This is a genomic window from Flavobacterium pasteuri, assembly GCF_048286615.1.
Lineage (GTDB): Bacteria > Bacteroidota > Bacteroidia > Flavobacteriales > Flavobacteriaceae > Flavobacterium.
The window spans coordinates 346,029-403,699 of sequence record NZ_JBLVPN010000003.1 but is presented as its reverse complement, the minus strand read 5'-3'; the positions used below and the strand labels follow the sequence as shown (position 1 = coordinate 403,699).

General features: G+C 33.1%; 44 protein-coding genes and 3 tRNA genes (2 of these 47 cut by a window edge). 14 read left to right on the top strand and 33 right to left on the bottom strand.

The features are described 5' to 3' along the window. The 4 genes in view from ACNQF6_RS06730 to ACNQF6_RS06715 are tightly spaced (at most 50 nt apart) and all read right to left on the bottom strand, a layout consistent with a single transcriptional unit that may run on beyond the window. A protein-coding gene (locus tag ACNQF6_RS06730) for a 4Fe-4S dicluster domain-containing protein (protein WP_417964403.1) crosses the window boundary here: on the bottom strand, window positions 1-1,071 show its 5' portion. Its footprint begins 261 nt before the window's first position; the window shows 1,071 of its 1,332 coding nt (coding positions 1-1,071); its start codon is at window positions 1,069-1,071; the stop codon falls past the left edge of the window. Window positions 1,072-1,076: 5 nt separating this feature from the next. Further along, window positions 1,077-2,042, bottom strand: a complete 966-nt coding sequence (locus ACNQF6_RS06725) for an MlaD family protein (RefSeq protein ID WP_417964401.1) — start codon at window positions 2,040-2,042, stop codon at window positions 1,077-1,079. Between the two features lie 50 nt (window positions 2,043-2,092). Then, a complete protein-coding gene (locus tag ACNQF6_RS06720) occupies window positions 2,093-3,262 on the bottom strand; it encodes an N-acetylmuramoyl-L-alanine amidase family protein (protein WP_417964399.1) in 1,170 nt (389 codons plus the stop codon). 46 nt (window positions 3,263-3,308) lie between these two features. Beyond that, on the bottom strand, window positions 3,309-4,478 hold the full coding sequence (locus ACNQF6_RS06715) for an N-acetylmuramoyl-L-alanine amidase family protein (protein ID WP_417964397.1): 1,170 nt from the start codon (window positions 4,476-4,478) through the stop codon (window positions 3,309-3,311). 83 nt (window positions 4,479-4,561) lie between these two features. On the opposite strand from ACNQF6_RS06715, the gene ACNQF6_RS06710 reads away from it, so the two are divergent. Both ACNQF6_RS06710 and ACNQF6_RS06705 read left to right on the top strand, forming a co-directional pair. Then, the gene (locus tag ACNQF6_RS06710) at window positions 4,562-7,309 is read left to right on the top strand and encodes a putative LPS assembly protein LptD (protein ID WP_417964395.1); all 2,748 of its coding nucleotides are present in this window, start codon (window positions 4,562-4,564) and stop codon (window positions 7,307-7,309) included. Window positions 7,310-7,350: 41 nt separating this feature from the next. Beyond that, a complete protein-coding gene (locus tag ACNQF6_RS06705; protein ID WP_417964393.1) occupies window positions 7,351-7,731 on the top strand; it encodes a RidA family protein in 381 nt (126 codons plus the stop codon). 24 nt (window positions 7,732-7,755) lie between these two features. Here ACNQF6_RS06705 and ACNQF6_RS06700 read toward each other — a convergent pair whose 3' ends face one another. From ACNQF6_RS06700 to ACNQF6_RS06685, 4 genes are all read right to left on the bottom strand, one after another. Further along, window positions 7,756-8,607: an N-acetylglucosamine kinase gene (locus ACNQF6_RS06700; protein ID WP_417964391.1), complete on the bottom strand. Its 852-nt coding sequence runs from the start codon at window positions 8,605-8,607 to the stop codon at window positions 7,756-7,758. A gap of 142 nt (window positions 8,608-8,749) precedes the next feature. After that, on the bottom strand, window positions 8,750-9,754 hold the full coding sequence (gene gap, locus ACNQF6_RS06695) for a type I glyceraldehyde-3-phosphate dehydrogenase (protein WP_417964389.1): 1,005 nt from the start codon (window positions 9,752-9,754) through the stop codon (window positions 8,750-8,752). A gap of 74 nt (window positions 9,755-9,828) precedes the next feature. Continuing rightward, window positions 9,829-10,815 carry a 6-phosphofructokinase gene (gene pfkA, locus ACNQF6_RS06690; RefSeq protein ID WP_417952126.1) on the bottom strand — a complete coding sequence of 329 codons (987 nt, stop codon included), beginning with the start codon at window positions 10,813-10,815 and terminating at the stop codon, window positions 9,829-9,831. A gap of 386 nt (window positions 10,816-11,201) precedes the next feature. Next, entirely contained in the window at window positions 11,202-15,608 is a 4,407-nt protein-coding gene (locus ACNQF6_RS06685; protein WP_417964387.1) for a translocation/assembly module TamB domain-containing protein, read from the bottom strand. Between the two features lie 225 nt (window positions 15,609-15,833). On the opposite strand from ACNQF6_RS06685, the gene tsaD reads away from it, so the two are divergent. From tsaD to ACNQF6_RS06645, 8 genes are all read left to right on the top strand, one after another. Beyond that, the gene (gene tsaD, locus ACNQF6_RS06680) at window positions 15,834-16,856 is read left to right on the top strand and encodes a tRNA (adenosine(37)-N6)-threonylcarbamoyltransferase complex transferase subunit TsaD (RefSeq protein ID WP_417964385.1); all 1,023 of its coding nucleotides are present in this window, start codon (window positions 15,834-15,836) and stop codon (window positions 16,854-16,856) included. Between the two features lie 3 nt (window positions 16,857-16,859). Then, complete coding sequence (locus tag ACNQF6_RS06675; protein WP_417964383.1) at window positions 16,860-17,570, top strand: 16S rRNA (uracil(1498)-N(3))-methyltransferase; 711 nt, start codon at window positions 16,860-16,862, stop codon at window positions 17,568-17,570. A gap of 19 nt (window positions 17,571-17,589) precedes the next feature. Further along, entirely contained in the window at window positions 17,590-18,228 is a 639-nt protein-coding gene (locus ACNQF6_RS06670; protein ID WP_417964381.1) for a DUF4159 domain-containing protein, read from the top strand. Between the two features lie 487 nt (window positions 18,229-18,715). Next, window positions 18,716-19,663, top strand: coding sequence for a zinc metalloprotease (locus ACNQF6_RS06665; protein WP_417964379.1), 948 nt, complete (start codon window positions 18,716-18,718; stop codon window positions 19,661-19,663). Window positions 19,664-19,960: 297 nt separating this feature from the next. Further along, the gene (locus ACNQF6_RS06660) at window positions 19,961-20,908 is read left to right on the top strand and encodes a zinc metalloprotease (RefSeq protein ID WP_417964377.1); all 948 of its coding nucleotides are present in this window, start codon (window positions 19,961-19,963) and stop codon (window positions 20,906-20,908) included. Window positions 20,909-20,984: 76 nt separating this feature from the next. Next, complete coding sequence (locus ACNQF6_RS06655; RefSeq protein ID WP_417964375.1) at window positions 20,985-22,076, top strand: AI-2E family transporter; 1,092 nt, start codon at window positions 20,985-20,987, stop codon at window positions 22,074-22,076. Window positions 22,077-22,078: 2 nt separating this feature from the next. Next, window positions 22,079-23,260: a class I SAM-dependent methyltransferase gene (locus ACNQF6_RS06650; RefSeq protein WP_417964373.1), complete on the top strand. Its 1,182-nt coding sequence runs from the start codon at window positions 22,079-22,081 to the stop codon at window positions 23,258-23,260. Window positions 23,261-23,262: 2 nt separating this feature from the next. After that, window positions 23,263-23,829 carry a hypothetical protein gene (locus ACNQF6_RS06645; protein WP_417964371.1) on the top strand — a complete coding sequence of 189 codons (567 nt, stop codon included), beginning with the start codon at window positions 23,263-23,265 and terminating at the stop codon, window positions 23,827-23,829. Window positions 23,830-23,832: 3 nt separating this feature from the next. Here ACNQF6_RS06645 and ACNQF6_RS06640 read toward each other — a convergent pair whose 3' ends face one another. From ACNQF6_RS06640 to ACNQF6_RS06595, 10 genes are all read right to left on the bottom strand, one after another. Beyond that, complete coding sequence (locus tag ACNQF6_RS06640) at window positions 23,833-24,492, bottom strand: M15 family metallopeptidase (protein ID WP_417964369.1); 660 nt, start codon at window positions 24,490-24,492, stop codon at window positions 23,833-23,835. Window positions 24,493-25,148: 656 nt separating this feature from the next. Next, window positions 25,149-25,895, bottom strand: coding sequence for a rhamnogalacturonan acetylesterase (locus ACNQF6_RS06635; protein ID WP_417964367.1), 747 nt, complete (start codon window positions 25,893-25,895; stop codon window positions 25,149-25,151). A 26-nt stretch (window positions 25,896-25,921) separates the two neighbouring features. Beyond that, window positions 25,922-27,271 (bottom strand): glycoside hydrolase family 28 protein, encoded by a 1,350-nt coding sequence (locus ACNQF6_RS06630; RefSeq protein WP_417964365.1) that lies wholly within the window; start codon window positions 27,269-27,271, stop codon window positions 25,922-25,924. Between the two features lie 42 nt (window positions 27,272-27,313). Continuing rightward, window positions 27,314-29,329 carry a pectate lyase gene (gene pelA / locus ACNQF6_RS06625; protein ID WP_417964363.1) on the bottom strand — a complete coding sequence of 672 codons (2,016 nt, stop codon included), beginning with the start codon at window positions 29,327-29,329 and terminating at the stop codon, window positions 27,314-27,316. A 45-nt stretch (window positions 29,330-29,374) separates the two neighbouring features. After that, window positions 29,375-30,571, bottom strand: coding sequence for a glycoside hydrolase family 88/105 protein (locus tag ACNQF6_RS06620; RefSeq protein ID WP_417964361.1), 1,197 nt, complete (start codon window positions 30,569-30,571; stop codon window positions 29,375-29,377). 23 nt (window positions 30,572-30,594) lie between these two features. Continuing rightward, window positions 30,595-31,551, bottom strand: coding sequence for a DUF4861 family protein (locus ACNQF6_RS06615; protein ID WP_417964359.1), 957 nt, complete (start codon window positions 31,549-31,551; stop codon window positions 30,595-30,597). 5 nt (window positions 31,552-31,556) lie between these two features. Beyond that, window positions 31,557-32,495 carry an alpha/beta hydrolase fold domain-containing protein gene (locus ACNQF6_RS06610; RefSeq protein ID WP_417964357.1) on the bottom strand — a complete coding sequence of 313 codons (939 nt, stop codon included), beginning with the start codon at window positions 32,493-32,495 and terminating at the stop codon, window positions 31,557-31,559. 114 nt (window positions 32,496-32,609) lie between these two features. Further along, window positions 32,610-34,235, bottom strand: coding sequence for a RagB/SusD family nutrient uptake outer membrane protein (locus ACNQF6_RS06605; RefSeq protein WP_417964355.1), 1,626 nt, complete (start codon window positions 34,233-34,235; stop codon window positions 32,610-32,612). 12 nt (window positions 34,236-34,247) lie between these two features. Then, window positions 34,248-37,259 carry a SusC/RagA family TonB-linked outer membrane protein gene (locus tag ACNQF6_RS06600; protein WP_417964353.1) on the bottom strand — a complete coding sequence of 1,004 codons (3,012 nt, stop codon included), beginning with the start codon at window positions 37,257-37,259 and terminating at the stop codon, window positions 34,248-34,250. A 127-nt stretch (window positions 37,260-37,386) separates the two neighbouring features. Beyond that, window positions 37,387-38,829: a glycoside hydrolase family 28 protein gene (locus ACNQF6_RS06595; RefSeq protein ID WP_417964351.1), complete on the bottom strand. Its 1,443-nt coding sequence runs from the start codon at window positions 38,827-38,829 to the stop codon at window positions 37,387-37,389. 313 nt (window positions 38,830-39,142) lie between these two features. Between ACNQF6_RS06595 and ACNQF6_RS06590 the strand changes: the two genes are divergently transcribed. Next, a complete protein-coding gene (locus ACNQF6_RS06590; protein WP_417964349.1) occupies window positions 39,143-40,171 on the top strand; it encodes a LacI family DNA-binding transcriptional regulator in 1,029 nt (342 codons plus the stop codon). Window positions 40,172-40,226: 55 nt separating this feature from the next. On the opposite strand, the gene ACNQF6_RS06585 is transcribed toward ACNQF6_RS06590, so the two are convergent. The 10 genes from ACNQF6_RS06585 to ACNQF6_RS06540 all read right to left on the bottom strand — a co-directional run bounded on the left by ACNQF6_RS06585 (window position 40,227) and on the right by ACNQF6_RS06540 (window position 51,047). Next, a complete protein-coding gene (locus tag ACNQF6_RS06585; RefSeq protein WP_417964347.1) occupies window positions 40,227-41,843 on the bottom strand; it encodes a UxaA family hydrolase in 1,617 nt (538 codons plus the stop codon). A 29-nt stretch (window positions 41,844-41,872) separates the two neighbouring features. Next, window positions 41,873-43,315, bottom strand: a complete 1,443-nt coding sequence (locus tag ACNQF6_RS06580) for a tagaturonate reductase (RefSeq protein WP_417964345.1) — start codon at window positions 43,313-43,315, stop codon at window positions 41,873-41,875. Window positions 43,316-43,532: 217 nt separating this feature from the next. Then, window positions 43,533-44,348, bottom strand: coding sequence for an SDR family oxidoreductase (locus tag ACNQF6_RS06575; protein ID WP_417964343.1), 816 nt, complete (start codon window positions 44,346-44,348; stop codon window positions 43,533-43,535). A gap of 13 nt (window positions 44,349-44,361) precedes the next feature. Further along, window positions 44,362-45,030, bottom strand: a complete 669-nt coding sequence (locus tag ACNQF6_RS06570) for a bifunctional 4-hydroxy-2-oxoglutarate aldolase/2-dehydro-3-deoxy-phosphogluconate aldolase (RefSeq protein WP_417964341.1) — start codon at window positions 45,028-45,030, stop codon at window positions 44,362-44,364. 10 nt (window positions 45,031-45,040) lie between these two features. Continuing rightward, window positions 45,041-46,063, bottom strand: coding sequence for a PfkB family carbohydrate kinase (locus ACNQF6_RS06565; protein WP_417964339.1), 1,023 nt, complete (start codon window positions 46,061-46,063; stop codon window positions 45,041-45,043). Between the two features lie 23 nt (window positions 46,064-46,086). Further along, window positions 46,087-46,434 carry a cupin domain-containing protein gene (locus ACNQF6_RS06560; protein WP_417964337.1) on the bottom strand — a complete coding sequence of 116 codons (348 nt, stop codon included), beginning with the start codon at window positions 46,432-46,434 and terminating at the stop codon, window positions 46,087-46,089. A gap of 18 nt (window positions 46,435-46,452) precedes the next feature. Beyond that, on the bottom strand, window positions 46,453-47,853 hold the full coding sequence (uxaC, locus tag ACNQF6_RS06555; RefSeq protein WP_417964335.1) for a glucuronate isomerase: 1,401 nt from the start codon (window positions 47,851-47,853) through the stop codon (window positions 46,453-46,455). A gap of 17 nt (window positions 47,854-47,870) precedes the next feature. Further along, entirely contained in the window at window positions 47,871-48,656 is a 786-nt protein-coding gene (locus ACNQF6_RS06550; protein ID WP_113665641.1) for a gluconate 5-dehydrogenase, read from the bottom strand. Between the two features lie 6 nt (window positions 48,657-48,662). Then, window positions 48,663-49,499: a 5-dehydro-4-deoxy-D-glucuronate isomerase gene (gene kduI / locus ACNQF6_RS06545; protein WP_417964332.1), complete on the bottom strand. Its 837-nt coding sequence runs from the start codon at window positions 49,497-49,499 to the stop codon at window positions 48,663-48,665. A 99-nt stretch (window positions 49,500-49,598) separates the two neighbouring features. Continuing rightward, window positions 49,599-51,047, bottom strand: a complete 1,449-nt coding sequence (locus ACNQF6_RS06540; protein WP_417964330.1) for an MFS transporter — start codon at window positions 51,045-51,047, stop codon at window positions 49,599-49,601. A gap of 433 nt (window positions 51,048-51,480) precedes the next feature. Between ACNQF6_RS06540 and ACNQF6_RS06535 the strand changes: the two genes are divergently transcribed. After that, window positions 51,481-52,419, top strand: coding sequence for an alpha/beta hydrolase (locus tag ACNQF6_RS06535; protein WP_417964328.1), 939 nt, complete (start codon window positions 51,481-51,483; stop codon window positions 52,417-52,419). Between the two features lie 443 nt (window positions 52,420-52,862). Here ACNQF6_RS06535 and ACNQF6_RS06530 read toward each other — a convergent pair. The 3 genes from ACNQF6_RS06530 to ACNQF6_RS06520 form a co-directional block, all read right to left on the bottom strand. Then, window positions 52,863-52,936: transfer RNA gene (locus ACNQF6_RS06530), tRNA-Arg, on the bottom strand. 22 nt (window positions 52,937-52,958) lie between these two features. After that, window positions 52,959-53,033 (bottom strand) — tRNA-Pro (locus tag ACNQF6_RS06525). A gap of 17 nt (window positions 53,034-53,050) precedes the next feature. Beyond that, a tRNA-Ser gene (locus ACNQF6_RS06520) sits at window positions 53,051-53,134 on the bottom strand. 230 nt (window positions 53,135-53,364) lie between these two features. Here ACNQF6_RS06520 and ACNQF6_RS06515 point away from each other — a divergent pair. Continuing rightward, window positions 53,365-54,543: an acetyl-CoA C-acyltransferase gene (locus ACNQF6_RS06515; protein WP_417964326.1), complete on the top strand. Its 1,179-nt coding sequence runs from the start codon at window positions 53,365-53,367 to the stop codon at window positions 54,541-54,543. A 72-nt stretch (window positions 54,544-54,615) separates the two neighbouring features. Further along, on the top strand, window positions 54,616-55,377 hold the full coding sequence (locus ACNQF6_RS06510) for a C40 family peptidase (protein ID WP_417964324.1): 762 nt from the start codon (window positions 54,616-54,618) through the stop codon (window positions 55,375-55,377). Window positions 55,378-55,449: 72 nt separating this feature from the next. Here ACNQF6_RS06510 and ACNQF6_RS06505 read toward each other — a convergent pair whose 3' ends face one another. Beyond that, complete coding sequence (locus tag ACNQF6_RS06505; protein ID WP_417964322.1) at window positions 55,450-56,718, bottom strand: tetratricopeptide repeat protein; 1,269 nt, start codon at window positions 56,716-56,718, stop codon at window positions 55,450-55,452. Between the two features lie 48 nt (window positions 56,719-56,766). Next, on the bottom strand, window positions 56,767-57,671 hold the end of the coding sequence (gyrA, locus tag ACNQF6_RS06500) for a DNA gyrase subunit A (RefSeq protein ID WP_417964320.1). 1,714 nt of this gene lie beyond the right edge of the window; 905 of the gene's 2,619 nt are visible here — the last part of the coding sequence; its start codon lies beyond the right edge, outside the window; its stop codon occupies window positions 56,767-56,769.

The window sequence follows — 57,671 nt, the reverse complement described above, 5'->3', positions numbered from 1 at the left end:
AACACCTTTATTGGCATCAATATTTCTTCCTACTTCTTCTAATCGATCTCTTGTATCCATCATGATTTTACGTGGAGACAATTTTTTTCCAGTAATATTCGCAGGACAAGATGAAGTACAACGACCACATTCTGTACAGGTATAAGCATTCAATAATTGAACCCAATTTAAATCCTGAACGTCACTTGCACCAAATTTACTTGGAACCGCATTTTCATCCACTGGAGCCGCTGCAAAAGGATCGGCACTGGGATCCATCATTAGTTTTACTTCCTTAGTAACGGATTCTAAATTATCAAATTGACCCTGCGGATTCAGATTTGCAAAATAGGTGTTTGGAAAAGCTAACAGAATGTGTAAATGTTTTGAAAAATAAAGGTAGTTCATAAAAATTAAGATACCCACAATATGCAACCACCAAAATATTTCAGAAAGCAACATTACTAATTCATTTGACATTCCATTAAATAATGGTTCAATAAATTGGCTTATTGGAAATGATCCAGCTTTTATAAAATGAGAAAAACCTCCAGGAACATTCTGTAAATGCACATCAGAAGCATTCATCAATAAAAATAATGTCATTAGAACTACCTCAAAATATAAAATATAGTTCGCATCACTTTTAGGCCACCCTTTTAAATCTGAGCTCACAAATCTCTTTAGTTTGATTGCGTTTCTTCTACTCCAAAAAGCAACAACAGCGACCAAAACTAAAAGGGCCAAAATTTCGAATGTAGCAATTAGAACATCATACGTAGTTCCTAAAAAAGCAAAAACACGATGCGTACCAAAAAGTCCATCGATTATAATTTCTAATAATTCAATGTTTATGACTACAAAACCTACGTATACAATAATATGAAGTATTCCTGCAATGGGTCTTTTCACCATTTTAGATTGACCAAGAGCAATCATGGCCATATTTGTCCAACGCGCTTTCGGATTATCTGAACGATTTACATCAGTTCCAAGATTAATATTCCTTCTAATTTTTTTTACACTGTTGAAAAAATATCCAAAACCAATTACCAAAAGAATGGCAAATAAAATATTATCTAAATAGCTCATAATTACTAATTTTTTACATTAGGTATAGAATCGTTCGTAGGACCAACATAAGGTTTATTTTTCTTTCCAAACAAAGAAATATTTACATATCTGGTTGGGTAAAGTCTAACATCTTGCAATAATAGCTCTAATTCTTTTGTGGAACTTTTAATATTCTGGTAAAAAGCTTCATCATTCAATAATTTCCCCATAGATCCTTTTCCAGATTCTAAACCAGTCATAATACCATCGACTCTAGCAAGAGTAGCATTAAGATTTTTAACCGTTTTTCCTAAATCAGCTTTATTCAAAGAATCAGATATTTTAGAAAAATTCCCGGACATTTTATTAAAGTTAGAAACAACTCCGTTTATTTGAGTTTTGTTTGCATCTAATAAAGTGTTAACACTTAAAGAAGCTTTATGGAATTGTTCAATAGTCTTGCTCAATTCTGCTAAGGTAAGTTTTAAATCCTGTTGCCCTTTTGGGTCCAAAACATTATTCAACCCTGAAATTAATTTTTCAGTACTTCCCAATAACTTTTCTAATTTTTCTTGAAGTGGTGCTAATTGATCTCCAACTTTATCAGTCAGACCAAGTTTTACTCCGCCTTGCAATTTTTGACCATCAACAGCTAATGCTTTATCATCAAAATTAGGAATAATTGCAATTTGCTTTCCTCCAATAAATCCAGGCTCATAAATAGAAGCTGTACTGGATTTAGAAATTGGGAAATCAGTTTTTAATTGTAATTCAACTAATAATAAACCAGTATTTTCATCAATTGTTATACTGCTGACTTTACCAATAACTAATCCGTTTAACGTAACAGGCGCAGATGTCGCTAGACCTTCTACACTTTTATATTCTACATAAAATGTTTTGTAATTAGTAAAAAGATCTCTTCCTTTCAAAAAACTGTAGCCCCAGATAAATAATAAAATAGATGCAATTACTAAAATAGCAGTTTTAATTTCTCGTGTTATTTTCAAAATTTAAGTATTTTTTACAAATTTAATATAAAATATTTGACTTGTTGTAATTATTTAAGCGCTTCTTGAATACTAATATTCTTTCCATCTTTAATTGCTATTATATACGCTGAAGTATACCCTTTGGATTTCACAACTTTCAAATCCTCTTTTGCGGTGTTATAGTCTGATGTTAAGCCATATGCATACTTATATAAAGATCCATTGCTTATTGTCATCGAAACATTTTTTAATCCTTTAAAATTTGAAGGATTTAATTTAATATTTTTATTTCCGGCGGCAAATTGAACTTTAAAAAACACATCAGAATTTTGTGTTTTCGACTCTTGCTTTTGTGAAACTTGTTTTTCTATAATTCGTTTTGATTTAGTACTCTTTGAAGAATCTTTTACTTCATTTTTGACTACTTTTTTAGATGGAAGTTCTTCATAATCATCATTAGATTGCGTTCCAAAATATTCTTTCTTATAAGCAATAATAGCCGATGCAATAGCTTCTGCCATATTATTTTGTCCTACTTCTGAATTTAAATAATGACCTTCTTCACTGTTAGATAAAAAACCCAATTCAATTAATACACTTGGCATATAAGCCGCATCCAAAACCCATAAAGGAGTCTGTTTAATCCCTCTTGATTTTCGATGCAATTTATTTTTAAAATTACTCTCAATTTTTGAAGCTAGATTTATGCTTCGATCTAAATAATCTTCTTGCAGAATTTTTAATCCAATCAATGTTTCAGGATTCTTAGGATCAAAACCTTTGTAGGTTTTCTTATAATCTTTCTCCAATAATATCACTGAATTTTCTTGTTTAGCAATTTCTAAATTACCTTTACTTCTTGCCAAACCCATTACAAAAGTCTCTGTACCAAAGGGAATTGGATTTTCAACAGAATTACAATGTATAGAAACAAATAAATTAGCATCGATACTATTTGCTTTTTTTGGCCTATCCTTTAATTCTATAAAAATATCTGATTTTCGTGTGTAAACAACTTGAATATTATTATCTCTTTTGAGGTATTTTTCTAATTTCAAAGTCGTTTTAAGCGCAATTTCTTTTTCAACAAAGCCATGATAGGAATTTCCTGGATCTTTCCCTCCGTGACCCGCATCTAAAATAACAGTAAACTTTTGATTGGATTGAGAAAACGTGTTTGAGTAGAAAAATAGAAATAGAGCTAAAATTGTGGTTTTGAATCCTACAGTTATTTTCAAAATGTGTATTTTTTTTTTGCGAACTTAATATAAAAAAGATAAGCTATTATTTAATTACGTCTTGAATATTAACTTTCTCTCCGCTTTTAAATGCAATCAAAAATGCGGAATCATATCCTTTTTCTTTTGCCTCGCTTAATTGCTTTTTTGCTTCATCATAATCCGAAGTTTCTCCATACATATATTTGTAAACCCTGTTTTCATAGGCTACAGAAATATTTTTAAGTCCATTAAAATTTCTTGGAACTAAATCTAATCTTTTACTACTAGCTGAAAGCTGCACCTTAAAAATAGGCTTAGTATTATCAACCGTTTTTTTTACTTGTGATAATTCTGCTGCGGCTTGCGGAATCATTTTCGGTTTCGCAGGAACAACCGTATCTCTTATAGGTTTTTCATTAATTTTTTGCGAAGGCAATTCTTCAAAAATTTCAGTTTCACCATTTCCAAAATATTCTTTCTTATAACTTATAATTGCATCAGCGATAGCTCTGGCAATTTCATTTTGACCGTCTTCAGAATTTAATGTATTTCCTTCAATAGTATTAGAAATAAATCCCATTTCTATCAATACTCTAGGCATGTAAGCTTTGTGAAGCACCATGAAAGGAGCCTGTTTTACTCCTCCTCCTCTTATTTTTTTTCCTAAATCTGCGAAAGAATCTTCTACCTTACTTGCTAATGAAATACTATTGTCTAAATATTCTTCCTGCATCAAGGTCATTCCTATCATGGTCTCCGGAGAGTTAGGATCAAATCCTTCGTATTTTTGCTTATAATCTTTCTCTAATGTTATTACAGAGTTCTCTTTTTTAGCAGCCTCAAGATTTGACGCTACTTTACTCAAACCCATTACATATGTCTCAGTTCCATCTGCTGCAGTATTTCTATTGGCATTACAATGAATCGAAACAAAAATATTAGCGTTAAATCTATTGGCAATATTAGCTCTTTCAATTAAATCAATAAACACATCTGTTTTTCGGGTATAATTGATATTAATCTGTGGTGTAGTTTCTAATATTTTTCCAACTTTCAAAACTACTGCCAAAGCAATGTTTTTTTCTACACGTCCTTCATAAACAGCTCCAAAATCATGTGCTCCATGACCTGCATCTAAAGTCACCTTGAAAACATTAGACTGACTGAAGCTCGATAAAGAAGTTATTGTCAAAATAAAAGTTAATATTATTTTTATTTTATATATAATACGCATAAATCCAAAAGTTAATTTAATTAAAATACTACCCTCATAAAATTTTTTATTTGGCTATTTTTGACAAAAAATAATATGTAAGTTTGACATGTCAAAAAACAGGCCATAATTTTACAAAAATAGCATTTAAACCTTTGCATACAAACTTATTTAATATCGTTTTATTATCATTTTTCCTGTCATTGGGGTGTGGTAAATTATATTCTCAAGATATAACAAAAAAAAAGACGGCCATATCCGCAAAAAAACAAGCAGACACTACCAATTTAGATACTAGAAAAAAAAACACTGCACCTTTATCAGTTACAAAAGAAACCGATTCCATAAAAAAAGACAGTGTAAAGCCTAAAAAAGCATTTCTTGACGGAAAAGTGAGATACAAGGCGGATCAATATGCTAAAATTGACCAAAAGAAAAAGCTGATTACCTTATATGATAAAGCGGAATTGTATTATCAAGATGTCGAATTGAAGTCAGGAATAATCGTTATGGATTATGAAAAAAATGAAGTCTATGCCGGACGAATCAAAGACTCCACTGGTGCTTATACTCAATACCCAAATTTCAAACAAGGCGCAAATGTAGTAGAACCAGATTCTATCCGTTTTAATTTTAAAACCAAAAAAGCTTTAATCTGGAATTCAAGATCAGATCAAGGAGAATTCAAAATTAAAGCTGCTATAACAAAAAAAGAAAATGACTCCGTTTATTTTTTAAAAGGAGCTCGTTTTACTACTTCAAAAGATGTTGATAATCCTGAATATTATTTCCAAACGAATAAAGTAAAATTTATTCCGGGTAAAAAAGTAGTTACCGGATTGACTAATATGGTTATTGCAAATGTTCCTACTCCTATAGCTTTACCTTTTGCTTTTTTTCCAATGAGTAAAGAAACCAGTATTTCAGGATTGATTTTGCCCAGCTATAACGATTCTAATAACAGGGGATTTTCGCTTCAAAATTTAGGATACTACTTTGCCCTTAGCGACAATTATGATTTAACCGTATTGGGAGATTATTATACTAATGGAAGTTATGGATTGCGTTTTGAATCCAGCTATGCCAAAAGATATAATTATAGAGGAAACTTAAACATTAGATTTGAAAACTTGATTACCAGCGAAAGAGGTTATCCGGATTATTTGAAACAAAACATTTACAACATTCAATGGTCTCATTCCAAAGACTCTAAATCAAATCCTAACTCCAGTTTTTCAGCATCTGTGAATCTTGGTAGCAGTAAATATTTCAAGCAATCCATCAATCAAGTCAATATTGGGTCAAATCTTAATAATACATTAAGCTCTTCCATTTCATATTCAAAAACATTTACCTCTGTTCCACAAGTTAGAATGTCTTTGACCGCAACACATTCACAAAATACTCAAACGGAAGAAATTAATATGACTTTACCAACACTACAATTGAGTGTGGACAGAATTTATCCTTTTGTGGGTAAGGACGGTGTCAAAAAAGGTTTTTTCAAAAACATCAATTTACAATATAATTTAAACGGTAGAAACAGCATAGTTACAAATGATTCTTTATTCTTTAAACCGCAAATGTTTAGAGATGCAAAAGTTGGTTTTCAACACAGTATTCCATTAAGCACCAATTTTAAATTATTCAAATATTTCAGTGCTTCTACTTCCATGAATTATGAGGAAATTTGGTATACCAAAACAATTGAAAGAAACTATGATGTTGACCAAAGTAAAGTTGTTGATAAAACCATAAATGGATTTGACGCTTTTAGAACATACTCCTTTTCATCCAGTATAGGAACAACCATATATGGAACTTTTAATTTTGGTAATGACAAAAAAATTAAATCCATAAGACACGTCATGAGACCATCTGTTTCGTACGGCTACACTCCTAGTTTTGAAAAGTATTATGATACTTATGCTTCTGATGCAACCGGGACAATGAAACAATATTCCAGATTTGAAAGCGGAATTTTTGGTGCTCCCGGATTAAACAATTCTAATACGTTAGGTTTTGATTTGAGCAATACTTTTGAAGCAAAAGTTACAGATAAAGACAGTACTAAGGTCGAGCCTAAAAAAATAATGCTTCTTAACAACTTAAACCTTTCCACTAGTTATAATCTTGATGCCGATGGCGTAACTACACTTGCTTTTGCTCCAATAAGAGTTAGCGGTGGTACTACATTATTAGATAACAAAATGAATGTCAATTTTGGAGCAACATTAGACCCTTATGCCATTGACAATTCAGGAAACCGAATAAATGTATTCAACATTGATAATGGCGGGAGTCTTTTTAGAATGACCAGTTCTAATATGACTCTAAATTATTCTATTTCGAGCCAAGGCAAAGACAAAACAGATAAGGAGAAGAACACTCAAAGTCAGAGAAATGGTGGTCGAGAAGACGATCTATTTGGAACAAATACTGATTTGGGCGATAACAGAAGAAGTCAATTTGAAGAAGAGGAAGGGGACGAAGGCGAAGATAAAATCTCGGAATTTTTCAATTCAAAGCTACCTTGGGATATGACATTTGCTTATTCCTTGACTTACGGAAATAACAATAGAGAAAATAAAATCATTGGAAATTCTATAATGATTTCAGCAAATGCTGATATAACACCAAAATGGAAAGCTGGAGTATCTACAGGATATGACTTTGTACAAAAAGGAGTTACTTTTACACAGCTTCGTTTTGAGAGGGATTTATTGAGCTGGAGGATGGATTTTAACTGGTCTCCATTTGGAACAAATGCTAATTGGGGTTTCTTTATCGGGATAAAATCTGGTGTTCTTAGTGACATCAAATGGGACAAACGAAGCACAATAAACCGATAATTCATTCTTAACCTTTAACTAAATAAAAAAATAACTGTTTTATGAAAAAAATAATTTTTACAGAAAATGCTCCTGCACCAATCGGGCCTTATAACCAAGCAGTCCTTAAAGGAAATATGCTATTTACTTCCGGTCAGATTGCAATTAATCCCGTAACTGGAGAATTGATTACTGACAACATTGAAGTAGAAACGGAACAAGTAATGCAAAACATGAAAGCAGTACTTGAAGCAGCAGGAATGACATTTGAAAACGTTGTTAAGACAACTATATTCATCATGGACATGAATGATTTTGGAAAAATAAATACCGTTTATGGTTCTTATTTTAATGAAAAAACCGCTCCAGCTCGCGAAACGGTTCAAGTGGCATGTTTGCCAAAAAATATAAATATTGAAATTTCAATGATTGCAATACTTTAGTTAAGTATTGCAATATTGAAGTTTTTATTTATTGGCAATATGATACGCAATAAGTCCATCAATTGGTCTTCTAAGTACGTTACCTAATTGTAATTCATATTTATCAAATGTCTCCTGTAATTCATCTTTCAAATAAAATGCAATAGACCCTACAAAGTGAACAGGTACTTCTTTACAATTATCATATTGTTTAATATAATTTTTCACAAAAGACTTCATTCCTTTGAAAATTATTTTTTTGCAAAATTCAGTATCTTTATGTTGAATTAAGAATTTTGCAAATGTTGCTAAATAAGCATTAGGATTTGCTTCTTTGTATAATTTACTTTTGATAGCATCAGGATCTATATCGTATTCTTTCTCAAATTCTAATGCCAATTCTTTTGGCATTTTATTGAAATAATACTTTCTGATTAATTCTTTTCCAAAAACATTACCGCTACAATCATCCATCACGATATAACCTAATGATTGTACTTTTTGATGCAATTCTTTTCCATCAAAATAACTACAGTTAGATCCGGTTCCTAATATACTAACAATAGCTTTTTCGCCTTTAGGTGTTGTAGCGTAAACTGCAGCATATGTATCCTCTTCAACTACAATAATTGCGTTAGGGAAATAGTTTTGAAAAATTTGTGAAAGTGAAATTTTCATTCTATCAGTTCCACAACCTGCGCCATAGAAAAATAAATGAGTAGCCTCTTTTTTATTTTGCAAAATATCAAAACGATCATTTAGGCGTTCAATAATTTCATCTCCATCTAGAATTTCTGGATTCAACCCTAATGTTTGTGTGGTAAACAATACTTTTCCGGCATCATCTATCGCAATCCAATCGGCTTTAGTAGAACCACTATCAACTAATAATCTCATTTTTTTTGGTTTTTTTGGTTTTTTGTATTTTGTCTTTCTAATTTAAAATACGTGCAGTAAGTATAAAATTTGCATTTAAAAAATGGAACAAAAAATAAAATCCCGTTAAATATAATATAACGGGATTTGTAAATATAAAGAATTATTTTAAACCTGCAATATGTACAGATAAATCAATTAATTTGCTAGAATAACCATATTCATTATCATACCAAGAGATAATTTTGAAGAAAGTAGAGTTCAATCCAATTCCTGCATTAGCATCAATAATAGATGTTCTTGAATCAGAAACGAAATCTTGTGAAACAACTAAATCTTCAGTATATCCTAAAATACCTTTCATTGTAGTTTCAGAAGCTTCTTTCAATACTGCCATTATTTCTTCATAAGAAGTTTCTTTAGCAACTTTCACAGTTAAATCTACTGCTGAAACATCGGTAGTAGGAACACGGAAAGCCATACCAGTTAATTTTCCATTCAATTCAGGAATAACTTTACCTACAGCTTTTGCTGCACCTGTAGAAGAAGGAATGATGTTTACGCTGGCAGCACGTCCACCTCTCCAGTCTTTTCTAGAAGGACCATCAGTAGTCATTTGAGTTGATGTTGTTGCGTGAACAGTAGTCATCAACGCTTCAACAATTCCAAAATTATCATTAATAACTTTAGCTAATGGAGCTAAACAGTTAGTAGTACAAGATGCATTAGATACAACCATATCAGTTGCTAAAGCTTCTTGATGATTTACTCCCATTACAAACATTGGAGCATCCGCAGAAGGAGCTGAAATAATTACTTTTTTAGCACCACCTTTAATGTGCTCAGTTGCAGTTTCAATAGTTGTAAAGAAACCAGTACATTCAGCAACTACGTCAACATCAACTTCATTCCATTTTAAATCTGCAGGATTTCTTTCAGCAGTAATACGAATGTTTTTTCCGTTCACAAAAAGTTTTCCGTCTATAACTTCAACAGTTCCATTGAAACGACCGTGAACTGAATCATATTTTAATAAATAAGCTAAGTGATCTACATCTAATAAATCATTGATAGCTACAACTTCTACATTATCTCTATTGTAAGATTCTCTGAATACAATTCTTCCAATTCTTCCAAATCCGTTTATTCCTAATTTTACTTTTGACATTTTACTTTAATTTTTTTGTTTATTTTTATTAACTCAACCTAAAGTCTAATTTCCTCACAATAAACTTTAACCACTTATGTGGACATAATGTCCGAAACTCTTAATAATTCTCTATCAATCATCGTTTTTCCTTTGATTGCTTGTTCTAAAGGCGTTAACGCTACTTTATCGTTTTGCAATCCAACCATATAACTTGACTTTCCTTCCAATAACGATTCAACGGCCTTCACACCTAATCTACTTGCTAAGACTCTGTCAAAACAAGAAGGGGAACCACCTCGTTGCATGTGACCTAAAACCGAAACTCTTACATCGTATTCAGGTAAATTAGCTTCAACGTAGTCTTTTAATTCGAATACATTTTTCCCAATTTTATCTCCTTCAGCAATAACAACTATACTTGATGATTTACCTGAAGCTTTACTTTTTTGCAGTGACTCTAATAATCTGTCTAAACCTAAATCTTCCTCAGGAATTAAAATTTCCTCTGCTCCTGCTCCAATACCTGCATTCAAAGCAATATGACCGGCATCTCTACCCATCACCTCTACAAAGAACAATCGATTGTGAGAACTTGCAGTATCTCTAATTTTATCAATTACATCAACTACAGTATTTAAAGCAGTATCGTACCCTAAAGTATGACTAGTCCCAAAAATATCATTATCAATAGTTCCCGGGATTCCCATAACTGGGAAATTAAATTCAGTATTGAATAATAAACCTCCGGTAAAAGTTCCGTCACCTCCTATTACTACTAAAGCATCTATTCCTGCTTTGGTAAGATTTTCGTGTGCTTTTTTTCTTCCTTCTGGAGTTTTAAATTCTAAAGATCGAGCTGATTTAAGAATCGTCCCTCCTTTATTTACAATGTTGTTTACACTTCGAGGTCCCATTTCTTTGAAGTCACCTTCAATCATTCCTTGATATCCTCTATAAATCCCTATGCATTCTATATTATGATAAGCACATGTTCGAACAACTGATCGAATAGCTGCATTCATTCCTGGTGAGTCTCCTCCCGAAGTTAGAACACCAACTTTTTTTATTGTTTTTGGCATTATTTAAGTATTAAAGTGTAAAATTAGCAAACATTCAGCACTTTTAAAGCTGTGTTTTTAATAAATTAGTAAACTGTTCCAAATTCAAACGTTTTCGTTGATAAGTTTTTGGAAAAACAAAATAAAAAGAATTTTATTTAACAAAATTGAAAAATAATCGATTTTTATTTGATAATTAACAATTTGATTGTTTTTTTGATTAAAAATCAAGACAATACATTAACTATTTGTTACTAAGATACAAAAAGAGAGTTTTCATCTTTAAACTTTAAAAAAATAATTATGATTTCAAATAATACCCGGCTACCGAAATTACTTATCGTAAGCCAACATTAAAACGTATTATTACCAAGAAATGGAAGCTTTTATAAATAAATGACTAATTATTAGTTTTCCTCAGGAAGCAAACCTTCATGGTTTTTCTTGATCTTTTTAGGGATAGATTTATTTGATTTAGAAAAATTAATATAATCTGGAGACATCTCAGAATCTTGATCTTCAGCAACAGGCACGGCAGCTCGGTCTATTTTTAGATTTTTAAAAATTTTATTGACTAACTCTTTGAAAGTATCAAAATCGACCTCATAAGAAACCCCTAAGCCTTGTGTATATCCAATTCCTTGACCTATATAATTGATGTCATTTTCTTTATTAAAAAGACGTAAATTAAGTGTTCCGTCTTCATTAACTCTATACAAAACCTCTACATCACCTACAATTGCTGATTCATTAATCCCTCCAAAAGGAACTCCGAGTTTTCCATTTATAGTAATTCTTTCGTTTATTTTTGATGAAATTGTCGCTACAAATCGCCCGTCTGTTTCCTTACCTATTCTTCTGTCGGCACCTATAAAATTAAGACCCACTTTAAACTTCTCATCATCCGATTGTATGATTCCACCAAGTATACTAGAAGCTGTCTCGAATAAACTTCCTGAAAAATCAGATTGGCTCACTCCTTCCGGACTTAAAAAACCACCAGATGATAATAAATACAAAGCTTGAGTTTGTCTTACATCCTTATCGTTCAATTTATATTGAATTTCTGATTTCAAAACATTACTTACTGTTGGAAATTCAATATTAAAATCAGGCTCCGGACTGGTCAAATCGCCTCTAATACCAATAACTACTTCAACAGGTACTTTTGCATTAAAAGAGGAATTGTCTAACAATACTGCAGGATTTGCTGTGGTTTTATATACCGCTTCTAGATTTAATTGCGCTCTCATAGGATTTCCTTCCCAAGAAATAGAACCACCTTTTTTAACTGCAAATTTCTTATCAATCAATCCGCCGTATTTAAAATTATAAGTTCCTTCATACGCCTGGAAATCTCCCCACATATTAAATTTTCCTAAAGTATTTATTTTAAACAACAAAGACCCAAAACCTTTTCCTTTCATTCCATGACCAGTATTTCGGTCTAAAATCACTTCGACTTCGGCATCCGGAGTAATATCAAAATCAAACTCTAATTCCAGTCCGTTATAATTTCTGGTGTTATCCGTAATTCCATTTTTTAAATTGTATTTTTCTTGAGCGGTCACAAAATGTAGAAAAATATTATCACTTACACTTTCGGCATTATTAATAGGTATTTTAACAGCCGTTCCTTTTTCAGATTTTGCATCAACTTTTATAAACAAAGAATTAGTTGGTCCTTTTATAGTGGCAATACCATCAATAAAAGCAGTTCCGTAATAGGCCGCATCTTCACTATCTTGAGTATCTAATGCTAACAGCCTTTTAGAATTAATGGCTAAATCTAATTTCCAATCTGCAAAATTATTATGCTCGATATTTCCGTTCAATTTCCCTATCGTTCCGTATTTTGTATCCGTAAGTGTATTGTTTCTAAACAAAAATTTCTCATCGGTAAGGTCAATAATAGTATTATTGCTCAATGCATAATCAACATTCAAATACGGAATAGTTATACCAGCATCATCCAAAAATAAACGCCCATTAATATTGGGCTTTTTAAGATTTCCCTCAATCGTAGAATTACCTGATATCGAACCTCTAATATTTGATAAAACTTCACCGCCAAGCGAGTTAAGAGTTGCAATATTAAACTTTTCGAATTTTAGTTTTAAATCAAGGATGGTTTCCTTGTTTATAATTTCAAAGCTTCCATTAGCATTAAAGGATTCTAAATTTTTATTTTCTAAATTAGAATTGATAGTAAACTTTCTCAGGCTTTCATCCCCTTCAATTTCAAAATTCAAAGTACCCAAATCTGTTTTGTTTACATTTAAATTATCGATTACAATAGAAGATGTAGGCTGGTAAATAGTATTATTCTGCTTGAAATTTACCTCGCCATTTATATTTCCATGCGCAACAAACTTATTATTAGCTGGCGTAATTTGGTTTAAATCTACATCCTTAAAGCTTAATTTTAAATCCTTGACATTCGAACCTTTAAAAGCACCCATTAACGAAATTGACTGATTTTCATGAGACAATATTATATTGTCAATGTCGAAGTTTTTAAATGATTTATCAAAAACAATCTGATTATTTGGCGTTTCATCTTCATTCAAGAACCAAAGATAATCCTTGAATTTCACTTCTGATTTACTGATACCAACTACGTTATTGTTGTCTTTATTAATTGTATGGTATAAATTCAGATTATAATAATCTTCCCCTTTTAAACCTCCTTTAAATTCTGAACGAAAGAACAAAGTATCTTTCATAGTCACATTTATCAAACTAAAATCACGAATTTTATAATATTTTGTTTTTATACTATCCAATTCAATGTAAGCATTATAAAGTGGATTTTTATTATCTACTGAAACTCTTATGTTATCAAATGTATTATCAGAGGCTACTATTTGAGGCGAATTAAAATTAAGCTTGAACTCTTGATTGTCAGAATTTATATTTCCTTTAACTATAGTATTAGAACCGATTGAAATATCAGGGTAAAAAATTTCGATGATTTTATTATAAATAGAGAAATTAAATTTAAGAAACTGCCCTTTTTTAACCTTACTTGGTTTAAAATTGGTATAAAGACTTCCTAAAGAATTTTTTACCAAATTCTCCAACTGATTGAATTCATATTTACCTACAATTTCACCTTCTACAATATCCGGAGAGTTTACTGTTATGGTTCGGATTCTGTTCTGGTCAAAACTGGAAATTATTGTAAAATCATCAAAGTTGTAGGTGCCTTTTGTATTTTGATAAGAGGTTTTATTGATGTATACATTTCCCTGAAAATTCTCTATATTGTTTCCTGAAGCTTCCACCACTACATCCCCTTTGAAAATAGAAACAGAATCTTTAACTAATTTCAGTTTAGTTAAATCTGCATTTTCAACATTGATATGAAAATCGTATCGACTGTCTTTTTTACTTAAATCCAATAAACCGTCAAAAGTCATACTCAAATTAGGATCATTAACCGTAATTTGACCTTTGTAATTAGGACTCTTCAGGGTTCCATTGACAACAATATTGGTATAATTGTAGTTCTTATAATCCATTTGACTAATATCACCCTTTATAGCAGTATCCAAATATTTTTGCTTGAATCCCTTTCCATCAACATCAATATTCAAACTCACACTACCTAATTCCTTCTGATCTAATAATGTCCCAATATCAAAATTTTCTAAAATCACATTCCCAAAATAGGAAGCCTTGTCAATCACATCAATATTTTGTATTTCTAAATTTGAAGTTACTTTCCCTAATGCAGTAATCATAGAAAAATCGGCTTCAACAGCAGTTGTTGAAACATTAGAAGTTCCCGCAGCGGTAAATCTCCCTAATTTTTTTAAAGAAGTAGGTAATTTATTCCCTAAAATATTGGGAAGTATTACGATTAAATCATCGTAACTGGAAGTTAACTTATCAAACTTAGCATACATCGAAAATTTTTGCCCTTTTTTGGCAAACAAATTCTTGAAATTTATATCGCCGTTAATTTGTGTCTTGCGATCATCAACTAATTCTAAATTTTTAAATTTCAAATCATTCAGAGTCCCTTTTATACTTGCTTTGGTATAAAAATGTTGATTCCTGCCTAATTCTTTATAAAAATAACGAATGTCATTTGAAGCAATTGATGCTGCATCTAATTTTATATCAAACTGAACTTTATCCGTAAAATTAGAAAAATCTTCAATTTTATATTTTAATAAAACAGTCCCTTTCAAGGTTGATTCTTTAGTCAACAAATCAAGATTTTCCAGTTTTATATTCTTTTTTGAATAACTGAATTTGGAACTTAAATTTTTAACATACAAACCACGAAAATCCAAAAATGACATTTTATTAATCATTGTGGTAACATCCGGGCCATATATTTTAAAATCAGTTACCGAAGCGTTCAGTTTAGTAAAATCTAAATCTTTAGGATTTTCACGATTATCATCCGTTAAAATAAAATGACCATCATAAATTTTTAATGTATTCGCTTTTAGTAAAAATTTCTTACTTGATGGTTTTCCTGTTTCAAAAGCTGCAATAAACTTATCGAGATTGGATTGTTTTTCGTTTTTGTACGTTCTCAAATTAAAAAGCAACCCATGCAAATCTAAATCGTCAAAGATTAAATCTCCATCGAGCATTTTTTTACCTTCTAAAATAGTGGTTGAAATTCTATTGGAATAAATCAAAGTATCTTTATGATGATCCCGAATCAATACTTTTTTAAATTTCACCCCTCCAAAAACCGAAATGGCAACTTCATCAATATTAATATTAGTTCCAAAATCTTTATTGATACTATTTGTAAAATATCGAGCAATTTTTGTTTGAACAAATGGCATGGTGAGAGCAATACCGAGTACCAACAAAAGTAGGATTAGTCCAAGTAGAGAACGAAATACTATTTTTTTTATTTTTTTGATACCTATATACTATTTAAATTTTCTAATATTTCATTTTGCCTTTGGAAACAGAAGCACCTTAAATAAAAATTCTTTAATTTTGGCTGCTACAAAGTGATTTTTATAATCGACTTGTCAAATGTAATTCAAAATTAGTGCCTTTTTATGCAAAATCCCGAGGTTTTTATTCTTGCCATCGAAAGTTCCTGCGATGATACCGCAGCTGCTATTTTACAAAACGATAAAGTGTTGTCAAATGTTGTTGCAAATCAGCTTATACATAATCAATATGGTGGCGTGGTTCCTGAACTGGCCTCGCGCGCGCACCAACAAAATATAGTTCCAGTAATCGATGCCGCGCTTCGTAATGCAAATATACAAAAAGAACAGCTATCGGCAATTGCCTTTACACAAGGTCCTGGACTAATGGGGTCGCTTTTAGTGGGAAGTTCGTTTGCAAAATCAATTGCTTTGGCCTTGCAAGTTCCTTTGATTGCTGTAAACCACATGCAAGCGCACGTTTTAGCCCATTTTATAGATGAAGAAGGATATGAAAAACCTACTTTCCCTTTTTTGGCGTTGACCATAAGCGGTGGACATACTCAAATTATAAAAGTGGACAATTATTTTAAAATGACTGTAATTGGTGAAACCACTGATGATGCAGTTGGGGAAGCTTTTGATAAAAGCGCAAAAATACTGGGTCTTCCCTATCCTGGAGGTCCTTTAATTGATAAATATGCGCAACTTGGAAATCCGAAAGCTTTTGCATTTACAAAACCAAAAGTTCCAGGATTGGATTTCAGCTTTTCAGGTCTAAAAACGGCTATTTTATATTTTATTCAAAAGAAAAAATTAGAAAATCCCAATTTTGTTGACGAAAACCTCATTGATATTTGCGCATCAATTCAACATACGATTATTGAAATTTTAATGGACAAAATAAAATTGGCAGTAAAGGAAACTGGAATAAAACAAATCGCTATCGGCGGGGGAGTTTCTGCAAATTCTGGAATTCGAAACACATTAAAAAAAACAGAGAATAAATACGGTTGGAAAACCTTTATTCCTAAATTTGAATACACTACCGATAATGCTGCGATGATTGGAATTGTAGGTTATCAAAAGTTTTTATCGCAAAAATTTGAAACTTCGTCTGTCGTTTCTAAAGCAAGAATACAATTATAAATTATGCAATTATTTTACAATCCAAATATTACAGAATCTACCGAAAGTTTTTCTTTTGATAAAGAAGAAAGCAAACATATTATTAAAGTATTACGAAAGAAAGATACCGATATATTATTTGTAACCAATGGTTTGGGGTTTTTATTTAAAACAGAAATCACATTAGCTTCGGATAGCAAATGCACGGTTAAAATCCTTTCTTTCGAAAAAGCACCAGCCTCAAAATTTCATTTGCATTTAGCAGTAGCGCCTACTAAAATGAATGATCGTTACGAATGGTTTCTGGAAAAAGCAACTGAAATAGGGATACACGAAATCACGCCTATTATTTGTGATCATTCTGAACGAAAAGTTATCAATAACGAGCGATTTGATAAAATTTTGTTGGCGGCCATGAAGCAATCTAATGAATTGTATTTACCAAAATTAAATAATGCCATAACCTTCAAAGAATTCATTAAACTTGAAAGAGAAGGTTTAAAACTGATTGCACATTGTGAAGAAACGGATAAAAGAACACTGAAATCAGTTTTGAAGCCTAATGAAGATTTGACATTACTTATAGGCCCGGAAGGTGATTTTTCCGAAAAAGAAATCGCTTTAGCTCTTGAAAATAGCTTTACCCCAGTTTCATTAGGAAATACTAGATTAAGGACTGAAACCGCAGCCATTGTTGCCTGCCATAGCGTAGTTTTTGTCAATGAAGAAGAATAAGAACTGATTTTATGCAATTATGAAACAACTATTTTATCTCCTGTTATTGTTTTCAATACCAACATTTTCACAAGAAATTGCTTTGGTAAAATATAGCGGCGGCGGTGATTGGTATGCAAATCCTACATCCTTGCCCAACTTGATAAAATATTGTAATGCCAATATCAATACCCGAATAAAAACAAAACCATCAACTGTTGAACCCAGCAGTCCTGATTTATTGTCCTATCCCTATGTTCACATGACAGGACATGGAAATGTTGTTTTTAATGATGCTGACAGTAGTAATTTTAAAAATTATTTACTCGCCGGAGGATTTCTCCATATTGATGATAATTACGGTTTGGATCAATATATACGAAAAGAAATAAAAAAAATATTTCCAAACAACGACTTAGTCGAAATACCAGCCAATCATCCCATTTTTCAAAAACCATATTCATTCCCAAACGGATTGCCAAAAATACATGAGCATGATGGAAAACGGCCGCAAGCCCTCGGGATATTTGTAGAAAAAAAATTAGTATTACTCTACACCTACGAATGTGATTTAGGAGACGGTTGGGAAGATCCAGAAGTGAACAACGATCCCATTCATGTTCGTGAAAAAGCATTAAAAATGGGTGCCAATATTCTGAATTTTATTTTTAATAATTAAGAAATCTGTTTTCATGATTTCTTTTTAAACGGCCTCTTCAAATTTAAATTTGAAGAGGCCGTTCCATTTAAAGATATTTTTATTTGTTTCATTTAAAAAAGTTCCGATTTCGAATAGACAAAAACCTCGTTTAAAAAAACTTGAGACTACTATTATTAAAAACCAAGGAAAATCAACAGGCAACAGTTTATTTCCTGAAAAATTAAAAGTATTAATTTCATAAATTTTTATGACATTATTTTATTTAATTGCAAAATATATCTTAAATGACTTCATTATAACTACAAATTTGAGTGTGTAAATTTATTGGATTTTTTTTGTATGAAACTACTTGTAAATTATAAATCACTGAAATTAACTTTAAGTAGTAAAATCAATAGAATGGTTTATTTTTTAATTTTTTTTTGAATAAAGTTTTTTTTGTGAAAAAATTGTTATAGAATTGTGAAATAATTAACCAAATCTATTAATTTATAACAAATTTATTATGAAAAAAATTCTTTTATCTGCAGTAGCATTATTGATGCTTTTCTCTTGTCAAAACGACACAACAGAAGTTGCGCCAGAGGCCAGTGTACTAGCACGACGCGGTTGTGCGACTCAAGAAGTTCTTGAAGCGCAATTGAAAGCTGACCCAACTTTAGCCCTAAGAATGAACGAAATTGAAGCATTTACTCAAAAAGCAATGCTAACTGGTCGTTTAGTAAATGGCAAAGTTGAAATTCCTGTTGTAGTAAACGTATTGTACAAAACAGCTGCAGAAAACATTTCTAATGCTCAAATTCAATCTCAAATTGATGTATTAAATGCAGATTTTAATGCAGCTAATTCTGATTTCAGTAGTACTCCTGCTTTATTCTCTGGAGTTGCTGCAAATGTTGGAATCACTTTCGTTTTAGAAACAGTAAATAGAAAATCTACAACTAAAACATCATGGGGAACAAGAGATGCAATGAAAAAAACAAAACAAGGAGGTTTAGACCCCACTTCACCTACAACAAAACTTAATATGTGGGCATGTACTATTGGTGGTGGTATCTTAGGATACGCTCAATTTCCTGGAGGATCAACAACTACTGATGGTGTTGTAATCGATTCTAAATATTTTGGATTATCTGGATCAGGTGCTTATCCTTATAACTTAGGAAGAACTGCAACCCACGAGGTAGGTCACTGGATGAACTTACGTCACATTTGGGGTGATGCAACTTGTGGAAGTGATTTAGTTTCTGACACACCTACACATAACACTTCTAACTATGGTGTACCAGCTTACCCACACTACAGCACTTGTACTGGAACTCCAGTAGAAATGACTATGAACTACATGGATTACACAGACGATAGAGGAATGTACATGTTCTCTAATGGTCAAAAATCAAGAATGGCTGCAATTTTTGTTTCTGGTGGTTCAAGAGCAGGTTTCGGAATATAATTCCATTTAAAATTAATAAGAGAGGCGACCTAAAATCGCCTCTTTTTTTATTCATAAGCCTGTCTTATTTATTTTTAGTTTACTATCGAAGTAGATAATATATGTATAAATCTTATTTAATAGCATTAAATTCTAAAACAATAAGGCTGAATTATTTAAAGATCACACTCTAAAATTATAATTTTATAACCACTTTAATTTTTTTTAAATAAATGTTTAAAAAATTTGTTTTTAGAAAAAATTGTTATAAAATTGTGAAATAATTAACCAAAACTATTAATTTATAACAAATTTATCATGAAAAAAATTATTTTATCTGCTGTTGCATTATTGATGCTTTTCTCTTGTCAAAATGAAACAACAGAAATGACTCTATCTGCTGATGCGGTTACAAAACGCGGTTGTGCATCTCAAGAGGTTTTAGCGGCCCAAATGAAAGTAGATCCAACTTTAGCCTTAAAAATGAACGAAATTGAAGCATTCACACAAAAAACAATTTCTACTGCACGTTTAGTAAACGGAAAGGTTCAAATTCCTGTAGTTGTAAATGTCCTATACAGAACTACTGCCGAAAATATTTCATTAGCTCAGATTCAATCACAAATTGATGTATTGAACAAAGATTTCAATGCAGCTAATTCTGATTTCAATAGTGTTCCTGCATTATTTTCTGGAGTTAAAGCAAATGTAGGAATCTCTTTTGTTTTAGACCAAGTAATCAGAAAATCAACTACTAAAACATCTTGGGGAACAACAGACGCAATGAAAAAAACGACTTCAGGTGGTTTAGCTCCAACATCTCCTACTACAAAATTAAACCTTTGGATTTGTACAATTGGTGGTGGAACCTTGGGTTACGCTCAATTTCCTGGAGGATCTTCTTCAACTGATGGTGTGGCAATTGATTCTAAATATTTAGGAACTACCGGTACCGCTACTTATCCTTACAACTTAGGAAGAACTGCTACTCACGAAGTTGGTCACTGGATGAACTTACGTCACATTTGGGGAGATGCAACTTGTGGAAGTGATTTAGTTTCTGATACACCTACACATAACACTGCTAATTATGGTGTACCAGCTTATCCACATTATAGCACTTGTTCTGGAACTCCAGTAGAAATGACTATGAATTACATGGATTACACAGATGATAGAGGAATGTTCATGTTCTCTAACGGTCAAAAATCAAGAATGGCTGCTCTATTCGTTTCTGGCGGATCAAGAGCTAGTTTTGGAATATAATTTTTTAGTTTTTTAGATTTTAAAACTCGCTACTAGTTAGCGAGTTTTTTTTATCTTTATAACCTAAAACAACGATATGATTACATCTAAAACCATTTCAAATGGCATTATCAGGGCATTAATAACAACAGTTTTCGTTGGTTTAATTTTGTTCTTCTTCTATCAAATTCAATCTGTACTAATTTATCTAGTTGTATCGTTTATACTTACATTGATAGGAAATCCTATTTTAGACTTTTTTAAAAAACGATTGAAGTTCAACCATGTTGTTGCAACAATAACAACTTTGTTTATTTTCATACTAATCATATTTGGGTTTATAATGATGTTCGTTCCTTTGATTTTATCACAAGGACAAAATTTATCGCTTCTTAACACTGCTGAAATTGAAAAAAACATAGTCCAGTTAATCAATCAAATAACAGTATTTTTAGACAACCACCAAATTGATTCCGCACAAGTTTTAAAAGAAGCAAATATTACCTCTAAAATAAATTTCAATATTATTCCTAATTTTTTAAATGCAATCTTAGGAACCATCAGCAGTTTCGGAATGGGATTGGGATCGGTTCTGTTCATAACTTTTTTCTTTTTAAAAGACCGATTAATGTTTATTATTGGTGCTAAAAAATTAATCCCAGACAGTCATGAAGATCAAATTTTGAATTCATTGGAAAAAATAAATCATTTACTGTCGCGCTATTTTATTGGTTTACTGCTTCAATTATTTATTGTATTCCTTTTATACCTTATAGTTCTAGTTATTTTTGGCGTTCCAAATGCAATTGTTATTGCTTTTTTATGTGCTGTGCTAAATATCATTCCCTATATTGGTCCATTGATTGCCTCTTTTTTAGCCGCAATTTTAACTATGATGAGTAATTTAGGAAGTGATTTTCAATCTGAAATTTTGCCTACAACAATTTATGTACTTATAGGTTTTTGGATTGTTCAAATAATTGATAATAATCTATCGCAACCTATAATTTTTTCCAAAAGTGTTAGTTCACATCCTTTAGAAATATTTCTAGTAATCCTAACTGCAGGTTTCCTTTTTGGAATATTAGGAATGATTGTGGCAGTTCCTTTATACACCATAATAAAAGTGATTGGAAAAGAATTTTTTCCCGAAAACAAAATCATTCAACTATTAACTAAAGATATTTAATTTTGGATTTAAGGATTCTAAATGCCGAAATACAGGCGTTTATCGATAATAATATTGGCAAAAGCATTTCAAAATTAGCACTGCAAAAAAATCCCTTTCAAGAAGTGGATTGGATTTCTATTTTAAACCAAATAGAAGCCAAAACAAAAGCTAAAGATAAACTCCCAACTTGGTTTTCCACAAAAAATATTATTTATCCAATTAAAATTTCAATAGAACAAACTTCCTCTGAAAAAACCGCAGCCTGTAAAGCTTCAATTATATCCGGAGAATCTCTAATCGATTTAACAGGAGGTTTTGGAGTTGATGATTTTTACTTTGCAAAAAAAATAAAAACAGTTGTTCATTGTGAAATTAATCCAGAACTATCAAATCTGGTAAAACACAATTTTGAGCAATTAAATGTTTCTAATATCACCTGCTATGCTGGAGATAGTTTAGCTACTTTAAACACTTTAGATGCAAAATGGGACTGGATTTACATTGACCCTTCCAGACGAAATGACATAAAAGGCAAAGTATTCATGCTAAAGGACTGTTTACCAAATGTTCCTGAAAATATTGATTTTTATTTTACGCATTCAAATGCCGTTCTAATAAAAACAGCACCTATTCTTGATATTTCTGCGGGATTATCCGAACTAAAACATGTAAAAACGATTCATATCGTAGCCTTAGAGAATGAAGTGAAAGAATTATTATGGGAATTGCATAAAGGCTATTCAGGAGATCTAAACATCAAAACTGTCAATATTGTAAAAGATAAAACAGAAACATTTGATTTTGTTCTTAACGAAAATTCTAAATTTCCGAACTTAAGCTTGCCTCAAAAGTTTTTATATGAACCCAACAGCGCTATCATGAAATCTGGTGGATTTGATGAAGTAAGCTCGTTTTATACTCTAAATAAATTACATAAACATTCTCATTTGTATACATCAACAGCTTTACTATCTTTTCCGGGGCGCGTTTTTGAAATTCAAAATACATTTCCTTACAACAAAACGGAAATGAAAAGCTATTTAGAAAAAAGTCAAGCAAATATAACTACCCGTAATTTTCCTGACAGCGTAGAAACCATTAGAAAAAAATGGAAAATAAAAGACGGAGGAAATGTATATTGTTTTTTTACAACTGATGAGAATAATCATAAAATAGTTTTAATTTGCACCAAAATATCATAAAAATGAAATACCTTATTACAATAACTTTACTATTCCTCAGCTTGAATATATTTGCTCAAAAACCATGTGAATATAACGCAAATGTTACCGATTCTTTAGGTACTTACAAATCGACAAAAGAATACATGATTAGCGAGAAAAATTTTGCCGGAAATTCCAGTTATATTTTTTATTCATTGGCATTAACAGATGGATTACCAACATTGAGCGTGCAATTAATTCAAAAAAGCAAAGACTTTTTGAAAGCGAATTGTTTTGATAAAAATTCTAAATTATTTCTACAGTTAAACAATGGAAAAATAATCACATTGATACATATCGATCAAGAAAATTGCGGTACTATGTTACGCGACGATAAAGGATTTGATAATAGGGTTAATTCAGGTATTTTTATGTTTATGAAAGATAGCTTTGAAGAATTAAAAAGCTCTCCGGTATCGATGATGCGAATTAAATATTTGACAGACACCGAAGATTATGTCTTTAAAAAAGAGTTTAAATCAGAATTAACGAATGAAATTTACAATCCGGAAAACTACTTCATCAATTACTTAAAATGTATTGAATAAAGTCTATTTACATTCCCATTTAGCATTAGAAACTTTATCATTTAAACCTGACTTCAAATTGTAGTGCCACCATTCTGAATCAAAAGAATTAAAACCGCTGCTAGTCATAATTGTTTTTAAGAGTATTCTATTTTGTCTTACTTCTTCTGAAAAATTTTGATAATTGTGGCTCGCCTCAACTCCAAAAAAATCGAAAGAAGTTCCCATGTCTAATTCTTTTCCATTTCTGTCTACCAAAGTAATATCTACGGCTCCTCCTCTATTGTGAATAGAACCTTTGACAGGGTTTGCAACGTATTTTGGGTTAGATACAATTTTCCACATTTTTTTCTGAATGTCCAAAGGGCGGTAACAATCAAAAATCTTGATTTTGTATCCTTTTTCTATGAATTTTTTATTCACATCAACAAGTGCATTAACGGTTTTTAAACGTAAAAAACATTCCGCACAATCATACATCTTAGCTTTCAGGAAATTATCCAAGGTAGCATACTTCATATCATAGACAAAATCTTGACTAAACTCTTTTAAATTTACAAATGTTGTATCATTGATACTTGTATAATTCCTTTCTTCACCTCCAGAATAAATAGTTTGCGATTTACAGGAAACTGTACATAAAAAAGAACAAAGAAGTACACATAGTTTGAAGTAGGAAGTCATAAATGAAATTTTTATAAAAATAGAATAAATAAAGGAATTTTAAAAACTATAAGAAAAAATGATACTATTTCTAGTATCATTTTAAGTGAAACTTATGGTACAAAATCTGAACCTTTTATTAAAAGATTTTAAACTTTTAGTTGATTGTTTTGAAATACAAAGCTTCTAATTATTCTTTTGTAGTAACTTTTTTTAATCTCTTTATTTTCTTTTATTTTATTCTGGATTGTGTTTTTCCGAGGTTTGGTTTTTATTCAGTTCAATAAATTTAATTTTTTTTTCAACTACTTAACAAACAGTTTTGTTAATTTTAGTGATTCTTATTTTAACTTTAGTCGCAGTTCCAACATCAAATTTGTTCATAATGACTGGCATGAAATATAAAAAGTCGTATTACTAATTCTTACTAAAATCAGCTGAGTAAAATATTAATTATAGTAAATTTACTATAATTAACATGATATTACCTTTAAACTGAATGTAGCTTAGAAATGATAAAAGTCGCATTTTAGCAGCTAATTATGGTTTCAAAAAGTATCGCAGCTTTGACTAAGTGTACTTGAAACCTATATTTGGTTTGTACAGATTTCTTTTTTTTATTAAATAAAAACTTTTCGGGTAGCAGTATTAAATAAAAAACAACGTTGATTTAAAGCTTATTTTAAAATTCCTTTTTTTAATTTTTCAACCAAAGGACTATCTAATAATCGTAATTGTTCTGTAACCAGTTTTGCAATTTCAGTAGCCCCTTTTAAAGATAGATGCGTATCATCTACTTTTCCCTGTGGATAATATGGGATTTCTCTCGCTCTATAATGCAAATGTAATTGTTTTGATTGCTCTGGTCCGTAAGATGTTTCCAATAATTCAGAAAAATACTCTAAATCTATAAATAACACTTTATATTCTTGAGCTACCATACGGGTTTCCATTGGATAATCACCATGAGTGGGTATCAAGACCCCTTGCTCATTAAAATTTCTTCGGACTATAGAGGAAAATAAAACCGGAATGGCACCTTTTGCTCTTGTGTCATTTACAAAACGGATTAAATTATAGCGATAAGCCGTATGCGGATTTGTATACCGAGTGGAATCCGCTATTTTTTCGTCATTATGGCCAAATTGTATAAAAACATAATCACCAGGATTTAATACTTTATAAATCGTATCCCAACGTTTTTCGTTTAGAAAACTACGGCTACTTCTTCCGTTTACAGCTTTATTAACGATTGAAATATCATCATTAAAAAAAGAGCCCAATACTTGTCCCCAGCCGTGTTCTGGATTTTCATTAGGTTTTACCTTATTTGCCATCGTAGAATCTCCAATTAAATAAAGTGTTGGTTTTTGCGCAAAACAGTTTGATGAAATTAGAATCAGAAAGAAGAAAATACATTTCATAATCATTTGATTTTAGTTTAATGAATTTATTTTGCAGCTGTTGGAATTGTCGCCTTTTGGCCAATTATAACTTCATTTATGGTAACCTTTTCGGAGTTACTAACGGACATTCCGTTTTTTGCGGATTGAATGCTTATGTTGTCTAATAAGATATTTGATACTTTTTTATTAGCATATCCTTCAATTACAATTCCTGTATTTGTAGCTTCAATACAGCTAATATTAGAAAAAGAAATATCAGAGATTTTAGAAGAATGTAATCCGCCGCCCTCTCCGTGATAATTAGCGGTGATGTAAATACAGTCTTCAACTTTTCCAAACGCCAAATTACTAAAATAAATATTTTTGATATAACCCCCTCGATCCGAATTAGTTTTTATAAAAATTCCTCTTTTTAAATCCCCTCTAAATTTACTATTTTCTACATATACATTTCGGACTCCGGCAGACATTTCGCTTCCAATGACAATAGCGTGCAAACCCTTAAATTCACAATTTCTAATGACAATGTTTTCTGAAGGCGTGTTTAAATTATTTCGTCCTTCATCATCTCTTCCAGCTTTTATGGCTACATTGTCATCGGCATTATCAAACAAAATATTTTCAATTAATATGTCGCTGGAATACTCCGGGTCTATTCCATCATTATTGTTGTTATGTGCATTGTATTTTACTCCTCGTATGGTTATGCTTTTACTTTTTAGCAAATGTATGCACCAAAAAGGGGAATCTTCTATCTGGATATTTTCAATAAGAATATTTTTTGAGTTGACAAATTGAATAAGTTGCGGTCTTAAATAATGACCTTCGCCAAAAATTCGCTCCTTAATTGGCGTGTTTTTGTGGTTCATTTCTCTACTTAATAGCTGGTCTTTCTTTTCAAGTGGTTTCCATTTTATCCATGTATTTTTGGCTTCACCATCAACAATTCCATTTCCAGTTATGGCAATATTTTCGACCTTGTTGCCATAAATCATTGGACTATAATTATAAAGCATGGTTCCTTCCCAACTAGTTAGAACTAAGGGGTAATCTTTTGGATTGGAGCCAAATCTAATTTTTGCGCCATCTTCTAAATGTAATTTTACATTGCTCACAAAATGAATGGGACCGTTTAAAGTATAAACTCCTTTTGGGACAATTATTGTTCCTCCTTTATTCTTTTTGCAAAGCGCCATGGCTTTGTCAAAAGCGGGTTTACAATCACTAATCGAATCTCCTTTTGCCCCAATCTTTGTTACACTAATTCTATATGAAGGGATTTTTGGTAATTGAATGCGTTTTATAATTGCATCAACAGAATCTGACGGGAAACTATTATTCTGGGCAAATCCATTTAAGGAAATCAATATAAAAAAGAAGAGTTTGTATTTCATGATTTTTAATTCTTGTGTCGATTTATTATGAAAGTGATTCTTTTATTCTTTGGGAAAAGTCCAACCCAAAATATTTTCAATTGTATATTTTTTTACCTCTGATTTTTGTAATTGATGTGACCACGAAACTCTTTTTTCAGGTTGAAAACCTTCGCCACTACAATTATACTCTGCATAAAAAGCTGTTTTTTCTGCCTCTGGTTTTGACCAATTGTGCCAACCTTCGGATTTTATATGCTTGCCCATTTCGCAATTTATAAAAACGGTTTTGGCATAAATTCGCCAAGGTCTTCCCAGATAAACAGCAGTAACTCCTGCGGCAGCAGTCAATTTGCAGTTTTGGAAAACAAACCCATGAGCAACATCTTCTGGAGTAGATGCCGCTGTTATATAGGAATCCTTCAAACTATGCAGTATGCAGTTTTCAAATAATACCACCGCACTTCCAAATATAAAATCTGTTGTTCCTTCGATATAACAGTCTTTTACATACTGTTTATTCCCGTTTCCGGTTGTGTATAAAGTATCTTGATTGCCTAAGATATTACAATTTGAAACCAATACTTTGTTAGCATTTAGAGTCAAGGCTACCGCCTGCCCCACTTCGCCGGAGGAATTTTGTATAGTCAAATTTTGAGCTACAAAACCTTTACCTTCTACTAACATCGTGTAGGTATAAAAAGTACTGTTTTTACCTAAATTTATCTTGTTAAAATAATCATCATAGGTAATTATCGTCTGCTCTTTACTTTCTCCAATCAAGGAAATGTTAGTATTCCACTCGTGAATTTTTACTTTCTCGTAGTAAATTCCGTTTTTTATGAAAATAGTTTTCCTTTGATACGGAAATGAATTCGAATCGTTTATTGCTTCTTGAATCGAACTGTAATCACCGCTTCCATCCTTTGCAACGACACTGTACCACTCATTTTTTGAAGATTTAATACTTTTTGCACTCGATTTATCAAGCCAAACCATGTGAGTTTTTTTCCAAAGTGGATACTTTTTCAAAACCTCTTTTGGTTCATTGGTGTACCACGCATAACCATTTCTGCGCTCTGAACCAATTTCTGCTAAAGATACTTTTTTGACACCATCACGATCACAAAAAAAAGGAACATTGTTATCTAATTCCATAAATCGAGCCCATAGAGGAGCTGCATTTAAATCTTTCACCATCACTTTATTGAATACTTTAGTATCCCCAACCCTCTGACGCTCTTCTCTAATACCTGTTATTTTTGTTTTTTCGAACCAAACTACTGCGCTATTTACTGCAGTAATTATTTCTTTGGATGGATTTTCGACAGCCATCAAAAGTAACACTATTTTAGCCGATTCTTTTCCGCTTAATGAGGGTAATTCATAAGCTCGAGCTTTAGCAGGAAGCAAATTGAACTCATCATGCTGGGCACACCACCCCGTTAACTGTCCGTTTTGTTTGTACTGTGTTTTTAGGATACAATCAATTCCTTTATCAAAAGCTTTCTTTAATCTCAACAGCGTTTCTTGCGATGGTTTTATGGAATAATAATCCGTTCCGTCTATTAGATTTTTTAAAATTTCCAAAATATTCACCATCGAATCATCATTGTACGTAATGTGCGAATAATATCCTTTTTTTAAAGGATAAAATTGTGGCCATCCTCCATTTTCATATTGAGCAGCCAGCAAATAATCTAAACCATTTAAGAATGCTTTTTTATATTTTTCATTGGGAACTTGTGCATATATTTTAGATAAAAAAAGCATTTCCATACATGTCGCACCATTATCAGTAGTCGAATCCATCGAATCCGTTTTGAGCGCTTCCAATTTTTGTTTTTCTTCCTCTGATAGTGTTTTCTGCATTTGGATGTTTTTTGGCCATCCGCCAATATTGCGTTGGTAAAGCAACACATTTTCGGCAATCTCTTGCGCCTCCTTGGAACTGAACCAAATTTTGTCATCAGTAGCAATAATGTCTTTCCAGTTTTTACCCAATATTTGTGACTGAAGACCTGATCCAGAAGTGCAAACAAATACGAACGCAATTATTATTTTTTGAAAACAACTCATTTTTTAAACTTTTAAGGAAACAGTTTTATTTATTAAAATTCAAGCTTATTTATTCAACTCTAAAGCCGCTAAAATAAAAGGTCCGGTAGCTTTTGGGTCGTTGTCTTTTTTTCTTTCATTTACATAATATTCAAAAGATCCATCACGATATGGATTACCTCCTAAACCTGCTACGGCACAGGCTTGTGTGATGGTAAGTTCACCATTTTGACCAACCTTAATTAGGTGTTTTGTTATACCAGAAAATGCTTTTTTAGCAGCAGTTTTGAATTTTTTTGGCAAATACCCTTTATTTACCCCTTTTGCAAAAGCATACGTAAACATTACAGTTCCTGAGGCTTCCAAGTAGTTTCCGCCCACGGCACCTTTGTCTGTAACTTGGTACCAAAGTCCGGATTTATCCTGAAACTTCACTAAAGTATTGGCTAATTGATTCAAGTAACTCACCAATTCTTTTTGCTTGGGATGGTTTTTTGGAAAATAATCCAATACATCTACAAGAGCCATTGCATACCAACCCAAAGAACGCGACCAAAAATTAGGGGAAGTTCCAGTTATTTTGTTTGCCCAGAGCATTTGTTTGCTCTCATCCCAACCATGATAAAACAATCCTGTCTTTGAATCGCGAGCGTTTTTTTGAATCAATTCAAATTGTTTGGCGACATCATCCAAGTACTTTCCGTCTTCGAAGATTACAGTGTATTGCGCATAAAAAGGTTCCCCCATATACAAGCCATCCAGCCACATCTGGTTTGGATAGATTTTCTTGTGCCAAAAACCGCCACTAACTGTTCTGGGTTGCTCTTCTATTTGTTTACGTAGTGTTTGAAGTGCTTTTAAGTATTTGGACTCTTTAGTAGTTGCATACAAATCAAATAATAAGCGACCGGCAACAACCATGTCTATGTTGTAAGTATCTAATTTATAGGTATCAATGACCCCATCTTCCTGAACTAGTTTATCTACGTATGTTTTACTATACGCACTGTATTTTTGGTTTGGATGTTTTTTGTTCAATTCATTAAAAGAGGTCAACACTAAACCATGCACATAATCCCATTTTGGGGTAGTGGCATCATCTATCATATAGGATTCTTTGTGTTGCATCATGATTGACAAAGCCATTCGCTCCGACCATTTTAATTTTTCTAAAATGGTTTGGTTATTTTGTGCGTTGATTTGCAATGAAACAAAAGCGATTAAAAGGACTGCTATTAGTGGTTTTAAAATATTGTTTTTCATGGTAGGATTATAATAGTAAAGGATTACATTTTTCTTTTTTTGTTCAAAAGGGCTAATTTTTCATCTAAGTATTTCACGAATTCTTCCTTGGATTTAATCCCGTTTACTTCTTGTTCCCATGCACCTAAAAAATAAAAAGAAGTAGGTTTTTTTGTTGGTTTAAAAATCAAAAGATGGTCAAATTCAGCATCTTCTTCTGATTCGATGGTTTTAATTTCATAGAAAATAGCCATCCCCAATTTATCTGGCACCAAAGTCTGTGTACCATAAGTAGCTAAGTACGCCCATTTTTTGTTTTGACTTACATTTTTAAGTACAACGGTGTTTTTTTGTTTTACAATTCCGGTACAAATCCCAGCAATTGCCTCTGAGGCTTGAATAGTATGTTTAGTATAACGCTGATCAGGATTAATAGTCAATTCTGAAATAAAATCAATTTTATCCGAAGCTGATTTCCATCCGTAATAATTAATTTTTATGCCGGAGGATTTTGCTTTGTTTTCTATTTTTGCAATGGTCGAATCCACTTCATAAAAGTGTACTCTTTGTTTATTTAAATATCTATCGATGGAACCAATTCCTATTCCTTTTCCCGCTTTTAAAATATCCGAACCCCAATCGCTCATTTCGTGGTAAGAATCAAAACCATCTTTACCAACTTGCGGAAGAATGATTGCTTCGGTTTTTTTTCCAAAAATATCAATAGCATTTCTCCAGTCTAGATACAATCGATATCCAATTTTGTTGCTTTCCCAGCCTGGACCTTCGTAACGAATATCAAACGAATGATCCGTATGTTCCGGAGCTAGTTTGAGTTTTTCAACATTTTTGAAAGTCCCACCAATGTATTTTCTACCTTCCCATTTGCCACCTTCTTTTACGGAGATTTCAGCATATGTTTTTATATCACTCTTTTTTTGGGCTTGACCATTTAATACTCCTAACAAGGTAAAGCAAGCTATTATTTTTACTGTTTTCATTTTTTTTATTTTAAAATTCTATCTAAAAAATCAGTTGTATCTGTTACAATTTTTTCAAACCAAGGATGGAAGAACCAAAAGGAATGTGGTGCATTTGGTAGTTCTTTAGTTTCATTATAAATTCCGTTTTGCTTCAAAATGGTAATCATATCCTCTCGTCCCGCATGAAAACGCGCCATATCACTGTTTATAAATAATACGGGCGGAGTATTTTTGTCCGCATGTGTCAAGGCCGATGAATGCTTCCAAATCTCCGGTTTTTCTTCAAAAGTTCCGCCTAACCATTCACCGGCAACTTTCCCTTCTTGAGATTCCGGATGTTTAAAAGCCAAAATACCATCCATATCTATAATGGCTTGCACATTAGCTTTTTGGTTAAAATTACTTTTTAGATCTTCAAATTCTAAATTACCGTTTGTCGTCCCTATCAAAGCCGCCATTTGTCCGCCTGATGAACAGCCTAATATTGCTACTCTGCTTGGGTCTGTATTGAATTTTTTGGCATTCGTTTTTATGTATTTAATGGCTTCTTTTACATCAAAAATTCCTGCCGGATATATTGCTTCCGGAGATAATCTGTATTCAACAGCAAAACAAGAATATCCTCTTGAAGCGATTTCTTGTGCTAAAAATTTCATCTGTGATTTATTCCCTGATTTCCATCCGCCACCATGAATCAATACTACAGCTGGTCTTAATGAATTCCCTTTTTTAAAATAGGCATCTAAATGCAGCTCCCTTGTCTTCGTTTTTTTATAAATCAATTCCAGTATCTGACTCACACTTTCATATTCTTGTTCCTTAACGATTTCAATAAAGGGGAACTTGATTTTGTCTTTATTAAAAGTGCTTTGCACGGTATAAGAAGTATCGCGATGAAATTGAATCTGTGAATGAAGCAAATTTGTAAATAAAATCAAAATGAGACAGTAAGGTTTTATCATTTTATTTAAAATTACGGATAAATGTATTCATTATAAAAAAAGGAGCTTGATAAAACCAATCAAGCCCCTTTTTTAACAAACTCAAAAAATTCAATCAAAAACTAATTTTATTATTTAGTACGCAGGATTCTGTGGGTAGCTTTTATTTTGGTTCAAATCTAATGCTTCCTGTGGAATAGGTCTCAAGATTTTCTTCTGTCCATTTGCTCCATCAAAGTTAGAAGCTTTGATTTTTGGATTATACAAAGAAGCTCTTTCTATTAATTTTCCGGTACGTTTCAAATCGAACCAACGGTTATATTCTCCAAGCATTTCTCTAGCTCTTTCATCTAAAATGTAATCGATATTGAATTGTGCGCTTGTAGCTGCTACAGCACCGGCTCTTCTTCTTACTTCATTAAGTCTTGCTAATCCAGTTGCCGCATCGATACGCAAATAAGCCTCTGCAGCAATCAAATATGTATCTCCTAATCTTGCAACTACAAAATCACGTGTGCTTGTTCTAGGACTTGATGCGCTAGTGGCAAAAGGTGCTTTTGGATCATCAAATTTACGAACAGGTATGGTTTGATAATCATTACTAAAAGTAACAGATGTACCGTAAGTACCATATAAATGTATTGTTGCTTTAGGATTTGCCAGTTTATATGCCGCTAATTCAGCATCTGTCATCCATTTTGGGACGTAAAAATGTGCTACTGTTAGACCTGTTTTATCTGCTTTTGTATAAAAATCATAATAAGTCGCATACGCTTGTGTCATGAACGTTCCTTCCCATCTTTTGTCACCTTTTTCATAAAGTCCTATAGCAAAATCCGTTGGTAATAAAGTATAAGATCGATAAGGTGCTTTCGTAGCCACTTCTGAACCTCCTAAATAAGAACTGAAATAACTAGCTTGACCATTACCCGTTGTTTGCGGATTTGAACCATTAGAACCAGCGCTGAACTGGACTGAAAATATAGTTTCTTTATTAATATCTATAGCAGTAGTAGACGGAAACCATAAATCATTATAACTAAGTGTTAATGTTTCTCCTGCAATGACCGCATCTGCATATTTAGCTGCAGTTGTAAAATCACTGGCTGCCCCAAAAGTTTCATATCCTCTTGTCAAATGTACTTTTGCTAATAAATCTTGTGCAGCTCTTTTAGTTACACGACCTGTAAAGGCACCTGCTGGTAATAAAGAAAGTGATTCTTCTAATTCTTTAATAATAAAAGTATAGACCTCTTCAGCGGTATTTCTTTCAAAAGAAAGCACTGGAGAAGCATGATACTCCGTATCTAAACTTACACCGCCATAGGTTTGCACCAACAAGAAATAAGCATTTGCTCTTAAATATTTTACTTCGCCGATACGAGTTGTTAATGTAGTTGTTTTTTCGGTTAAAGTACTATAATACAATGCGGTATTAGCTCTCTGAATCGCTTTATAACACTCTCTATATAAGTAATCAACATTTGGAGATGCTGGAGTTAGTTGTGTGTATTGACTCAATTCTATCGGTTCTCTATTTCTACCTTCAGAATATAAGTCAGTACCCGCTACAAATAACCATGGCTCACCACCATAAATATCCTTTAATTGCGCATAATTTGCATTTATTAAAGCTTCAAATCCGGATGCCTTAAGATATTCATTGGTTTCTGCATTAGATCTATTATCTTCTTCTATGAAATCGCTACAAGAACTCAGTGTTAATAAAGCTATTGACAGGCTTACTATTATTTTTTTCATTTTGATTTTGTTTTATAATTTAATACTCATTCCCATTTGATAAGTAATCGATGCTACACGACCTACACCAAATCCTGCTGCAGCCCATTCTGGATCATAACCGTCATAACGAGTAAATACAAACGGGTTCAGAACATTGACATAAAAACGCAAATACTTCATTTTAAATTTCTCTATGATATTTTTATTAAAAGTGTATCCTAGAGTAATATTTTTAATTTTCACAAATGAGTTGTCTCTATAGTAACCCACACCATTAGAATTCCAATAAGTACCCTCATTTTGAGCCATTGGATATTCGTTTGAAACTTGAGCTGGTAAACCAGCATCATTTGCAGGAATATACCAATTGATATCTGCTTTTTGACGACCTCTATCACTTGTATTGGTAAAATTAGCATGAAACGGACTGTATACATAACCACCTTGACTAGTAATTGCTGAAGCTGCTAAATCAAAATTACCCACTGTTAATTTAGTAGAAATACTTCCGGTCCAATCTGGATTTCCTTGTCCTAAAATTTGTCTATCCGCAGAGGTAATTTTCCCATCTCCGTTTAAATCTTCCACTCGGGCTTGTCCCTCCGTTTGTCCGAAAGATGCAGCTTGCGCTTTTTGATCGGCTTGCCAGATTCCAGTGAATTTATAATTGTAAATAGCATCTATTGATTCACCAATAAACAAATTATTCCCAACATCATCAGACACATCATCATAAATAGATTCAATTTTATTTTTGTTCGTAGAAAAGATAAATGTTGTTTCCCATTTTACAAAATCAGTATTTATATTTTTTGTAGTTACAAGTACTTCAACCCCTTTGTTGCTTACTGATCCAATATTATTAGTATAGGTAGCGAATCCATTTTCTACCACTAATTTTTGTTTCAACAATAAATCAGTAGAAAGTCTGTCATAAACATCTAAACTTCCTGTAATTCTATTATTAACGAATCCAAAATCTAATCCTACATTAAATTCTCTTGTTTTTTCCCAACCTAACTCTTTATTAGCAGGAGAACCTTGCAACCATCCATTTGCAGTAGTATTATTAAAATCATAATACGTTTGTTGATCTAATTTGTTTATAGTTGAATATTCGGCAACTTTATTGTTACCTGTAAATCCATAACTAATTCTGGTTTTTAAGTCTGAAACTGTTTTTTGGTTTTTCATAAAACCTTCATCGCTAACTCTCCAAGCGAAAGCTGCTGATGGAAATGATCCCCATTTATTATTTTCAGCAAATTTTGAAGACCCATCCCATCTGTCCGATAACGTCAATAAATATCGTCCTTTAAAGTTATAATTTAAACGCAAAGCATACGATAGCAATGTGCTTTTCACAAAACTAGACCCTATTAAAAAAGTGGATTGTTTTCCAGAACCTAAATTATTGTAGGAAAGATCGAATGGCTGATCCGTGGAACTGGCAGATAATCCTTCTGTTTTATCATAATACATACTTTGTAGTCCTAATAAAGTAAAGGAATGATCTTTATTCAAATCATAATTAATAGTAAACTGATTATCAAAAGTAGAATTAAAATTCTCTTCTTCGTAAATAGAAGCCGAAGGTAAATTTCTATTAGCTACTCCTGTATTAGTTAAAGCTCCCCAAGATTTTCCGTTTTTAAATTGATCATATCCAACTGCGTATGATGACCTTAAGGTAAGCCAAGTAATTGGTTTATATTCCACGAATAAATTCCCTACACCATTCCATCTGTTGATTGAATTAGTACTATTAGCAATTTCTAATAATGGATTATACGTACTTGTTTTATTAATCAAAAAAGCGCCTGTTGCATCCGTTAATTTCCCTGGTAGTGGAAATAAATTTCCATTTAAATCGTACGGCGTATAAAACGGACTTAATCTAAAAGCCTCTTGCATTGCTAAAGCACTTCCTAATTCTTGTTCAGTTTTAGCTAACGTTAAATTAGTTCCAACAGTAAATTTATCATTTACTTTATGAGTCAAGCCTACTTTAAAACTATATTTATCTAATGATTCGTTGTCTACATTTCCAGTTTCACCTTGAACACCTACAGCTAAATTATAAGATAATCCATTATCACTACGGCCTGCAATTGACAAATAATTATTTTTTTGAATACCGGATTTTAATACAGCATCATACCAATCAAATGTATCATTATTTGCTACTCTGGTTCCTAATAAAGTGTTTTGAGTTCCAAGTACAGTAGCGTCTAAAATAGAAGCTGTTACGGTTCCTGTAATAGGATCTTTTTTCGCCGTTGGTAAATACGCTGATTGATGATACAACCACCATTTTTGACCATCCATCATTCTAGGTAATCGAGCCACTTCTTTTCCTCCAATATAAGAATCAAAAGAAACCGACATGCTTGATTTTACAGTATTTCCTCCTTTTGTTGTCACAATCACGACACCGTTTGTACCACGTGATCCATAAATTGCTGTAGATGAAGCATCTTTCAAAATATCGATTCGGGCTATATCTTGCGGATTCAAAAAGTCAATTCCATCAGTAGGCACTCCATCAACCACAAACAATGGTGAAGCTTCACCGCTCATTGTACTTTTTCCTCTAATTGAAATAGTAAAAGGATCCCCGATACGACCCGTTGATGCATTAATTTGAACTCCGGCAACATTCCCCTGAATTCCTTCTAATGCGTTAGTAGTACTTCTTTCTGTAATTGTTTTAGCATCTAATGTACTTACAGAACCTGTCAAATCAGTTTTTTTAACCGATCCATAGCCTACAACTACAACTTCTTGTAAAGTTTGTGATTGCTCAAGAAGCGCTACTTTTATGTTTTTTTTACCTGCAACATTAATTTCTTGCGTCTCAAAGCCTATAAAACTAATCTGTAAAATAGCTTTGGCATTTGATAGTTTCAAAGTAAAATTTCCATCAATATCTGTTACCGCATTGTTTTGAGTTCCTTTTTCAATAACATTTACTCCAGGTAAAGTTAAACCTGCGGCATCAGTGATTATACCGCTAATTGTTGAAGTCTGCTGAGCCTTCATTTCATGCCCCATAAAAAGGCTCAGTAAAAAGAAAAAGGCAAAGCAGCATCTTGAGCCTTTTTTAAAAAAATGTCTGAAATTCATAATTTAATTATTTGGTTAGTTAGTATATAGATAATAGTTTAATTCAATTTTTAGGGCTTTCCGCAAGTACTCCGTTGATATATGTATCGATTAATGTAAGACCTTTAAGATTTTCGATAGAATACGCTTCTTTTACTTTAATAATTTTTACATTTTTTAAAGTAACATTTTTGATAGGTGATTCTTTATAGCCTTTAGCCAAGATACCATACATTCCACCATCTTTTACCGTTACATTTTCTAGAAAAATATTTTGTATTTGAGGTATAAATATACCTGGTTTAGCGCCATAGACTTCATAAAACATATTCAATTTCAAAACAGCCTCTTTGACCTGACCAACTTCTAAATTTCTTACAAACACATTCTCGATGAGTCCACCTCGATTTGAATTTGTTTTAATTCTAATAGCCCTATCAAGGTTTGGACTGTCCATAATACAATTCTCCACAAAAACATTTCTTACTCCACCCGAAATTTCACTTCCTATTACAACTCCACCATGACCGTCAATCATTTTGCAGTTTTGCACTACAATATTTTCACTTTTCATAGCCACACGTCTACCATCAGCATCCCTGCCTGATTTTATGGCTATACAGTCATCTCCAGTATTGAAAGTGCAGTTTTTTATGATGACATTTCTGGAATATTCCGGATCACATCCGTCATTGTTAGGACCGTGGCTTTCAACCGTTATTCCGTCGATTATTACATTTGACGATTTGATAGGATGAACAACCCAAAATGGAGCATTTACAATTTTCACATCTTTTAAGAGTACATTTTTACAATCAAAAAATTCTACAAAATTTGGTCGTAAAAAATGTCCCTCACCAAAAACACGTTCCGAAACAGGAACTGCTTCTTCAGCCATGGCAATAAGACGCAATCGATTGAGAGGATCGTTCTGGTTAGGCTTCCCCTCTTTCCATCCGTATTCCTTTTTAGAACACCACCACCACCAATTTTCATTATTGGCCTGACCGTTTAACATTCCTTTTCCGGTTACCGCCACATTAGTTTTCTTGTAAGCATAAATTAAAGGAGAGTAATTCATCAATTCCGTTCCTTCCCACGAAGTATGAACTATAGGATAATCAGAAGAATTTGTGCTAAACAAAATTTCAGCGCCTTCTTCTAGATGAAGGTTTACATTATCTTCTAAATGTATCGGACCTGTGAAATATTTTCCGGATGGAACTAAAACTTTTCCTCCACCATTTTTAGTACAATTTTGTATTGCTTTTTTAAATGCCTGAGTGTTGTCGAAAACACCTCCAGACTGAGCACCAAAATCAGTAATTACATATATTTTATCCCTAAAAGAAGGTGCCTTCACACTATCAATTATATACTGCATTGTTTTCCAAGGACCAGCACCTACAATAGTTTTCGTTTGCTTTACTCCACAAGCAACAAAAATCATTGAAAAAATTACGAGTGACAGTTGTAAGCTTGTTATAAAAAAATGTTTTTTTGTCATTTATTTTTATTAAAATTTCTTGAAAATAAATTCATTCTTTTTGTTAAAAAAAACAAATCATGCAATCGATTACACAAACGTAAATATTAATTTCCAATTAACCAAAATAAAATCAATAAAAATGTTGGTACCATAAAAAATATCCTATATTTATACACTTATTATAAAAAAACAACATTAAAAATACATTATTACTAGAAGTTTTTTAGGCATAACCTATAAAAAAACAAGATTTGTACAATCGATAACATTAAATAAATATTTAAGAAAAAAAGCATTAATTTTACAAATTCATAACAACAATTGATTCATAATGAGTGAAAAAACAACCATTTACGATATTGCCAAAGAACTCAATATATCTGCAGCTACAGTATCTAGAGCTTTGAATAAGAACCCAAAAATAAGTGAAAGTACTATTAAACTTGTAATGGATACTGCAGCTAAAATGAATTACAAACAAAACAGGTTAGCCTTAGCGCTTCGAAGCGGAAAAAGCGGAAATATTGGAGTTATTGTTCCTCGCATCAATACCAATTTTTTTGGATCTGTTATACGAGGGATTGAGGAAGAATTACATCCCAATAAATATAATGTAATTATATGCCAAACACATGAAGATGAAAACAGAGAAATTGAGAATATCAATACTCTTCTTGACGCACAAGTAGATGGTATCATGATCTCTATCACCAATGAATCAAAGAAAAATGAAAAAATAATTCATCGTGTTCTCGAAAAAAATGTTCCATTAATCTTTTTCGACAGAAAAAAGAACATTGACGGCGTGAGCTCCGTAACTATCAATGACTACAAAGGAGGGTATATTGCCACAAAACATCTCATTGATGAAGGGTGCAAAAGAATTGCACATTTGTCCGGAGACCAATCTTTGGAAATTTACGAAAACCGTTTTAAAGGATACAAACAGGCACTGCTGGATCACGGAATAGAATTTGATGAAACTTATGTTTTCCAGTCAAAGAGTAATATTGAAGACGGTATATCTGTAACCCACAAATTACTGCAATTAAAAACCCCACCCGACGCTATTTTTTCTGCTAGTGATTTTGCGGCATTGGGTGCCATACAAGAACTTAAAGCACAGGGAATTAAAATTCCGGAAGATTTTTGTGTAGTCGGTTTTGGTAACGAACCCTTTACAAAATTCATGGAACTTTCCATTTCTACAATTGATCAATCCCCTCTTGAAATGGGAAAAATGACCGCTAAAGTATTTTTGGAACAAATGAACAATACGGAAGATTTTAAAATGGAAAAAAAGATTGTTCTAAATCCTATTCTGCACATTCGGAAATCATCCTTGAGAAACAATATCTAAAACAAAAAAAGGGTAAAGTTTTGAACTTACCCTTTTAATATCTCAACAAGTTTTTTTATAAAGAAACGCCTCTTTTCCAAGGAATAAAATCGTTTTGATTCAAAATTGCTGCTTTAGTTTTAATTTCGCCACTAGCGACATTAATAATAAATTCCAGCATTTCATCCGCCATTTCATCAATTGTTTTTTCACCTGTAATAATTCCACCTGTATCAATGTCAATGATATCCGACATTTTTCTGGCCAATTCAGAGTTAGAGGAAACTTTCACTACCGGAGCAATTGGGTTTCCTGTTGGAGTTCCTAAACCTGTGGTAAACAAAACCATATTGGCTCCGGAACCTACCATTGCAGTTGTACATTCCACATCGTTTCCTGGCGTACATAGCAAATTCAAGCCTGGTTTTGAAATGTATTCTCCATAATCCGAAACACCTACTATTGGAGATGTTCCTCCTTTTTTTGCAGCTCCTGCTGATTTCATGGCATCCGTAATCAATCCATCTTTGATATTTCCCGGTGAAGGATTCATATCAAATCCAGATCCGGCATCTACAACCGTTTTTTCATACCATTTCATCAATTCTAAAAAGCGTACTCCAGCTTCATCTTCAACACAACGGTTTACTAATTCCTGCTCCACACCACATAATTCCGGAAACTCCGAAAGAATGGTTGTTGCTCCTAGCGCTGTGAGCAAATCAGAAGTTACACCTAAGGTTGGATTAGCCGAGATTCCTGAGAACCCGTCTGAACCGCCACATTCCAAGCCAATCGTCAATTTAGACAATGGCGCTGGTGTTCTTTCTATTTTATTTGCTTCTTTGATGGCTTCAAAAGTATCTTTTACCACACTGCTCAACATTGCCTCAATGGTACCAATTTGTTGCTGATCATAAATCAAAACCGGTTTGGTACTTGTTGGATTAATTTCATATAAAGCGTCTTTAAAGATTTGGATTTGCAAGTTTTGACAACCCAAACTCAAAACCGTTGCTCCAGCCACATTTGGATTATTGACATATCCTGCCAAAAGTTTAGCCAAACTGTGTGAATCTTGGCGAATTCCGCCACAGCCGCCTTGATGCGTGATGAATTTCACTTCAATATTGTTGAATAAATCAGCTTCCGCAGACTTTCCTGTCGCTTCTGTGGAACCGTTTTCAGAACTTACTAACGAACGAAGTAATAATTGATAATCGTTTTCTTTTGGCTTCATCAATTCTTTTTCAAAAATATCCTTTAAGATTTCGATATTTCTGTTTTCACAAAAAACTAACGGAAAAAACAACCAAACATTCTCGGTCCCTACCTGTCCGTCCTCCCGGTGATATCCATTGAAAGTTCTGTCTTTCCATTTTTCAATATTGGGAACATCCCAACCAGTAGTTTCCGTTTTTCCAATCACTTTATCACTTTCATGCTTAACATTTAACGTAGAAAGTAGACCTCCTTTTAAAATTTTGGCACTTGCTTTACCCACCAAAACACCGTACATTATAATTCGATCACCGGTATTCAAATCATTTAAAGCGATTTTATGTTTCATTTTCACATCAGTGATGATAGTGATATTTTCACCTTCAAAGTGGATAACCTCAGCAGCTGCAAGATTCACCAATGCTACCGCAACATTATCTGAAGGATTTACTTTTATTAATTTCTTTTGCATTTTAATAAATGTGATAGGTTTATAAAATATTAATATTGTTGACTGAAATTGGCAAAACCTTTTTCAATACCATTCGCTTCAATTTCGTTCAATGCCAATACCATAGCTTTTGATAATCCGTTTATTTTAGTTAAATCTTCACCCCAGAATTCGTCATTAGATAAAATTTTAGTCGCAACTAAATCTAAAGATCCTAATTGCCAAGCATTTTTAAATGCTTCAACTACCTCTGGAGAATCTTTTACCGGTAATGCTTCGTCACTCCAAGTTCCTTTGTAGAATTGGATTAAACAAGCTAATGAAAAAGTCAAATTAGTAGGCAATTTTTTATTCGAATTATAATATCCTAATAAACTAGGCAAAACTCTTACTTTGAATTTTGAGATTGAATTTAAAGCAATATCAGCCAATGCATGTTTGATAAATGGATTTTTAAATCGATCCATTACCTCTTCATTATAGGCAAGGATTTCATTTTTATCCATATCAAGGGTTGCACTAATCTCACCAATAACGCTGTTAACGAATTCCCCAGTAAAATTACCGTTAACGGTTTCCATTACTAATTTGTTACCGTGCAATAGTGAAAAAGGGACCATTGCGGTATGCGCACCATTTAAAATACGAACTTTTATCATTTTAAAAGGCCGTATATCGTCAACAATCTTCACATTCAAATTTGTTTTATGGAAAGGTAATTTTTGCTTTAAAGCGTCACCGCCTTCGATAGCCCAAAGGAAAAATGGTTCAGCAGCGACAATTAAATTGTCTTGATACTCTAATTTGCTATTGTATTCTTCAATTTCAGCTCTTGGATATCCAGGGACAATTCTGTCCACCAAAGTACTATGATAGGTACAAGCATCTGATAACCAAGTTTTAAAATCAACACCTAATTCCCATGAATCGCAGTATTGCAAAATAAATTTCTTTAAAGTTTCTGAGTTATAATCGATCAATTCACAAGGAATGATAGTCAATCCTTTAGCAGCGTCTCCATTGAAATGTTTGAATCTTTCATATAATAAAACAGTCAACTTTGCAGGAAATGCAACCGGTGGTTGCATATCTGGAGTATCACTTTCGATAAATTCAATTCCCGCTTCAGTAGTATTTGAAACGATAAATTGAAGTTCCTCTTCTTTGGCTAACGCTAGATAATCTGCAAAATCAGTGTAAGGATTTATAGCTTTTACAATATTAGAAATTAACTCAATATCCTGTATTTTTTCGCCTTTTTTGATTCCATTCATAAACAAAGTGTAAAGACCATCTTGATCGTTAATCATGTTTATCATACCTTCTTTCAATGGCTGAACTATTGCGATACCAGCATTGAAATCAACTTCTTTATTAAGTTTTTGAAAAGCGTAATCTACAAATGCTCTCAAGAAATTACCTTCTCCAAATTGTACCACTTTTATGGGTTGCAATTTTTCTAATCCTGTATTTATTCTGTTTAATTTTTTCATTTTTTATATCTTTAATACTCCAAAATCTTATTTTTTAGCAGTAAAATGTTTTATTTTTTTAAGCCGGAAACACGCTTAATTAAGGGCACAATAAACGACTTAACTGCTTTGCGATTTAACATTTCAGTCCATTAGAGGAATAAGGAACAATCCTTTAAAACGCATTTCTTTAAGTCGCTTATTGCATTCTTATTTTATAATTTTAAATTGAATTTTCTTAAACGCCACTATAAATCGTAAATCCGCCGTCAACAGTAATTTTTGATCCTGTAACAAATTTTGACGCATCACTTAACAACCAAACTAAGGCACCTGCAAGTTCCTCCGGATTTCCAAAACGTTTAAATGGTGTGTTTTGAAGTACCAAATTCCCTCTATCCGTTAAGCTCCCATCGGCGTTAGTCAACAACGTTCTGTTTTGTTCCGTAAGAAAAAATCCAGGTGCAATTGAATTCATGCGTATTGCATCGCCATATCGTTTAGCGAGCTCCACTGCAAACCATTGCGTATAAGAATCTATGGAAGATTTAGCTAGGCTGTAGCCCAATACTTTGGTAACCGCTAATTGTGACACTACCGATGAAATATTTACGATACTTCCTGAGACTCCATTTTTTATAGCTTCCCCAAAAACTTGTGTTGGTAAAATAGTGCCTACCAGGTTTAATCGCATTACATCTTCCAAAGCAATAACATTCAACTTGAAAATATCCTGCTCCGGCTGTACAACTGCTTCCGGAAGGTTTCCGCCGGCCGCATTGACCAAACCATCAATTTTTCCAAATTCGGCAAGCATTTTTTCTTTTGCAGCTAAGAGTTGTAACTCATCCGTTACATCGGCAATCAGAGTGATAGCTCGTCCGCCTTTGGCAATTACATTTTGAACTCTTTCATTGGCTATTTTCTCATTTCTGCCCAAAATTCCCACTGCTCCTCCTGCCTGAATAATACCATTGATAAAGGCTTCACCGAGTATTCCGGTTCCGCCGGTTACCACTATTACTTTCCCTTTTAATGAAAAATTATTTTCCATCTATTTTTGTTTATTAGCTTCTAAGTTCTTTAATTGTGGCTAAAGTTGCTCTGACGGTTGCCTCTAAACCATCAAAATCCTCACTTTTCAAAACTTCATTTGAAATCAACTGAGAACCAATACCTACACAAGTTACTCCAGCGTCAAACCAGTTTTTTAGATTGTCTCTATCGGTTGAAACACCTCCGGTTGGCATAATACTCGTCCATGGACAAGGACCTTTGATTCCTTTGACAAATTGTGGTCCGTAAACATCGCCTGGGAATAATTTTACTATTTCACAACCCAATTCTTCGGCGCGTGCAATTTCAGTAAGTGAAGCGCAACCTGGTGACCACAATACTTTGCGACGGTTGCAAACCAATGCAATATCTTCTCTCAAAACCGGAGTTACAATAAAATTTGCTCCTAATTGCATATACAATGAAGCAGCAGCGGCATCCGTTATCGAACCAACTCCCAAGATCATTCCCGGCAATTCAGCTAATGCGTATTTATTTAATGCACCAAAAACTTCAAAAGCAAAATCGCCTCTGCTGGTGAATTCCATCAATCGGGCTCCACCATCATAACAGGCTTTGATCACTTTTTTACCCAATTCAACATCGGTATGAAAAAATAAGGGAACCATTCCCGTTTCCGCCATTACATTTGCTACTTCTAATCTTGAATATTTTGCCATACTTCTATATTTATCTAGAAACTAATCCAGCGCCATCACCGTCTAGCATATTTTCAACTTCTTTTAAGGTCACTAAATTATAATCCCCTGCAATGGTATGTTTTAAACAACAGGCCGCAACTGCAAAACCTAACGCTCTTTGATTGTTATTTTGAAATTCCAACAAACCATAAATCAATCCGCCCATAAAGGCATCACCACTGCCTACACGATCTACCACAGGAGTTACTTCTTTTACGGCAGCATTATAAATACTTTTTCCGTCAAATAAAATGCCTCCAATTCGTTGGTGCGATGCACTAACTGAATAGCGTAATGTAGTAGCTGCTATTTTTAAATTTGGACATAATTCAAATAACTTATTATACAAAACAGGTAGTGATTTTGTGTCTTGATAATTAGGACTCACTTTAGGGATTCCTAACATAAAATAAGCGGTATCAATATCTCCTAGAATTACGTTGCTATAGTGTAATATTTCAGGCATAACCTCACTGGGAGTTTTGCCATATTGCCATAATTTTGATCTATAATTCAAATCGCAAGAAATTGTTAAACCTAATTTATGAGCCACTTTTACGGCTTCTAAACAGGCTTCCGCAGCACTCTCAGAAATCGCAGGTGTAATCCCACTCCAATGAAACCAGGTAGCATCTTCGAGTACTTTTTCCCAATCAACTGCTCCTTTTTCAATGGTTGCCATGGAGCTATGTGCACGGTCATACACTACGTTGCTGCCGCGTGTGCCAGCACCCGTTTCAAGATAATAAATCCCTAAACGATCACCTCCAAAAATGATGTTTTTGGATTCAACATTCATCTTTCGCATTTCTTTTAGCGCACAAGCACCTATTTCATTCTCTGGAATTCTGGTTATAAATGCTGCATTTACACCATAATTAGCCAAAGAAACGGCCACATTAAATTCACCTCCACCATAGGAAGCGGTAAATGCTTTTGCTTGCTCAAAACGCAAATGCCTTTCTGTTGAAAGTCGCAACATTATTTCGCCAAAAGTGACTACTTTATTCATTTTATACCTGAATTAAATGTTCTCTATTTTATAAAATCTTCTCTCATAGGACTAAAAACATCGATTAGAATTCCTTCTTCCAAACAAACAACTCCATGTATTTTATTAGAGGGAATGTAAAAGGAATCTCCTTTTTTTAGTATTCTTGTTTCCTCTTCAATAGTCACTTCAAATGTACCAGCGGCAACGTAGGTAACTTGTGTGTGATGGTGATTATGCAAAGGACCAATTGCTCCTTTCTCAAACTTCACATTGACCATCATAACCAGATCATCAAATCCCAAAATTTGACGTTGCACGCCTTCCCCCACATCTTCCCATTGGGTTTCTTCTTCTTTAAAAAAGCGCGAATTATTTGCCAATACCGTCATACTATGCGAATCTGATTGTTAGAATTTAAAATATTCTTTGGCATTATTATAACTGATATCCGCAACCATTTTACCAATCCATTCCATGTCATTTGGTAATTCACCTCTTTTGATTTCATCCCCTAAAAGATTACAAAGAATACGTCTAAAATATTCGTGTCTGGGAAACGATAAAAAGCTTCTGGAATCGGTCAACATTCCAATAAAACAACTGATCAATCCCATGTTAGAAAGCGCATTCAATTGTTTTGTCATTCCGTCTTTCTGGTCTAAAAACCACCATCCAGATCCAAACTGTACTTTACCCTTTACACTTCCATCGTTAAAATTACCAATCATCGTAGCCATAACTTCGTTATCGGCAGGATTTAGATTGTAAATAATAGTTTTTGTCAATTTATCTTTACTGTCTAAAGCATTTAAAAAACGAGATAATTTTTGAGCCTGCGGATAATCTCCAATGGAATCCCATCCGGTATCAGGACCTAAAATACGGTGCATGCGCTCATTATTATTTCTTAGTGCTCCCAAGTGAAACTGCTGTACCCAACCGTATTGGTGGTAAGTTTCAGATAAAAACAATAAAATAGCGGTTTGAAATTTTAACGCCTCTTCATTACTAATTACTTGATTTTCTCTTTTCTTTTTGAAAATTGCATTCACTTCACTTTCGATAAAATTTTCAAAATAAATTTGGTCTAAACCATGATCACAAAGTTTGCAACCATTTTTATCAAAAAAGTCAATTCTGTTGGTAAGCGCAGTACACAAATCAGAATAAGAACTAATCGAAATTCCTGCAACTTCACCTAAAGTGTCTATGTACGAATTATATCCATCATTCGAAATTAGAATCGCTTTATCCGGTCTAAAGGCAGTGCTAACCTTGGTCCCAAAGGGATTTTTGGCTAATTGTTGATGGTATTCTAAAGTATCAATTGGATCTTCGGTAGTACATACAAATTCGGCATTTACTTTTCGAAGCAAATTTTGAGTGCTGTATTCTGCCGAATTTATTTTGGCGGAAGCCTCACTATATATTTTCTCAGCCGATTTTTCATTTAACAAATCATTAATATCAAAATAACGGGCCAATTCCAGATGCGTCCAATGGTACAAAGGGTTGCGCATGGTGTACGGAACTGTTTTTGCCCAATTCATAAACTTGTCTTTGTCTGAACCGTTTCCTGTTATAAACTGCTCGTTGATCCCTAACGTACGCATTGCACGCCACTTATAATGGTCACCATTGATCCAAACCTGAGTGATATTGTCGAAAATTTTATCTTCAGAAATAAACTGTGGCGACAAATGATTGTGATAATCTATAATAGGCTGATTTTTAGAATAATTATGATATAATTCTTCCGCAAATTTATTTTCTAATAAAAAATTGTCGTTTATAAATGGTGTACTCATTATAAATTTCTTAAATATTAATTTTCATTTGATGGTTTTCCAATGGTAGCTAATATTCCACCATCGACATATACAATTTGTCCGTTTACAAAATCACTCGCTCTTGAAGCCAAAAAGACAGCTGTTCCCGCTAAATCTTCTGGATTTCCCCAACGTGCAGCCGGCGTTCTGTTGATTATAAATTCATTAAACGGATGTCCGTCTACTCGAATAGGTTCTGTTTGTGTAGTTGCAAAATAACCAGGACCAATTCCGTTAACTTGAATATTGTATTTTGCCCATTCGGTAGCCAGATTTCGGGTCAGCATTTTCAGACCACCTTTTGCAGCAGCATAAGCCGAAACACTGTTCCGTCCCAATTCACTCATCATGGAACAAATGTTGATTATTTTGCCTTCCTGTCTTTCAATCATTTGCTTTGCAACCAATTGTGACATGATAAAAGGGCCTACTAAATCCACATCAATCACTTTTCTAAAATCAGAAACCGGCATTGTGATGGCCAATTCTCTTTTTATAATTCCGGCGTTGTTCACTAAAATATGAATATCTCCTAATTCTTTGGTGATTAATGCAATGTTGTCTGCCGCCGCTTTTTCATCGGTAACATCAAATAAATATCCGGAAACTTTATATCCTTTACCAGAATAATACGCCAGTGCTTCCTCCATTTTAGAAGGCGTTGTACCGGTTATTACAAGTTCAGCACCTGCAATTGCCAAACCTTCCGCCATTGCCAAACCTAAACCGTGCGTTCCTCCGGTTATCAGTGCTCTTTTTCCTTTTAAATCAAATAAATTCATAGTTTCTTATCTTAATTCATTTGGGGCAACGATATCCATGTCGCCATAATCTAAATTCTCTCCGGCCATTCCCCATATAAAAGAATAGTTTGACGTTCCTGCACCAGAATGTATGGACCATTCCGGAGATAAAACGGCTTGGTGGTTTTGCATGAAGATATGTCTGGTATTTTGTGGTTCTCCCATAAAATGACAAATCGTTTGTGGTGCTTCTATATCAAAATAAAAATAGGCCTCCATTCGTCGGTTGTGCGTGTGGGCTGGCATGGTGTTCCATACATTTCCGGGCAACAATTCCGTAAGTCCCATTTGCAACTGACACGTTTCAACGATACTGTTGACGATCAGTTTATTTAAAATCCTCTTGTTGGCTGTTTTTTCTTCTCCTAATTGAATGACTTCAGCGTCTTCTTTTCCGATTTTTTTATTTGGAAACTTCGTATGTGCCGGTGCCGAATTAATATAAAATAACGCTTGCTCTCCATTTGAACTAGAAAAAAGAACTTCCTTACAACCTTGGCCTACATAAAGTGCTTCCTTTTTTTGCAATTCATATTCCACGCCGTCAACTCTAATAATTCCACTACCGCCAACGTTAATAATTCCTAATTCTCTTCGGTCCAGAAAATTATCAGATTTCAAATACGGAATAGTTTCTAGTTTTAATTCTTTGTCAACCGGCATTATTCCTCCCACAATGTATCTATCATACATAGAATAGGTTAGTTTTATTTCATTTTCAACGAAAAGATTTTCAATTAAAAATTGCTCTCTCAATTCGTCAGTTCCATATTTCTTGACGTCCGTAGGGTTCGAAGCGTATCTGAAAGAAAAATTTGTCATATTATATTATTTAATGTAATCGATTACACAAAGATACTTTATATTCCTTTAAGTACTATTTTTTAATCTCTAAAAAGCTGTTAATTTTAAAAAACCGACTTATAAATCAGTAATCGGACTATACTTTGGCACCAATGCTTTCATAACTAACCAACCAGTCAAATAACAAACGGCACAAATTGAGAAAATGATGAAATATCCAGCTTCAATCCCTTGAAAACCCATAAAAGCCATATTGGTTTCTTTAGAATAATCAAATAATAATCCTGAACCCTTGTTGATCATCGTGGAACCAATACCACCAGCCAAACCGCCAATACCTGTAATAGTTGCAATTGCTTTTTTAGGGAACATATCGCCAACTGTTGTGAAGATATTTGCCGACCAAGATTGGTGAGCCGCTCCTGAAATACCAATTATTATTACGGGCAACCAATAGCTAATATGCCCCAAAGGCTGCGCGATCAAAGCTAATAATGGAAAAAAAGCGAAAATCAGCATGGCTTTCATTCGTCCTTCATAAGGATTCATCCCCTTCTTTTCAACAAAATAAGTGGGCAACCAACCTCCAATAATTGAAAGCAATGTAATCATGTACAATACAAATAATGGCAAAGCCGCTTCGGTTGAATCCATCCCGTAAACTGAGCTTAAATACGCAGGAGTCCAAAACAAAAAGAACCACCACACGCCATCGGTCATGAACTTACCAAAAGCAAAAGCCCATGTTTGTTTGTATCTAAAACAATCCATTAAAGTTACCTTGGTGCTCGTTTCTGGTACATATCCTTCTAATTTACTGGCCGCAATATCATCTTGCTGGATATATTCTAATTCAGCGGTACTAACCTTTAGATGTTTCTCTGGTTTTTCATACATAAAAACCCAAAATCCCATCCAAACAAAACCTAAGGCACCAATGATAATAAAAGCCATTTCCCAACCAAATGCTTTTGCAATAAACGGAATAGATATTGGAGCAGCTAATGCACCAACTGTTGCACCTGCATTAAAAATACTTGTAGAAAATGCTCTGTCTTTTTTTGGAAAATATTCGGCAGTCGTTTTAATAGCTGCGGGGAAATTTCCTGCCTCTCCAACGGCCAAAACAAAACGGGCAAAAATAAATAAAGTTACACTTACATTGATAATCAGCCCAGTATCTTTCACCGTACTAAGTGCTTCTTTTGCTCCTTCAAAACCGACAAACCAATCCCCAGTTATAATCCCTGCTGTTCCAATACCACAGAATGCATGTAAACAAGCTCCAAAAGACCAAATCCCAATAGCCCAAAGAAATCCTTTTTTGGTATCTAACCAATCCACGAATCTTCCCGCAAATAATAATGATACTGCATAAAAAATTGAAAATAACGCCGTAATATTTCCATAATCATTGTTGGTCCAATGAAATTCCGGAGCAATAAAATCGCTCCATGTCAATGAAAGCACTTGTCTGTCCAAGTAATTTATAGTGGTTGCAAAAAAAAGCAAACCACAGATTGACCAGCGGTAGTTTCCAATATTTTTGCTTGTTTGCTTTATCATGTGGTAATATTTAAAATAGTTAGTTTTTGATATAAAATCCGCCCTTATTACGTAAAATAATTTACTCGCAGATTTGATCTCTTTTCAAAATCAATTTTGGTAAAGTCTTTTTTTTATTCAACAGCTTTTTTAGTGCTAGAGTAAATTCGATTGCAATAAATGTAATCGATTGCACAAATATACTTTTAAATATTCATTATCCAAATAATTTATATATTATTTTAAATTAGCAACTTAAATAAATGTATAAAATAAAAAAAATAATATTAAATTACATATTAAACAAAATAGATGTTAAATATAAGAAACCACTAATTTCAGCTTTCAGGAATACTCAAACCGTATTAATAATGCCTTTTTAATTCTTGAAAAAGCTGTTTTAATTTTATCGTACCGAAAAAGCAATATCCTTATTTTATAAAATATAAATACAATGAAAATTAATACTACTCTAAAATTAAATTACTCTGTTTTACTTCTACTTTTTATTATCGGTATAAATTTAACAATGCATGCGCAAAATCAAATTATACCGCTTTGGTCGGAGACAATTCCTGGTGCATTAATAACATCTGATTATAAGGAAAAAGAAATCTATAAAGAACAAACGATACAAAGCACCAGCAAAGTTGTAACTCCTACCCTATCTATTTTTTTACCAAATCCAAAATCTTCTAACGGTTCTTCAGTTCTGATTTTCCCTGGAGGCGGATATTCGCATTTAGCTATTAATAAAGAGGGGATAAAAGTAGCCCAATGGCTAAATTCGTTAGGAATAACTGCCTTTGTATTAAAATACAGATTACCCAATGATCAAATAATGAAAGATAAAACAATTGGCCCCTTACAAGATGCCCAAGAAGCAATCCGGTATATCCGACGTAACGCTGAAAAATGGAAAGTAAAGAAGGACAAAATTGGTGTAATGGGGTTTTCGGCAGGCGGACATTTAGCAGCAACTTTATCTACTCGTTATAATGACAGAGTTTACCAAGTTTCTGATTCTGTTACTGCAAAACCAGATTTTTCGATATTAATCTACCCCGTTATTTCCATGACAAATGAAATCACACACAAAGGATCACAAAATAATTTATTAGGGATCTCACCGTCCGTTTCATTGATTGGTAAATTTTCTAATGAACAACACATAAATTCTTCCACTCCGCCCACGTTTATAATTCATGCAACTGACGATTTAGTTGTTCCTGTAGAAAATAGCATGAATTATTACATCGCTTTAAAGAGAAATAAGGTTCCTGCAGAGTTACATCTGTATGAAAAAGGCGGGCATGGCTTTGGTTTGGGAGTTAAAGGTACAAGCAAATATTGGACTACAGATTGCGAGAATTGGCTTCGTGGCATCTTATGAATAATCGATTAAATTATAAAGTTATATATTTTATTTTATGAAATACCCAGTCCTGAAAAATAACACAAGATTAATAATGAAAAAAGTTCAGTTTTTAAACAGTAGTGAGCTCATGTTTACTACTGTTTTTTGTTTTATAGGTTTTAATTTGATTTTGTTCATGTCTCTTATTTGAAGTAAGAATATAATTTTAATAATTAAAGCATTGATATTGTATATATTAATATTTTTTTTAGCATATCTCGCCCCACGTTTAACATGTCATTAAAACACAAGTAATTCAGAACAGTATTTAACAGTTTTTTTCCATTTAGACAACTATTATATTTTAATTATCTTTTTATGGAAAACCATTTTTTAATTTATTAACAAATAATTTCAAGCATATCAATTCAAAACATCATTAAACGCAAAAAACCCACTGAAAACAGTGGGTTTTGTTGTGAAGGCAGAAGGATTCGAACCTTCGACCGCCTGCTTAGAAGGCAGGTGCTCTATCCAGCTGAGCTATGCCTCCATTGCTCATGTAAAAAAATTAGTCGGGGTGGCAGGATTCGAACCTGCGGCCTCCTGCTCCCAAAGCAGGCGCGATAACCGAGCTACGCTACACCCCGAAAAGCAAATTATAAAGCGGAGGGACAGGGACTCGAACCCTGGCACCGATTACTCGATGACAGTTTAGCAAACTGCTCCATTACCACTCTGGCACCCCTCCAAGCTCAAGAAACGTGTTCTGTTTTGCGGTTGCAAATTTAAGACATCTTTACGTTTCTCACAACTATTTAAGGCCTTTTTTTTAATATTTTTTATCATTTTTACAAAAACACTTCACAATCAAATATATAGAATGAAAATAAATTTAAAAAAAGATAATGACAAAATCAAAATTTGAAATTGTTTAAAAAAGATTAAATTTGCTACATAAACCAACATTATAAAAAAGTCATGAACAAAAGAGTTGTTATCGTTTCTGCCGTTAGGACACCTATCGGAAGTTTTATGGGGGGATTATCTACAGTTACTGCTCCAAAATTAGGAGCAATCGCTATTAAAGGTGCTTTAGATAAAATAAAGTTAGATCCAAATTTAATTGATGAAGTATTCATGGGTAATGTAGTTCAAGCCGGTGTAGGACAAGCTCCTGCAAGACAAGCTGCACTATTTGCCGGTTTAACAGATTCAGTTGCCTGCACCACAATAAATAAAGTATGCGCTTCAGGAATGAAAGCAGTTATGTTAGGAGCACAAGCTATTCAATGCGGTGATGCCGAAATTGTAGTTGCTGGTGGAATGGAAAATATGAGTTTGATTCCACATTATATGAATTTAAGAAGTGGAACTAAATTTGGTCCTGCAACCATGATTGACGGAATGCAGAAAGACGGGCTTACTGATGCTTATGATAACAGCGCTATGGGAGTGTGTGCTGACTTATGTGCTTCAGAATATAATATTACAAGAGAAAATCAAGATAACTACGCAATTCAATCGTATGAGCGTAGTGCAAAAGCATGGGATTCAGGAAAATTTGATAATGAAGTTGTTCCAGTTCCGGTTCCACAAAGAAAAGGAGATCCTATCATCGTTTCTAAAGATGAAGAATTCACAAATGTAAAATTAGATAAAATACCATCTTTGAATGCTGTTTTCACAAAAGATGGAACTGTAACTGCAGCTAATGCATCAACAATAAACGACGGAGCAGCAGCAGTAATTTTAATGAGTGAGGAAAAAGCAATCGCTTTAGGACTAAAACCTTTGGCTTACATCAACGGATATGCTGATGCAGCTCAAGAACCTAAATGGTTTACTACTAGTCCTGCAAAAGCAATCCCTAAAGCATTAGAAAAAGCTGGAATAACCATCAATGATGTAGATTATTTTGAATTTAATGAAGCATTTGCCGTTGTAGGTTTAGCTAACTCACAAATCCTTGGATTAGCAGATAACAAAGTAAATGTAAATGGTGGCGCTGTATCTTTAGGACATCCTCTGGGTTGTTCGGGAGTTAGAATCATTGTTACCCTATTAAATGTTTTAGAACAAAACAATGCTAAAATTGGTGCTGCAGCAATTTGCAATGGCGGTGGCGGTGCTTCAGCAATTGTTATTGAAAGAGCTTAAATAATTACAGGTTAAGAGTTATAGGCTTCAAAGACCTTTAACTCTTAATTCTTAACTCATAAAAGAACCTAAATGTTCGGAATTTGCAATCTAGCCATTATCCCACTTCGCTTTGAACCCAGTGATAGAAGCGAAATCGTTTCTCAAATTTTATTTGGCGAACATTTTGAAATTTTAGAACAATTGAGACAATGGTCCAAAATCAGAATGCAATATGATGATTATGAAGGTTGGATAGATTCTAAACAATTACAACTGATTTCTGAAGCCAGTTTTAATCAACTATCTTCTGAAGCTATCATTTTAAATGCTGATTTAATAGAATATATTACCGCACCAAATAATTTATTGATACCCATTCCCCTTGGTTCCTCTTTATCTTTTATACATCATAATGAGATAAATATTTCGAATTTTGATTTTGAAGGAACTAAAACTAGTGGAGAAAAAAACAAAGAAAGTTTAGTAAATAGTGCTTTTTTGTATTTGAACGCTCCTTACCTATGGGGAGGAAAAACTCCTTTTGGTATCGATTGCTCGGGTTTTACCCAAATGGTATACAAACTCAATGGATACAAATTATTGCGAGATGCCTCTCAACAATCAACACAAGGTGAAGCATTAAGTTTTATTGAAGAAAGCGAACCTGGAGACTTAGCTTTTTTTGATAATGAAGAAGGGAATATAATTCATGTAGGAATAATAATGGCCGATAATTATATCATTCACGCGAGTGGAAAAGTACGAATTGATAGGTTAGATCATCTGGGAATCTATAATCCCGAAACTAACAAACACACTCATAAACTTCGAGTAATCAAAAAAATAATCTAGACAATAATCTAAAAAAAACCTATCAAGAATTTCATTCGAGATAGGTTTTTTTTTAATTTACTTAAAAGAGTATTACATTTTAGCTTTCAATGCTTTTTTCTTTTCTGTCATTTCTAATGCGCCATAAACTCCTAATAAAGTTGCTTTAACTTCTGCATTTTTAGGGTCTAATTCGCTAGCTTTTTCTAAATAAGGTAAAGCATCTGTAAACACAGCTTCTCTTTGTTTTTTAAGAACTAAATAACGGTTATTATCTTTTTCTGAATTTCCTAATTTGCTAATCTCATCAAAAAGCTTTTTGTCAGCATCTAACTTCATGATTGCTAAATTAAGATACGCATTTACATAATCCGGTTTTATTTCAATCGCTCTTTTATAATATTTCTCAGCTTCAACAGTATTTTTAGCATTTCCACTTAATACGCCCAAATTAAAAATCAAATCAGCATCATTTGGATTTTTTTCCAATACTTCAGCTATTAATTTCTTGTACATATCGAAATCTTTTGTTTCCAAATAAAGATTAGCTTCTGTTAAAGTCAATGAAGCATCCTCCGGATTTGCTATTCTCGCTTCAGAGATTGCTTTTTTGGCTTCTTCAGTTTTACCTTTTTCAACTAAAATCAAAGCCATGTTTTTATAAATCTCACCCCTTTTGGAGGGAATGACTTCAGTTCTTGGCTTTTCATGTGTTCCTAACTTCACCATTCTGTCTCTTTCTTGAAGTGTCGTAAAAAAGTCTTCTTGACTAGTTAACTTATTAACTGCAAAATAGCTGGTCCCTTTCCCTGAATAATTTAATTTTTTTAAATCATCATACAACTTAAGAGCTGCATCATATTCTTTAGCGTTTACGTATGTAGAGGCTGAGTAGTACAAATTGATAGTGTCTTTTTTATCTAACAAATAAGCATCGTATAATTTTCTAGCACTATCTGCATGTTTATCCACTTTTGAATCAGCAATTGCACCGTTAATCAATTTGAATTTAATATCAGTAATTGAAGCTGCAGCCTGAGTTGAAAACTTTACTTTCCCAGAAGTTTTCTCAGTGGCAATCAAATCTTGGTATGCTTTTGCAGCAAGCGAAAGATTTGTATTAGTCTCAACATTCTTGTTCGCTAAATCCAATAAAGAATTCCCTTTTACAAAGAAAAATTGTGCTTTTTCAGCATCAGTAGCATTGGCTATTAAAGACTCAGCTTCCACTAAAATAGTTACTGCTTCTTGAGACTTACCAGCTTTCAACGCTTTTTCAGCGGCTTTAATTTGATCTTTTTGAGCAAAAGTAGCTACTGATATCAATAAAACTGATGCTAGTAATACATATTTACTTTTCATAATATTCTATTTTTGTTTAATAATTATTCTTGGTTTTCTAATTTTAATTTATACATCGTCATCTTCTTCGTCACCTTCAGCCTCGTCATCTTCTTCTTCTTCAGAATCGTCTTCGTCGTCATCCTCATCTGTACCTTCGTCTTCAAGAACTTCTAAAACTGGTTTAACTCTTTCAATAGCTTCCGTTTCGATAACATTACCTTCTTCATCTACAACTACTTCAGCAACATCGTCTTTCATAACTTTAGTAACTGCGGCAATCGAATCGTTTCCTTTGATGTTAATCAACTTCACTCCTTGCGTAGCACGTCCCATAACTCTCAAGTCTTCAACAGCCATTCTGATAGTCAATCCTGATTTGTTGATAATCATTAAATCATCCGCATCAGTAACGGCGTTTATCGAAATCAGTTTTCCTGTTTTCTCGGTTATATTTAAAGTTTTAACTCCTTTACCACCACGGTTTGTGATTCTATACTCATCTAGGCTTGAACGTTTTCCATAACCATTTTCAGCAACAACTAATATTTCGCTGTTCATGTCATTTACAGTAACCATGCCAATTACTTCGTCAGTATCATCTTTAAGCGTAATTCCACGAACTCCTGAGGCTGTTCTTCCCATCGGACGTGTTTTAGTTTCTTCAAAACGAACTAATTTACCTGACTTCACAGCCAAAATAATTTGGCTTTCACCATTGGTTAATTTTGCTTCCAATAATTCATCACCTTCCTTAATAGTTATTGCGGCAACTCCATTAACTCTTGGTTTAGAATATTTCTCTAAAGATGTTTTCTTAACCTGACCTTTTTTGGTTACCATAATAAGGTTATGGCTATTGATATATTCTTTATCTTTTAAATCTTGAGTACAGATAAACGCTTTTACTTTATCGTCGCTTTCAATATTTACCAAGTTTTGGATTGCTCTACCTTTAGCCGTTTTACTACCCT

What these genes read in the sequence shown, in the direction of transcription:
- ACNQF6_RS06715 (WP_417964397.1), bottom strand. Translation starts at nt 4,478, where the DNA reads ATGCGTATTATATATAAAATAAAAATAATATTAACTTTTATTTTGACA.
- ACNQF6_RS06705 (WP_417964393.1), top strand. Translation starts at nt 7,351, where the DNA reads ATGAAAAAAATAATTTTTACAGAAAATGCTCCTGCACCAATCGGGCCT.
- ACNQF6_RS06700 (WP_417964391.1), bottom strand. Translation starts at nt 8,607, where the DNA reads ATGAGATTATTAGTTGATAGTGGTTCTACTAAAGCCGATTGGATTGCG.
- gap (WP_417964389.1), bottom strand. Translation starts at nt 9,754, where the DNA reads ATGTCAAAAGTAAAATTAGGAATAAACGGATTTGGAAGAATTGGAAGA.
- pfkA (WP_417952126.1), bottom strand. Translation starts at nt 10,815, where the DNA reads ATGCCAAAAACAATAAAAAAAGTTGGTGTTCTAACTTCGGGAGGAGAC.
- ACNQF6_RS06685 (WP_417964387.1), bottom strand. Translation starts at nt 15,608, where the DNA reads ATGCCATTTGTTCAAACAAAAATTGCTCGATATTTTACAAATAGTATC.
- tsaD (WP_417964385.1), top strand. Translation starts at nt 15,834, where the DNA reads ATGCAAAATCCCGAGGTTTTTATTCTTGCCATCGAAAGTTCCTGCGAT.
- ACNQF6_RS06675 (WP_417964383.1), top strand. Translation starts at nt 16,860, where the DNA reads ATGCAATTATTTTACAATCCAAATATTACAGAATCTACCGAAAGTTTT.
- ACNQF6_RS06670 (WP_417964381.1), top strand. Translation starts at nt 17,590, where the DNA reads ATGAAACAACTATTTTATCTCCTGTTATTGTTTTCAATACCAACATTT.
- ACNQF6_RS06665 (WP_417964379.1), top strand. Translation starts at nt 18,716, where the DNA reads ATGAAAAAAATTCTTTTATCTGCAGTAGCATTATTGATGCTTTTCTCT.
- ACNQF6_RS06660 (WP_417964377.1), top strand. Translation starts at nt 19,961, where the DNA reads ATGAAAAAAATTATTTTATCTGCTGTTGCATTATTGATGCTTTTCTCT.
- ACNQF6_RS06655 (WP_417964375.1), top strand. Translation starts at nt 20,985, where the DNA reads ATGATTACATCTAAAACCATTTCAAATGGCATTATCAGGGCATTAATA.
- ACNQF6_RS06645 (WP_417964371.1), top strand. Translation starts at nt 23,263, where the DNA reads ATGAAATACCTTATTACAATAACTTTACTATTCCTCAGCTTGAATATA.
- ACNQF6_RS06640 (WP_417964369.1), bottom strand. Translation starts at nt 24,492, where the DNA reads ATGACTTCCTACTTCAAACTATGTGTACTTCTTTGTTCTTTTTTATGT.
- ACNQF6_RS06635 (WP_417964367.1), bottom strand. Translation starts at nt 25,895, where the DNA reads ATGAAATGTATTTTCTTCTTTCTGATTCTAATTTCATCAAACTGTTTT.
- ACNQF6_RS06630 (WP_417964365.1), bottom strand. Translation starts at nt 27,271, where the DNA reads ATGAAATACAAACTCTTCTTTTTTATATTGATTTCCTTAAATGGATTT.
- pelA (WP_417964363.1), bottom strand. Translation starts at nt 29,329, where the DNA reads ATGAGTTGTTTTCAAAAAATAATAATTGCGTTCGTATTTGTTTGCACT.
- ACNQF6_RS06620 (WP_417964361.1), bottom strand. Translation starts at nt 30,571, where the DNA reads ATGAAAAACAATATTTTAAAACCACTAATAGCAGTCCTTTTAATCGCT.
- ACNQF6_RS06615 (WP_417964359.1), bottom strand. Translation starts at nt 31,551, where the DNA reads ATGAAAACAGTAAAAATAATAGCTTGCTTTACCTTGTTAGGAGTATTA.
- ACNQF6_RS06610 (WP_417964357.1), bottom strand. Translation starts at nt 32,495, where the DNA reads ATGATAAAACCTTACTGTCTCATTTTGATTTTATTTACAAATTTGCTT.
- ACNQF6_RS06605 (WP_417964355.1), bottom strand. Translation starts at nt 34,235, where the DNA reads ATGAAAAAAATAATAGTAAGCCTGTCAATAGCTTTATTAACACTGAGT.
- ACNQF6_RS06600 (WP_417964353.1), bottom strand. Translation starts at nt 37,259, where the DNA reads ATGAAGGCTCAGCAGACTTCAACAATTAGCGGTATAATCACTGATGCC.
- ACNQF6_RS06595 (WP_417964351.1), bottom strand. Translation starts at nt 38,829, where the DNA reads ATGACAAAAAAACATTTTTTTATAACAAGCTTACAACTGTCACTCGTA.
- ACNQF6_RS06590 (WP_417964349.1), top strand. Translation starts at nt 39,143, where the DNA reads ATGAGTGAAAAAACAACCATTTACGATATTGCCAAAGAACTCAATATA.
- ACNQF6_RS06585 (WP_417964347.1), bottom strand. Translation starts at nt 41,843, where the DNA reads ATGCAAAAGAAATTAATAAAAGTAAATCCTTCAGATAATGTTGCGGTA.
- ACNQF6_RS06580 (WP_417964345.1), bottom strand. Translation starts at nt 43,315, where the DNA reads ATGAAAAAATTAAACAGAATAAATACAGGATTAGAAAAATTGCAACCC.
- ACNQF6_RS06575 (WP_417964343.1), bottom strand. Translation starts at nt 44,348, where the DNA reads ATGGAAAATAATTTTTCATTAAAAGGGAAAGTAATAGTGGTAACCGGC.
- ACNQF6_RS06570 (WP_417964341.1), bottom strand. Translation starts at nt 45,030, where the DNA reads ATGGCAAAATATTCAAGATTAGAAGTAGCAAATGTAATGGCGGAAACG.
- ACNQF6_RS06565 (WP_417964339.1), bottom strand. Translation starts at nt 46,063, where the DNA reads ATGAATAAAGTAGTCACTTTTGGCGAAATAATGTTGCGACTTTCAACA.
- ACNQF6_RS06560 (WP_417964337.1), bottom strand. Translation starts at nt 46,434, where the DNA reads ATGACGGTATTGGCAAATAATTCGCGCTTTTTTAAAGAAGAAGAAACC.
- uxaC (WP_417964335.1), bottom strand. Translation starts at nt 47,853, where the DNA reads ATGAGTACACCATTTATAAACGACAATTTTTTATTAGAAAATAAATTT.
- ACNQF6_RS06550 (WP_113665641.1), bottom strand. Translation starts at nt 48,656, where the DNA reads ATGAATTTATTTGATTTAAAAGGAAAAAGAGCACTGATAACCGGAGGA.
- kduI (WP_417964332.1), bottom strand. Translation starts at nt 49,499, where the DNA reads ATGACAAATTTTTCTTTCAGATACGCTTCGAACCCTACGGACGTCAAG.
- ACNQF6_RS06540 (WP_417964330.1), bottom strand. Translation starts at nt 51,047, where the DNA reads ATGATAAAGCAAACAAGCAAAAATATTGGAAACTACCGCTGGTCAATC.
- ACNQF6_RS06535 (WP_417964328.1), top strand. Translation starts at nt 51,481, where the DNA reads ATGAAAATTAATACTACTCTAAAATTAAATTACTCTGTTTTACTTCTA.
- ACNQF6_RS06515 (WP_417964326.1), top strand. Translation starts at nt 53,365, where the DNA reads ATGAACAAAAGAGTTGTTATCGTTTCTGCCGTTAGGACACCTATCGGA.
- ACNQF6_RS06510 (WP_417964324.1), top strand. Translation starts at nt 54,616, where the DNA reads ATGTTCGGAATTTGCAATCTAGCCATTATCCCACTTCGCTTTGAACCC.
- ACNQF6_RS06505 (WP_417964322.1), bottom strand. Translation starts at nt 56,718, where the DNA reads ATGAAAAGTAAATATGTATTACTAGCATCAGTTTTATTGATATCAGTA.